At 60.2% G+C, this 55,746-nt stretch carries 64 protein-coding genes (1 of these 64 only partly in view); 52 read left to right on the top strand and 12 right to left on the bottom strand.

Translation table 11 applies throughout. The annotated features are described in order from the left end of the window. Positions 1-2,085: the 5' portion of a DNA mismatch repair protein MutS gene (mutS, locus tag OC71_RS18925; protein WP_041072297.1), read on the bottom strand. The gene continues 498 nt to the left of window position 1, outside the view; 2,085 of the gene's 2,583 nt are visible here — the first part of the coding sequence; its start codon is at positions 2,083-2,085; the stop codon falls past the left edge of the window. Between the two features lie 209 nt (positions 2,086-2,294). Here mutS and OC71_RS18920 point away from each other — a divergent pair, with 209 nt between their 5' ends. From OC71_RS18920 to recX, 46 genes are all read left to right on the top strand, one after another. Further along, positions 2,295-3,029: an XRE family transcriptional regulator gene (locus OC71_RS18920; RefSeq protein ID WP_041072295.1), complete on the top strand. Its 735-nt coding sequence runs from the start codon at positions 2,295-2,297 to the stop codon at positions 3,027-3,029. A gap of 28 nt (positions 3,030-3,057) precedes the next feature. Beyond that, positions 3,058-3,366: a hypothetical protein gene (locus OC71_RS27950; RefSeq protein WP_140395996.1), complete on the top strand. Its 309-nt coding sequence runs from the start codon at positions 3,058-3,060 to the stop codon at positions 3,364-3,366. 189 nt (positions 3,367-3,555) lie between these two features. After that, entirely contained in the window at positions 3,556-4,131 is a 576-nt protein-coding gene (locus OC71_RS18915; RefSeq protein ID WP_041072293.1) for a DUF642 domain-containing protein, read from the top strand. Positions 4,132-4,205: 74 nt separating this feature from the next. Then, positions 4,206-4,547, top strand: coding sequence for a phage holin family protein (locus OC71_RS18910; RefSeq protein WP_003222183.1), 342 nt, complete (start codon positions 4,206-4,208; stop codon positions 4,545-4,547). Between the two features lie 72 nt (positions 4,548-4,619). Further along, a complete protein-coding gene (locus OC71_RS18905) occupies positions 4,620-5,141 on the top strand; it encodes a hypothetical protein (RefSeq protein WP_041072291.1) in 522 nt (173 codons plus the stop codon). Between the two features lie 3 nt (positions 5,142-5,144). Then, positions 5,145-5,753: a phage baseplate assembly protein V gene (locus OC71_RS18900; RefSeq protein ID WP_041072289.1), complete on the top strand. Its 609-nt coding sequence runs from the start codon at positions 5,145-5,147 to the stop codon at positions 5,751-5,753. A gap of 14 nt (positions 5,754-5,767) precedes the next feature. Then, a complete protein-coding gene (locus OC71_RS18895; RefSeq protein ID WP_003222189.1) occupies positions 5,768-6,100 on the top strand; it encodes a phage baseplate protein in 333 nt (110 codons plus the stop codon). Then, positions 6,097-7,092, top strand: a complete 996-nt coding sequence (locus OC71_RS18890; protein WP_041072287.1) for a baseplate J/gp47 family protein — start codon at positions 6,097-6,099, stop codon at positions 7,090-7,092. Before OC71_RS18895 ends, OC71_RS18890 begins: the two co-directional genes overlap by 4 nt. After that, entirely contained in the window at positions 7,089-7,724 is a 636-nt protein-coding gene (locus OC71_RS18885) for a phage tail protein I (RefSeq protein WP_041072285.1), read from the top strand. Before OC71_RS18890 ends, OC71_RS18885 begins: the two co-directional genes overlap by 4 nt. Then, entirely contained in the window at positions 7,725-10,502 is a 2,778-nt protein-coding gene (locus OC71_RS18880) for a phage tail protein (protein ID WP_041072283.1), read from the top strand. A gap of 10 nt (positions 10,503-10,512) precedes the next feature. Then, positions 10,513-11,022 carry a DUF4376 domain-containing protein gene (locus OC71_RS18875; RefSeq protein ID WP_041072281.1) on the top strand — a complete coding sequence of 170 codons (510 nt, stop codon included), beginning with the start codon at positions 10,513-10,515 and terminating at the stop codon, positions 11,020-11,022. Between the two features lie 102 nt (positions 11,023-11,124). Continuing rightward, positions 11,125-11,310: a hypothetical protein gene (locus OC71_RS18870; protein ID WP_041072279.1), complete on the top strand. Its 186-nt coding sequence runs from the start codon at positions 11,125-11,127 to the stop codon at positions 11,308-11,310. A 2-nt stretch (positions 11,311-11,312) separates the two neighbouring features. Beyond that, on the top strand, positions 11,313-12,479 hold the full coding sequence (locus tag OC71_RS18865; protein ID WP_041072277.1) for a tail protein: 1,167 nt from the start codon (positions 11,313-11,315) through the stop codon (positions 12,477-12,479). Continuing rightward, complete coding sequence (locus OC71_RS18860) at positions 12,479-12,985, top strand: phage major tail tube protein (RefSeq protein ID WP_007908799.1); 507 nt, start codon at positions 12,479-12,481, stop codon at positions 12,983-12,985. Before OC71_RS18865 ends, OC71_RS18860 begins: the two co-directional genes overlap by 1 nt. Positions 12,986-13,136: 151 nt before the next feature. After that, the gene (locus tag OC71_RS18855; protein WP_041072275.1) at positions 13,137-13,718 is read left to right on the top strand and encodes a phage tail assembly protein; all 582 of its coding nucleotides are present in this window, start codon (positions 13,137-13,139) and stop codon (positions 13,716-13,718) included. Positions 13,719-13,846: 128 nt separating this feature from the next. Next, positions 13,847-15,973 carry a phage tail tape measure protein gene (locus tag OC71_RS18850; protein WP_041072273.1) on the top strand — a complete coding sequence of 709 codons (2,127 nt, stop codon included), beginning with the start codon at positions 13,847-13,849 and terminating at the stop codon, positions 15,971-15,973. Then, positions 15,973-16,356 carry a phage tail protein gene (locus OC71_RS18845; RefSeq protein WP_041072271.1) on the top strand — a complete coding sequence of 128 codons (384 nt, stop codon included), beginning with the start codon at positions 15,973-15,975 and terminating at the stop codon, positions 16,354-16,356. The genes OC71_RS18850 and OC71_RS18845 overlap by 1 nt, the downstream gene beginning before the upstream one ends. Beyond that, a complete protein-coding gene (locus tag OC71_RS18840; RefSeq protein WP_041072269.1) occupies positions 16,349-16,561 on the top strand; it encodes a tail protein X in 213 nt (70 codons plus the stop codon). Before OC71_RS18845 ends, OC71_RS18840 begins: the two co-directional genes overlap by 8 nt. A 9-nt stretch (positions 16,562-16,570) precedes the next feature. Beyond that, on the top strand, positions 16,571-17,599 hold the full coding sequence (locus tag OC71_RS18835; protein WP_041072267.1) for a phage-like tail protein: 1,029 nt from the start codon (positions 16,571-16,573) through the stop codon (positions 17,597-17,599). Positions 17,600-17,771: 172 nt separating this feature from the next. Then, a complete protein-coding gene (locus OC71_RS18830; RefSeq protein ID WP_041072265.1) occupies positions 17,772-18,356 on the top strand; it encodes a hypothetical protein in 585 nt (194 codons plus the stop codon). Next, positions 18,353-18,535, top strand: a complete 183-nt coding sequence (locus OC71_RS18825; protein ID WP_041072263.1) for a DUF2635 domain-containing protein — start codon at positions 18,353-18,355, stop codon at positions 18,533-18,535. Before OC71_RS18830 ends, OC71_RS18825 begins: the two co-directional genes overlap by 4 nt. After that, entirely contained in the window at positions 18,535-20,031 is a 1,497-nt protein-coding gene (locus tag OC71_RS18820) for a phage tail sheath subtilisin-like domain-containing protein (protein WP_041072261.1), read from the top strand. Before OC71_RS18825 ends, OC71_RS18820 begins: the two co-directional genes overlap by 1 nt. Positions 20,032-20,098: 67 nt before the next feature. Further along, positions 20,099-20,446: a phage tail tube protein gene (locus OC71_RS18815; RefSeq protein ID WP_007964335.1), complete on the top strand. Its 348-nt coding sequence runs from the start codon at positions 20,099-20,101 to the stop codon at positions 20,444-20,446. After that, positions 20,443-20,739 (top strand): phage tail assembly protein, encoded by a 297-nt coding sequence (locus OC71_RS18810; protein WP_003222226.1) that lies wholly within the window; start codon positions 20,443-20,445, stop codon positions 20,737-20,739. Before OC71_RS18815 ends, OC71_RS18810 begins: the two co-directional genes overlap by 4 nt. 130 nt (positions 20,740-20,869) lie before the next feature. Beyond that, positions 20,870-22,768, top strand: coding sequence for a hypothetical protein (locus tag OC71_RS18805; protein ID WP_041072259.1), 1,899 nt, complete (start codon positions 20,870-20,872; stop codon positions 22,766-22,768). After that, positions 22,755-23,993 carry a DNA circularization protein gene (locus OC71_RS18800; RefSeq protein WP_041072257.1) on the top strand — a complete coding sequence of 413 codons (1,239 nt, stop codon included), beginning with the start codon at positions 22,755-22,757 and terminating at the stop codon, positions 23,991-23,993. Before OC71_RS18805 ends, OC71_RS18800 begins: the two co-directional genes overlap by 14 nt. Before the next feature lie 2 nt (positions 23,994-23,995). Next, positions 23,996-25,045, top strand: coding sequence for a phage baseplate assembly protein (locus tag OC71_RS18795; protein WP_041072255.1), 1,050 nt, complete (start codon positions 23,996-23,998; stop codon positions 25,043-25,045). Positions 25,046-25,198: 153 nt separating this feature from the next. Beyond that, entirely contained in the window at positions 25,199-25,708 is a 510-nt protein-coding gene (locus tag OC71_RS18790) for a phage baseplate assembly protein V (RefSeq protein WP_041072253.1), read from the top strand. After that, positions 25,708-26,106, top strand: a complete 399-nt coding sequence (locus OC71_RS18785; RefSeq protein ID WP_007964342.1) for a phage GP46 family protein — start codon at positions 25,708-25,710, stop codon at positions 26,104-26,106. Before OC71_RS18790 ends, OC71_RS18785 begins: the two co-directional genes overlap by 1 nt. Beyond that, on the top strand, positions 26,096-27,142 hold the full coding sequence (locus OC71_RS18780) for a baseplate J/gp47 family protein (RefSeq protein WP_041072251.1): 1,047 nt from the start codon (positions 26,096-26,098) through the stop codon (positions 27,140-27,142). Before OC71_RS18785 ends, OC71_RS18780 begins: the two co-directional genes overlap by 11 nt. Next, positions 27,130-27,729, top strand: a complete 600-nt coding sequence (locus OC71_RS18775) for a YmfQ family protein (protein WP_007964344.1) — start codon at positions 27,130-27,132, stop codon at positions 27,727-27,729. The genes OC71_RS18780 and OC71_RS18775 overlap by 13 nt, the downstream gene beginning before the upstream one ends. A 14-nt stretch (positions 27,730-27,743) precedes the next feature. Beyond that, the gene (locus tag OC71_RS18770) at positions 27,744-28,475 is read left to right on the top strand and encodes a hypothetical protein (protein WP_041072249.1); all 732 of its coding nucleotides are present in this window, start codon (positions 27,744-27,746) and stop codon (positions 28,473-28,475) included. 1 nt (position 28,476) lies between these two features. After that, a complete protein-coding gene (locus OC71_RS18765; RefSeq protein WP_041072247.1) occupies positions 28,477-28,902 on the top strand; it encodes a phage tail assembly chaperone in 426 nt (141 codons plus the stop codon). A gap of 57 nt (positions 28,903-28,959) precedes the next feature. Further along, on the top strand, positions 28,960-30,054 hold the full coding sequence (locus tag OC71_RS18760; protein ID WP_041072245.1) for a hypothetical protein: 1,095 nt from the start codon (positions 28,960-28,962) through the stop codon (positions 30,052-30,054). Between the two features lie 8 nt (positions 30,055-30,062). Next, positions 30,063-30,629, top strand: coding sequence for a tail fiber assembly protein (locus OC71_RS18755; RefSeq protein ID WP_041072243.1), 567 nt, complete (start codon positions 30,063-30,065; stop codon positions 30,627-30,629). A 23-nt stretch (positions 30,630-30,652) separates the two neighbouring features. Beyond that, positions 30,653-31,579 (top strand): hypothetical protein, encoded by a 927-nt coding sequence (locus tag OC71_RS18750; RefSeq protein WP_041072242.1) that lies wholly within the window; start codon positions 30,653-30,655, stop codon positions 31,577-31,579. After that, on the top strand, positions 31,579-32,046 hold the full coding sequence (locus OC71_RS18745; RefSeq protein WP_041072240.1) for a phage tail assembly chaperone: 468 nt from the start codon (positions 31,579-31,581) through the stop codon (positions 32,044-32,046). The genes OC71_RS18750 and OC71_RS18745 overlap by 1 nt, the downstream gene beginning before the upstream one ends. A 37-nt stretch (positions 32,047-32,083) precedes the next feature. Further along, on the top strand, positions 32,084-33,004 hold the full coding sequence (locus tag OC71_RS18740) for a hypothetical protein (protein WP_041072238.1): 921 nt from the start codon (positions 32,084-32,086) through the stop codon (positions 33,002-33,004). 80 nt (positions 33,005-33,084) lie between these two features. Continuing rightward, a complete protein-coding gene (locus tag OC71_RS18735; RefSeq protein WP_256198926.1) occupies positions 33,085-33,447 on the top strand; it encodes a phage tail assembly chaperone in 363 nt (120 codons plus the stop codon). Between the two features lie 32 nt (positions 33,448-33,479). Then, positions 33,480-34,682 (top strand): carbohydrate binding domain-containing protein, encoded by a 1,203-nt coding sequence (locus OC71_RS18730; protein ID WP_041072234.1) that lies wholly within the window; start codon positions 33,480-33,482, stop codon positions 34,680-34,682. A 9-nt stretch (positions 34,683-34,691) separates the two neighbouring features. Beyond that, positions 34,692-34,910: a hypothetical protein gene (locus tag OC71_RS18725; RefSeq protein ID WP_041072232.1), complete on the top strand. Its 219-nt coding sequence runs from the start codon at positions 34,692-34,694 to the stop codon at positions 34,908-34,910. A gap of 33 nt (positions 34,911-34,943) precedes the next feature. Beyond that, complete coding sequence (locus tag OC71_RS18720; protein ID WP_041072230.1) at positions 34,944-35,510, top strand: glycoside hydrolase family 19 protein; 567 nt, start codon at positions 34,944-34,946, stop codon at positions 35,508-35,510. After that, positions 35,489-36,007: a lysis system i-spanin subunit Rz gene (locus tag OC71_RS18715; RefSeq protein WP_041072228.1), complete on the top strand. Its 519-nt coding sequence runs from the start codon at positions 35,489-35,491 to the stop codon at positions 36,005-36,007. The genes OC71_RS18720 and OC71_RS18715 overlap by 22 nt, the downstream gene beginning before the upstream one ends. Before the next feature lie 68 nt (positions 36,008-36,075). Next, the gene (locus OC71_RS18710) at positions 36,076-36,576 is read left to right on the top strand and encodes a CinA family protein (RefSeq protein WP_041072379.1); all 501 of its coding nucleotides are present in this window, start codon (positions 36,076-36,078) and stop codon (positions 36,574-36,576) included. A gap of 83 nt (positions 36,577-36,659) precedes the next feature. Beyond that, on the top strand, positions 36,660-37,718 hold the full coding sequence (gene recA / locus OC71_RS18705) for a recombinase RecA (RefSeq protein ID WP_003222269.1): 1,059 nt from the start codon (positions 36,660-36,662) through the stop codon (positions 37,716-37,718). Between the two features lie 8 nt (positions 37,719-37,726). Then, a complete protein-coding gene (gene recX, locus OC71_RS18700; protein ID WP_041072226.1) occupies positions 37,727-38,197 on the top strand; it encodes a recombination regulator RecX in 471 nt (156 codons plus the stop codon). A 54-nt stretch (positions 38,198-38,251) separates the two neighbouring features. Here the strand turns inward: recX and OC71_RS18695 are convergent, their stop codons facing one another. Next, the gene (locus OC71_RS18695) at positions 38,252-39,370 is read right to left on the bottom strand and encodes a TIGR00730 family Rossman fold protein (RefSeq protein WP_041072224.1); all 1,119 of its coding nucleotides are present in this window, start codon (positions 39,368-39,370) and stop codon (positions 38,252-38,254) included. Positions 39,371-39,728: 358 nt separating this feature from the next. Between OC71_RS18695 and OC71_RS18690 the strand changes: the two genes are divergently transcribed. Beyond that, positions 39,729-39,923, top strand: a complete 195-nt coding sequence (locus OC71_RS18690) for a hypothetical protein (RefSeq protein WP_041072222.1) — start codon at positions 39,729-39,731, stop codon at positions 39,921-39,923. Here OC71_RS18690 and OC71_RS18685 read toward each other — a convergent pair whose 3' ends face one another. Then, a complete protein-coding gene (locus tag OC71_RS18685; protein WP_041072220.1) occupies positions 39,924-40,349 on the bottom strand; it encodes a PA3611 family quorum-sensing-regulated virulence factor in 426 nt (141 codons plus the stop codon). It lies immediately after the preceding gene. A gap of 189 nt (positions 40,350-40,538) precedes the next feature. Between OC71_RS18685 and OC71_RS18680 the strand changes: the two genes are divergently transcribed. Beyond that, on the top strand, positions 40,539-41,285 hold the full coding sequence (locus OC71_RS18680) for a tRNA-uridine aminocarboxypropyltransferase (RefSeq protein ID WP_041072377.1): 747 nt from the start codon (positions 40,539-40,541) through the stop codon (positions 41,283-41,285). 72 nt (positions 41,286-41,357) lie between these two features. Here the strand turns inward: OC71_RS18680 and OC71_RS28285 are convergent, their stop codons facing one another. Next, positions 41,358-41,516: a hypothetical protein gene (locus OC71_RS28285; protein WP_155416796.1), complete on the bottom strand. Its 159-nt coding sequence runs from the start codon at positions 41,514-41,516 to the stop codon at positions 41,358-41,360. Between OC71_RS28285 and erdR the strand changes: the two genes are divergently transcribed. Together erdR and OC71_RS18670 are read left to right on the top strand one after the other, a co-directional pair. Beyond that, entirely contained in the window at positions 41,509-42,159 is a 651-nt protein-coding gene (erdR, locus tag OC71_RS18675) for a response regulator transcription factor ErdR (RefSeq protein ID WP_041072218.1), read from the top strand. The genes OC71_RS28285 and erdR overlap by 8 nt on opposite strands. A 74-nt stretch (positions 42,160-42,233) precedes the next feature. Continuing rightward, positions 42,234-42,596, top strand: a complete 363-nt coding sequence (locus OC71_RS18670) for a diacylglycerol kinase (RefSeq protein WP_003222276.1) — start codon at positions 42,234-42,236, stop codon at positions 42,594-42,596. On the opposite strand, the gene OC71_RS18665 is transcribed toward OC71_RS18670, so the two are convergent. After that, the gene (locus OC71_RS18665; RefSeq protein ID WP_007964377.1) at positions 42,593-43,519 is read right to left on the bottom strand and encodes a LysR family transcriptional regulator; all 927 of its coding nucleotides are present in this window, start codon (positions 43,517-43,519) and stop codon (positions 42,593-42,595) included. The genes OC71_RS18670 and OC71_RS18665 overlap by 4 nt on opposite strands. Before the next feature lie 133 nt (positions 43,520-43,652). Here OC71_RS18665 and fpr point away from each other — a divergent pair, with 133 nt between their 5' ends. Further along, a complete protein-coding gene (fpr, locus tag OC71_RS18660; protein ID WP_003222277.1) occupies positions 43,653-44,432 on the top strand; it encodes a ferredoxin-NADP reductase in 780 nt (259 codons plus the stop codon). Between the two features lie 179 nt (positions 44,433-44,611). On the opposite strand, the gene tsaA is transcribed toward fpr, so the two are convergent. From tsaA to rimO, 5 genes are all read right to left on the bottom strand, one after another. Further along, entirely contained in the window at positions 44,612-45,310 is a 699-nt protein-coding gene (gene tsaA / locus OC71_RS18655; protein WP_041072214.1) for a tRNA (N6-threonylcarbamoyladenosine(37)-N6)-methyltransferase TrmO, read from the bottom strand. Between the two features lie 9 nt (positions 45,311-45,319). After that, positions 45,320-45,787, bottom strand: coding sequence for a DUF1456 family protein (locus tag OC71_RS18650; protein ID WP_041072212.1), 468 nt, complete (start codon positions 45,785-45,787; stop codon positions 45,320-45,322). Between the two features lie 72 nt (positions 45,788-45,859). Further along, entirely contained in the window at positions 45,860-46,570 is a 711-nt protein-coding gene (locus tag OC71_RS18645; RefSeq protein ID WP_041072210.1) for an rRNA pseudouridine synthase, read from the bottom strand. A gap of 189 nt (positions 46,571-46,759) precedes the next feature. After that, positions 46,760-47,233, bottom strand: a complete 474-nt coding sequence (locus OC71_RS18640) for a GNAT family N-acetyltransferase (protein ID WP_041072208.1) — start codon at positions 47,231-47,233, stop codon at positions 46,760-46,762. 327 nt (positions 47,234-47,560) lie between these two features. Next, positions 47,561-48,898, bottom strand: coding sequence for a 30S ribosomal protein S12 methylthiotransferase RimO (gene rimO / locus OC71_RS18635; protein WP_041072206.1), 1,338 nt, complete (start codon positions 48,896-48,898; stop codon positions 47,561-47,563). Between the two features lie 349 nt (positions 48,899-49,247). On the opposite strand from rimO, the gene OC71_RS18630 reads away from it, so the two are divergent. Further along, positions 49,248-51,089: a potassium transporter Kup gene (locus tag OC71_RS18630; RefSeq protein WP_371260436.1), complete on the top strand. Its 1,842-nt coding sequence runs from the start codon at positions 49,248-49,250 to the stop codon at positions 51,087-51,089. Between the two features lie 441 nt (positions 51,090-51,530). On the opposite strand, the gene OC71_RS18625 is transcribed toward OC71_RS18630, so the two are convergent. Next, on the bottom strand, positions 51,531-52,823 hold the full coding sequence (locus OC71_RS18625) for a virulence factor family protein (protein WP_007964390.1): 1,293 nt from the start codon (positions 52,821-52,823) through the stop codon (positions 51,531-51,533). Continuing rightward, positions 52,823-55,462: a bifunctional lysylphosphatidylglycerol flippase/synthetase MprF gene (gene mprF, locus OC71_RS18620; protein ID WP_041072202.1), complete on the bottom strand. Its 2,640-nt coding sequence runs from the start codon at positions 55,460-55,462 to the stop codon at positions 52,823-52,825. Before mprF ends, OC71_RS18625 begins: the two co-directional genes overlap by 1 nt. Positions 55,463-55,746: the final 284 nt, after the last annotated feature.

Genomic DNA, 55,746 nt, shown 5'->3' with positions numbered 1-55,746 from the left:
CATCAGCACCAGACTGCGTTCGGTGGCGTTGTGCAGGATGTTGGCGGTTTCGCTCATCTCGACCATGAAGGTCGAACGGCCGCCGGCCAGGTCGTCGCTGGAGCCGATCCGGGTGAAGATCCGGTCCACCAGCGACAACTCGCAACTGGCCGCCGGGACAAAACTGCCGATATGCGCCAGCAGCACGATCAATGCGGTTTGGCGCATGTAGGTGGATTTACCGCCCATGTTCGGCCCGGTGATCACCAGCATCCGGGTGTTGTCATCCAGGCTCAGGTCGTTGGCCACGAACGGCGTGGTCAGCACCTGCTCAACCACCGGGTGACGCCCTTGGGTGATGCGCATGCACGGCTCGCTGACGAAACGCGGGCAGTTCAGGTCAAGGTTCAGCGCACGTTCAGCAAGGTTGCTCAGTACGTCCAGTTCCGCCAAAGCGCCGGCCGTGTCCTGCAGCGGTGGCAGTTGGCTGATCAGATCTTCCAGCAACGCCTCGTAGAGCATTTTCTCACGGGCGAGGGCACGGCTCTTGGCTGACAGCGCCTTGTCCTCGAATTCTTTCAGCTCGGGCGTGATGAAACGCTCGGCGCCCTTGAGCGTCTGGCGCCGGATGTAATCGGCTGGAGCCGATTCGGCTTGCTTGCTCGGCAGTTCGATGAAGTAGCCGTGAATGCGGTTGTAGCCGACTTTCAGGTTGGCCAGACCGGTGCGGGCCTTTTCCCGGGCTTCGAGGTCGATGAGGAACTGGCCGGCGTTTTCGCTCAACGACTGCAGCTCGTCGAGTTCGCTGTCGTAACCGGTTTTCAACACGCCGCCGTCGCGGATCACCGCAGGCGGGTTGTCGATGATGGCTTTTTCCAGCAGCGCCGCCAGTTCCGGGTAGGTGCTGGTGGTGGCTGCCAGGCGCTGCAGGTGCGGCGCTTCCAGGTCGGTCATCGCCACTTGCAGTTGCGGCAGGGCACCGAGGGCATCGCGCAGGCGAGCGAGGTCACGGGGGCGCGCGTTGCGCAGGCCGATCCGCGCCAGAATCCGCTCGATGTCGCCGATTTCCTTGAGCTGCGGCTGGAGTTTTTCGAAGCGGTAGCCGTCGAGCAGGCAAGTGATCGAGGTCTGCCGCGCCAGCAGCACGGTCAAATCACGCAGCGGACGGTTCAGCCAACGGGTCAGCAGGCGGCTGCCCATCGCGGTCTGGCAACGATCGACCACCGATTGCAACGTATTGTCGCGCCCGCCAGCCAGGTTGGTATCGAGTTCGAGGTTGCGGCGGCTCGCGCCGTCGAGCACCACGGTGTCGTCCAGACGCTCATGACGCAGGCTGCGCAGATGGGGCAGGGCGGTGCGCTGGGTTTCCTTGGCATAGGCCAGCAAGCAACCAGCGGCGCCGATGGCCAGGGTCAGGGTTTCGCAACCGAAGCCTTTCAGGTCTTGTGTGGAAAACTGCTGGCAGAGACTTTTCAACGCCGAATCGCGCTCGAAATCCCACGGCGCGCGACGACGCACACCACGGCGTTTTTCCGCCGGCAGGTCTTTCGGCCAATCGTCCGGGATCAGCAGTTCCACCGGGTTGACCCGCTCCAGTTCCGCCAGCAGGTTCTCCCAGCCCTTGATCTCCAGCACAGTGAAGTTGCCGCTGGTGATGTCCAGCACTGCCAGACCGAACAGGCGCTCATCGCCCAGCACCGCTGCGATCAGGTTGTCGCGGCGCTCATCCAGCAACGCCTCATCGCTGACCGTACCCGGGGTGATGATCCGCACCACCTGACGTTCCACCGGGCCCTTGCTGGTGGCCGGGTCGCCGACCTGCTCGCAGATCACCACCGACTCGCCGAGCTTGACCAGTTTCGCCAAGTAACCTTCCGCCGCGTGGTAAGGAATCCCGCACATCGGGATCGCTTGCCCTGCCGACTGGCCGCGCGCAGTCAGGGTGATGTCGAGCAACTTGGCTGCCTTCTTTGCGTCTTCATAGAAGATCTCGTAGAAGTCGCCCATGCGATAGAACATCAGCTGATCCGGGTGCTGATTCTTCAGGCGCCAGTACTGCTGCATCATCGGGGTGTGGGAGGACAGGTCGGAGACGGCTTTATTCATCGGATTGTCAGGTAACTCGTTAAATGATGTAGGGCAAAAGCGAGGGCAACCGCCGGGCTTTTCCGCGATGGACGCAAGGTTACCATGGGCGGTCGGCTCGACGCAGGCATGACGGCCGGCTGACACTTTCTGCGTTTAATTGTGATTTATGCACGATTTATGCAAATCAGCATTTGTCTTCGGAAAAAACTTCAAGCACTATGCGCGTTATGCAAAAACGCAACGTATCCTCCGTCTTAAGAGCACTGCTCGACCAGCACGGGATCTCCCCCACGGAGCTCCACCGTCGCACCGGCGTGCCTCAATCAACGCTCTCGCGGATTCTCAGCGGGAAGATCGTCGATCCTTCGGATAAACACATCTCGAAGATCGCCGAATACTTCAATGTGAGCACTGATCAATTGCGCGGTCGCGCCGATGTCGCGATCGCGACCGGTGGCGCGCGCGATGACATGCATGCGGAACTCAAGGACATAAGCCTGTGGGACGACGATACCCCTGTCGATGACGACGAGGTGTCGGTGCCCTTTCTTCGTGAGGTTGAATTGGCTGCTGGATCAGGAAGATTCGTCATCGAAGAGAGCGAACGCTCTAGCCTGCGCTTCGGCAAGCGCAGCCTGCGTCATAACGGTGTGCAGTTCGACCAGGCCAAATGCGTGACAGTGCGCGGTAACAGCATGATGCCGGTGTTGCGGGATGGCGCCACGGTCGGAGTGAACGCCGGCAAGTGCGGGATCGGCGACATCATCGATGGCGATCTGTACGCGATCAATCACAACGGTCAGTTGCGCGTGAAGCAGCTCTATCGCCTGCCGACCGGTATCCGTCTGCGCAGTTTCAACCGCGATGAACATCCGGACGAGGACTACAGCTTCCAGGATATGCAGGACGAGCAGATCGTCATCCTCGGTCATGTCTTCTGGTGGGGCATGTACGCCCGATAGATTTCACCGGTCATAGGAAACCCGCCTCATGGCGGGTTTTTTTTCGCCTGAACAAAACCCTCGGCGCCTTGATTTATGCGGCCTGCATGAGCCCGTGCATTTCTTGTGCATAAATAAATGCATTTATGCATTGACTGTATATGCATCCATGCATATTCTTGCCACCAAGCCGCTCGACAAAGCGGCTGGCAACAACAGCTCTTTAGTTCCACAAGAACAGGCAGCGATGAACCGGCCTCAACGGTTCAGAGGGTTGGCAACTGACCCGGGTGTGCAGCGTAAAGCACCAAGAGCAGTTATCCGGCGGGCAGGGACCGCGGTCGGAAAAACAATTTGAATGGACTCGTACCGCGCCAGTAGCGCCGAAAAGTCAGCTTCCTTCTCGGATACAGGATTTGAAGGAAGGCGAAGGAACGCATTACTGAAAAGCCCGGCGTAATTGCCGGGCTTTTTGGAATGCCTACCTTGTTCGCAATAACCCCTGAGGCATTACCCATCAATCCTTTCACGGAAGAGAAACCCGAATATGTTTAAGAAATATCTTGCTCCGTTCCTGGCCAGCGCAATGTTGCTCGGTGCAGGCACGAATGTGCTGGCAGCCAACTTGTTGGTCAACGGCAGTTTTGAACAGTCGACCTGCGGTGGTGGCTGCATTCTGGACACTCCCGCCAAAACCAATGCGATCACCGGCTGGACAACCTTTCTGTCCGGTGCCGAGTACTTCAACATGCCAAATGCAATTGGCGGCTCCGTCGCAGCCGACGGCGTGATGATCGTAGATCTGGCCAATTATGTTTATGGCAATGGTGGCGGGATTCAACAGAACTTCGCCACGACCATCGGGGCGAAGTACCGACTCACCTTCAGCGCAGGTAATTCGCGGTTTGCCAGCCGCTCCGGTGACGGTGTCATCCACGTCAAAGTGGCCGGGCAAACGTCGACGTTCAATACCCCGACGGCTAAAGGTGTTGCAGTGGAGTGGAGCACCATCACTTACGAATTCACCGCCATCACAGCGCAGACAACGCTCGCGTTTTTCAACGAGCAAAACCCGAACGCCAACTTTGCCTTTATCGATAACGTCATTGTTGAGCGCCTGTAGCGCCCACAACCGGGGAGCAGCGTGGGTTGGCTTTTCACCGTTCTTTATTCATCCGCACTTACAGGAGGCGTGACATGACAAACGAGCAACAAGCGTTGGCGGACATGCCTATCTGGCTGGTCATCCTCCTTGCCGTGGTGGGCGGGGTGTCCGGCGAAATGTGGCGCGCCGACAAGGAGGGCGCTCGTGGCTGGTCATTGCTGCGGCGTCTGGCCCTGCGCTCCGGTGCCTGCATGATCTGCGGCGTCTCGGCGATCATGCTGCTGTATGCCGCCGGATTATCCATCTGGGCCGCGGGTGCCTTCGGTTGCCTGACCGCCATGGCCGGTGCCGACGTCGCCATCGGTCTCTACGAACGCTGGGCCGCCAAGCGCATCGGCGTCTGCGAAGTTCCCCCGCCGCGCGATCCCCAGTAACTCAACACTTTCCTGCCTCGCTGCAACTGATGCGGCGGGGCTGCGCGTGGACATTTGAAAAGGAGGTTATGCATGCCCGCACCGATCCAGCAGCCTTCGCAGCTGTTCACGGCGATGGCGACAACCTTGCGCAACAGCGCCGGCCTGAATCTGCAGGTTGGCAATCACGACGACTTCACCGCTCCCGGCGCTCAGGCCTGGGCGTTGATCGACTTCGACCGTAATGCGCCCGGAGTGCGTGGCGCCGACGGACGTATCGCCCACGTCATGACGGTGTCGCTGCAAGTCATTCCGGCACTTTCTGCGAGTGCATTTGCCGCGTGCGATCTGATCGCCGTACTGAAAAACCTGATCACCGACAACCGCTGGAACCTGCCCGGCGCTCAATGTGATCTGCCGATGAACATTGATGGTTTGCCGTCAGTGCTCACACGCGCCGACCAGCCATACAAGGCGTGGACCCTGACTTTCACGCAGACCCTCTACCTTGGCCCGACGCTGCTCGACGACCCGCTCGGTACGCCAAAATTCGCCCGTACCTGGGAAGTCAGCAACATCGACGACCCCGACCAATACACCGCGCTGGAGGCCTGACCGATGTTCGACGCATTACTGCGCATGCAACTGGGGCCGATCATCGAGCGGCTGGCGGAGATGGAAGCGGAGATCGACGACCTGCACCGCCGTGCCGAGAGTTTCTGTCGCATCGGCGTGTGTCAGGCAGTCGATGCGGCGAGCAACACTTGCCAAGTCAGCCACGGAGGATTGCTGACGCCAGCCATCAAATTCTTCAACCCTAGCGCCGGAGCGCAGAGCGAATCGCGGATTCCGAGCGTGGGCGAGCAGTGTCTGCTGCTCAACTACGGCAGCGGTGAAAGTGGCGCTCAAAGCGTGGCGTTGTTCGGCTTGAACAGTGAGCGCTTTCCACCGACGGCGACGGTTCCGACGCTGACGCGCCGGGTGCATGTCGACGGCACTGAAAGCGGCTACGACGACGCCACGCATACCCTGCATTGGCAAAACGGCCCGGCCGCATTCAGTGGCTCTCGCGAGTCGCTTGCACTGAGCATCGGCCCGGCGCAACTGACGATGACGCCGCAGTTGATCAGCCTGCAACTGGGCGCGGTCGGCCTGAGCATCGACGCCTCGGGCGTGCACTTCAGCGGCCCGTTGGTGGATCACCAGGGCCGCGTCATCAGCCCCTGAATCAAGAGCTTCCCATGATCGGAATCGATAGAGACTCCGGGGCCACGGTCGACGACTGGCTGCAGTTTGTGCAGCGCGCGACCCGGGCCCTGACCACGCCGCTGGGCACCCGGCAAAAAAGGCCCCTTTATGGCTCGCTGATCCCGACGCTGCTGGGGCAGAACCTCGGTGACGACGTTCTGCTTCTGGCCCAGAGCCACGCGGCTCAGGCGTTCTACAACGCGCAGAACGGGATCAGCGATTTTCAGCCGAGCGTGATCGTCGCCAGCCGCCAGGGCGCGGGCCTGCTGCTGCGCTTCGCCGGCACCTGGAAAAACCGTCAACAGACATTCGAGGTCGTGACATGAGCATGTTGATCCCCGGCCAGAATCAATTGGCCGAACCGGCGCTGATCACCGTCGACGCCTTCGAAGACCTGCTCGCCGAGTTCAAGACCTTCGTCGTCGAGTACGTCGGCGCCCGAGCGCCGGACAGCGCGGCGAAACTCAAGACCAGCCTGGAAAACGAGAGCGAATTGCTGACCCTGGCGCTTGAGGCTTTCTGCGTACGACTGCAAACCCACGAACGCAAATACAACGCCCGCATCAAGCAGATGCTGGCGTGGTGGGCCACTGGCAGCAACCTCGATGCACGGCTGGCGGACATGGGCCTTGAAAGGCAGTTGCTCGACGCGGGCGACCCGGCAGCCTTCCCGCCGGTACCGCCGATTTATGAAAGTGATGACGACGCCCGGCTGCGCTATTACCTGGCGCCGCATGCCCCGGCTGCGGGTTCGCGAATGCAGTATCGCCGCGAGGTATTCACCCTCGGTGAACGGCCAACGGTGAAGGTCGAATCCAGCGATGGCGGTGTGGTGAACGTCACCTACACCTTCAACCCGGACGGCCTCGCCGCACAGGTCAAGGACGGCAACGGTCGCCGCACGGCGCCGGGTGAGGTGCAGGTCACAGTGTTGTCCCGCGACGGCGATGGCACTCCGTCTGCAGCGTTGCTGGAAGGCGTGCGTCAACACTTCGCCCGCCCTGATGTGCGACCGGAAACCGACCTCGTCACGGTCAAGGCTGCCGACATTCACCGCTACAAGATTCGCGTGGTGGCGAAGATCAATTCCGGCCCCGACTCGGGCCTGACCAAAGTTGCCGCACAACAGCAATTGCAGGCCTACGCCGACAGTTGTCATCGCCTGGAAGGGCGGGTCGATCCGAGCTGGATCGACTACACGTTGCACAGCGCTGGCGCCGTGCAACTGCAGATTCTTGAACCGCTTGAGCCGATCATCACCAGCGCCTTCGAGGCGCCGTACTGCACGGCGGTCGAAGTCGAGGTGCTGACGCTATGAGTGAGCCAACGCATAGCCCGACGTTGCTGCCGGCCAACAGCTCTCCACTCGAACGTGGACTGGATCTGGGCTTCGGCGCACTGCTGGATCGCATCGCGCCGCCGTTCCCCGAACTGATGAATCCGAGCGAAACACCGGTCGCATTCCTGCCGTATCTGGCAGCGGATCGCGGTGTCGCCGAATGGAGCACCAGCGCACCGGAAGCGGAAAAGCGCCTGACCGTCGAACTGGCCTGGCCCACCGCGCGCCAGGCCGGTACTCGCAAGGCGTTGGAAAACGCGGCCAAGGGTTTGCAACTACGCCCCGAAGTACGCGCTTGGTACGAACAGACGCCGCCCGGCGTGCCTTACAGCTTCTCCGTGCGGGCCTTCAGCGAGCAACCCTACAGCGCAGAAATCGACGCCCGTCTCGACCGACGCCTTGCCGATGCCAAGAGCGAACGGGACATTCTCTCGGTAACAGTTGGCTTGAGCGCGTTCGGCAGTCACTCCATCGCCGCCGCGACCTTTTGCGGTGAGCTGACGACGGTTTATCCGGTGTTCATCGAAGGGCTCGAAACCTCTGGCGAGGCGTTCATGGCCGCCGCGATGTACACCGTCGAAACATCCACTATTTATCCTCAGGGGGCCTGAATGGCTGACTATTACACCCTGCTCACCAACGCAGGGATTGCCTACGAAACGGCGTGCAAGGCCGCGGGCGTGCCGATCAAGCTGACGCAGATTTCCGTCGGCGACGGCGGCGGCGCGGTCTACAACCCGGCCGCGACCGCCACCGCGCTGAAACGCGAAGTCTGGCGCGGGCCGCTCAACGCCCTGTTCCAGGACGAGAAGAACCCGAGCTGGCTGCTCGCCGAAGTGACCATTCCGCCGGACGTTGGCGGTTGGTACGTGCGAGAAGCGGGGCTGTGGACCGATACCGGGATTCTCTACGCCATCGTCAAATACCCGGAGTCGTTCAAGCCGGTGCTGGCGACGTCGGGGTCGGGTAAAGAGTTCTACATTCGCTCGATTTTCGAGACCAGCAATGCGTCGTTGGTAACGCTGCTGATCGATGACACCGTCGTCAAGGCCACGCGTGCCTGGGTCATGAGTTACCTCGCTGAAGAACTCGGCAAACTCGATGGCAAGCAATCGGTGCGCGTCGCGGCCTCTACCAACATCGTGCTGAACGGTGCGCAACAGATCGACGGCGTGGCCGTGATTGCCGGTGACCGCGTTTTGCTGGCGAACCAGACCCTGGCCAAGGACAACGGCCTGTGGATCGTCGCCAATGGCGACTGGGTGCGGGCGGCGGATGCCAATACCAGCGCCAAGGTCACGCCGGGCCTGACGGTCATGGTGGAAGAGGGTACGACCAACGGTGATTCGCTGTGGTACCTGACGACCAATGCGCCGATCACCCTTGGCACTACTGCATTGAATTTCAAGATGCTGGCGGGGCGCACCGGGATTGCTGCCGGGACTTACAAAAGTCTGACGGTTGATGAATATGGTCGCGCTACGGCTGGGGCCAATCCTGAAACGTTGGCCGGTTTTGGCATCAAGGATTCCTACACCAAGGCTGAAGTCGAGGCGTTGATTGCCAAGGCATCGGCATTGCCGGTGGGTTCGATTGTCGCGTTCCCGGTGGATGCACCGCCGCCGGGTTTTCTGGAGCTGGATAACAGCGTCAAGAGCAGTGCGACTTACCCGGACTTGAGCGCTTATCTGGGCGGCAAGTTCAATAAGGGTGATGAGGGTGTCGGGAATTTCCGTTTGCCGGAAGCGCGTGGGGAGTTTTTGCGTGGTTGGGATCATGGACGGGGAGTCGACCTGGGACGTCAAGTCGGTAGCGTTCAGGCTGATGATTATAAAAGTCACAGTCACCGGTACTTTGACAGCGTAGCTGCAAACATTGACCCTTTTGGGGGTACGGGCGCTGGAGTTGTTAACGGTGTCGTAACACCTCCCGCTACGGGTGGGTATCTGGCAACTTCAGGGCCTGATTCAAACAACCTGACGTCGCCCACAACTACTGTCAATGCAGGGGGAAATGAAACTCGCCCGCGCAACATCTCTGTCATGTGGTGCATCAAAGCCTGGAACGCCCCGGTCAATCAGGGAACCATCGATGTAGCCGCGCTGGCCAAGGAAGTCGAACGGCTCAAATCCGCTGTTCCGGTGGGGGCGGTTCTGGCATTCCCGACCGGGATCGTCGCGCCAGGTTATCTGGAGCTGGATGGTAGCGTGCAGAGCATTGCGACTTATCCGGATCTGGCGGCTTTTCTCGGTACCACTTACAACAAAGGCAATGAGGGAGTAGGTAATTTCCGCTTGCCGGAATCACGTGGTGAATTTTTGCGCGGCTGGGATCATGGGCGTGGAGTCGACGCCGGGCGAAACGTAGGCAGTTACCAGGCCGGTACGAAGATCCAGGGTGACAACGTCGAGGCGCCAGCCGTTCAAGGCATTGGAAACTCCGACGCGATTGATGCCGATCCGGCACCTGATTTCAAAGGCGATATTTACTACACGTCCACCGGTGTCACTGTCCTCAATACAGGCTCGTACTGGAAAACCGTGCGCCCGCGCAACCTCGCCGTCATGTGGTGCATCAAAGCCTGGAACGCGCCGGTCAATCAGGGAAGCATCGACATTGCCTCTCTAGCTACTGAAGTCAGACTGGCTCGCCTAAATGGTGCGGAAGTAGGCGCCATGCGTAATCTGAGAGTATCGCTGCCTGTCGCGGCTTCCGTTGCAACGGTTACTGCTGATCAACTGATTGTCGAGCAACCGGGGGGCGCGCAGTACAAGTTGTCGAATCTCAATCTATCGCTCGATCTGACAACCGTCGGTGCAGGTGGCATGGACACCGGTATCGCTCCAGCAAGCGGCAGTGTCGGGATTTACGTCATCTACAACCCCGAGTTGAAGGTTGCGAAGCTGCTGGGCGTCAATGCGACATTGAGTACCGCTCCTGAAATTTATGCGGGCACGAATATGCCCGCCGGTTATAGCGCCAGTGCGCTGGTCAGCGTGTGGCAAACCGGTGCCAGTCGATTGATGAACCCCGGCATTCAACATCAGCGTTCAATTTCCATTGCTCGGACGGTAGTGCTGGAAAACGGCATGTCGATGTCGCCGACACCGATCTCGCTGGCCTCTGTTGTTCCGAAGAATGCAAAAACCGTCGGTGGCTACATTCATTACATTGGTAGCGCTGATTTTCCGGGCGGTGGCTCTCTGGGGCTTTCTCCGGATGTTACCGAAGTAGGTATGAAAGCATGCGGCATTGGTGGAATCGTCGGACTGGGTGTTCTAAGTCCGTTCTCGGACCTGGTCATGGCGACTCCACAGACGATCTATTACCGTCTCTATGCGTCGGTCTCTCGTGCAAACGATGTCCACATCTCCCAATACACTTTTTAAGGAGTCATCTATGTTGAGAGCCTACTCAAATGTGGGGACGACCTTTCGATGTGTCGCCTCGGACTGGCCATTGGCTGACGGTGAAGTACTCTTCGACCATGAACCCACCCTTCAGGAACTGGAAAACTCATTTGGTTTTGCGAACGGCGAGCTGGTCTTGAAGCGCCAATTGGACCTGATTGCGCAGGAGCGATTTCGCCGAGAAGGTTCGGGTATCGTGGTCGCCGGTTTGATTATCGATTCATCCCGTGACAGTCAATCGCTGATTGCTGGAATGGCGGTTTCCGCGATGCTCGATCCTGAATATCGTTGCAGCTACAAGTCTGTTGCCGGGTTTGTCGATTTGACAGCTCAACAGATCCTGCAAATTGCACAGGCTGTACGGTCTCATGTTCAGGCCTGTTTTGATCGGGAAAAAGCGCTGTCCGAGTCTGCTCGAGCAGGAACGTTCGGCAACGAAATGCTGACCGAGGGCTGGCCAGATTCCTTGCCTGAAACGCGAGTCCCAAACCTTCAGTAAAACGCCCCTGCACCCCGGGGCGTTTTCTTGTCCGCTTAAAACAAATCAACACCCGCCAGCCCCTCCCCACGAGGGGCTTTCCCGTTTATGGAGAAACGAAAAATGGCAACCCGCCAAACCTACACCGTGCTCGTCCCATTCCCCACCGGCGGTGGGCACTGGTCGAGCGTCGGTCAAGACCTGGATCTGCTCGACGTCGAGGCCAGTGCGTTGCACAGCGCCGGTCGACTGGAACTGAAAACCCAATCCACCCAGGCCAAAAAGGCCGCTGCCAAGAAGGCTGACTAACCATGGCTGAGGTTCTGAACTTCGAGCACAACGGCATTACCGTCAATGCCACCGAATCCCCCGAGGCCATGGGTGGCCTGGGTGACAACGTCATCGGTCTGGTCGGCACCGCGCCGAAAGCCGATCCGCTGATTCCGCGCAACGCACCGTTCCGCATCAACAGCTTCACCACTCACGCGCTGCTCGATCCGACCGGTGCCGAAGAGGGCACCCTGTACCACGCGGTTTACCAGATCCTCAAAGTGGTCAAGGTGCCGGTCTACGTAGTGATCGTCGAGGCGGGCGCGAGCCCGGCCGACACCGTCAACGCAGTGATCGGCGGTGTCGAGCCAGCCACCGGCCGCAAGCTCGGTCTGGCGGCGCTGGGCAGTGTCCCGGAAGACCTGACCATCATCGGCGCGCCGGGCTTCACCGGCACCAAAGCGGTAGCCAGCGAGTTCGCCTCGTTCGGCAAGCGCATCAAGGCCCGTGTGGTGCTGGACGGCAAGGACGCCTCGGTCGCTGATCAAGTGACTTACAGCCAGGAACTGGGCGGCGCCGACCTCGGTTTCGACCGTTGCCTGGTGGTACACAACATGCCGGCGGTGTACTCGAAAGCGGCGAAGAAAAACGTCTTCCTCGCACCGTCCAGCCTGGCGATTGCCGCACTGGCGAAGGTCAAGCAGTGGGAAAGCCCGGGCAACCAGGTGACCTACGCCGAGGACGTGTCCCGAGTCGTTGAATACAACATCCTCGACACCTCCACCGAAGGCGATCTGCTCAACCGCTACGGCGTCAGCTACTACGCCCGCACCGTGCTCGGCGGCTTCTCGCTGCTGGGTAACCGCTCGATCACCGGCAAGTTCATCAGCTACGTCGGCCTTGAAGATGCGATCAGCCGCAAGCTGGTCAAGGCCGGCCAGAAAGCCATGGCGAAGAACCTGACCAAGTCGTTCATGGATCAGGAGGTCAAGCGCATCAACGACTGGCTGCAGACCCTGGTCGCCGACGAAACCATTCCTGGCGGCAGCGTCTATCTGCACCCGGAACTCAACAGCGTCGAGAAGTACAAGAACGGCACCTGGTACGTGGTCATCGACTACGGCCGCTACGCGCCGAACGAACACATGGTTTATCAACTCAACGCCCGCGATGAAATCATCGAGCAGTTCCTGGAGGACGTTCTCTAATGTTTACCAACCGCGTAAGACAGGCCATCGCGGCCACCCTGCAAGGCCTGCCGTTGTCGGCGACCGTTGAGGAGTTCACTCCGCCGAAGATCGACTTCGACATGGAAAACATGACGGGCGGGCGCTTCATCGTTGAGGAAATGGCCAAGAGCGCCAAGCCGCTGAACGCTCAGATCAAGCTGCAAGGCACCGGTGCTGAAGTGTTGCTGGCAATGGGCGTGAAACTGGGCGACGACATCCTGCTGAATGTGCGTGAAGCCGGTCAGGATCAGGACGGCAACACCTGGTTCACCTATCACACCATCGGCGGCAAGCTCAAAACCATGGGTGAAGACGCGATCAAAATGGGCGGCAAAGCCCTGACGACGCTGGACTTCTCCTGCCGCACCTACAACCGCCTGGAAAACGGCATTCCGGTGATCGACATCGACGTGCGCACCCAGAAGTTCGTGCTCAACGGCGTCGACATCCTCGGTGATGCGCGTCGTGCGGTGCTGATGCCGTAACCCCGGCTTACAGGCAATCATAAAACCCTGTGGGAGCGAGCTTGCTCGCGAAGGCGCCAGGTCAGTGGCCATCAATGCTGAATGTCAGGCCGCTTTCGCGAGCAAGCTCGCTCCCACAGTGGATCTAAAAGAATCACCAAGGAATTCATACATGTCGTGGATGCCACCCCAGCATGACCTGCTGTCGCCGATCACCGGCGACGACGGCGCGCAGATCGAGCAGATCCAGCTCAAGCCACTGTTCTACGCCGCGCAAAAAGAAGCGCTGGAGCGCGCTGGCGATGATGAAGACGATCAGTTCTTCGAACTGGCGCGGCTCGCCACCGGCCTGTCGGTCAAGGAACTCGACCAGCTCAAACGCCCGGACTACGTGAGCATCGCCCAGTACGTGCACGAGATGTCGACCCGTCCGGCGTCGTACTTTCTGGAGCAGGTCGAGGATGCAGAAAAGTCCGCCGACCCTGACGAAGTGCAACTGCTGCAACCGCTCGCCGTGACTGGCCGCACCGTGACCTCGCTGTCGCTGGAAATGCCCGCACTGCGCGCGACCAAAGTGATGAAGAAACTGAAAACGGCCAAGGAACGCGCCGAGTTCATCACTGCCCATTGCACCGGGCTGATGATCCCCGATCTGGCCCACATGAGCGTCCCTGACTGGACGCAATTGCAGGTGCGCATCGACGATTTTTTAAACCAGCCGGCGGCCTACTTTCGGAACGCGACATCGAAGTAATCCTCGATATCGTCCCGCTCATTTACCCGGTAAGTGAGGCGGAGATTCTGGAATGGGACGCCGAAAAGGCGTTGCGCCGCTACGACATAGCGATCACTCGCCTTGGCGTGAAACAGGAGTAGAGCGGCATGGCAGAGAGTAAAAATGCGCTCATGAACGCCGGTGAGAGCACGGGTTCCGCGAGCCGCAATATCGGCTTGACCACTGCAGCAACGAGCACGACTACAGCAGGCCTGGATCGGGATAAGGTCGCCGACCTGAGGCATGCGTTGAGTACGGCAAGTGACCGAATCGTTTCGCTGACTGCAGCCATCGATTCGCTGATCCTCACCTTGGCGACCCAACGTTCTTTGTCGAAGAGCGCGGTCAATGGCGACGGCGGATCTTCCGCGCAGAAGGCTGCAGACAAGGTAGCCGGCGCCGTCCCTCCCGAACTGCTCAAAGCCGCTGTCGCGATGGACACAGCCGCTGCGAACCTGAGCGAAGTCGCTCGACTGACTCCGGTTCAGGGCAAGGAAATGGCTCAGGCAAGCCTGATCATGGCCAGCGCCCCGTTGGTGGCTGCCGGAGGAACCACCGGGGTTGAATTGCTCAATGCCGCGGCGTTGGGTGCCAAGGCGGGGATTGGCATCGACTTGTCCAATGCCTCGGACAAGCAGTTCGAACTGCTGAAGTTCGCCGATGACGCTGCGCTCACCGCGTCAGCATTCAAGGTGCCTGCGCTACAAGTCGCCGAGATGATGGCGGCCTGGCGTACCTCGATGAAACTGACCCGTGATCAGGCCATCGATCTGGCAGATGCGGCTCACCACTTGGGCAAAATGCCCGGAGATGTAAACGCGGCAGACATCGGCTCGGTGTTGCAGCGTTCCGGCGACGCGGCGATTGCTGCGGGGTTGCAACCCGAGCAAGCCGCAGCGCTGTCGGCAGCCTTGCTGAACACCGGAACGAAAGAAGGTGAAGCAAGCGTCGCGTTGAAGAGCATTTCCACAGCCTTGAGCAAGGGAGACCAGGTCTCTGTTGCCGAACAGGGGGCGTGGAAACAACTGGGGCTCGATCCCAAGGCCGTGTCTGCGGCGATGCGTGATCCGAACAAGGACAATGCGCAAGGTGCGTTGCTGACAGTGTTGGCCGCATTGAACGCCAGACCGCCAGAACAACGCGCAGTGCTGGCCAGGACGTTGTTCTCCGATGGCGGTGATGCTGCGCAGAAGCTCTCGCAAAACCTCGGTGAGGTTAATGAGACGTTCTGGCAGGTCAAGGACAAGCAGCGATACGCGACGTCGGAGCTGGGCGAGAAGGGGTCGATAAAACAGGCTGCCCTGACGCTTTCCGGTACTCAGCAAGGACAGCTGAATATTCTGAATGCCCGTAGCGAACGATTGGCCGTCGCCAAAGGCAACGCGTTGGCACCCTCCAGCGATTCGCTGGCCTCTGCCGGGGTCGACAAGCTCAGTGAACTGACTGAAGCCTATCCGAAAACTGCTGGCGTGGTGTTGACGGTGAGCGCGTTTCTCAAACCGTTGTTCGATCAAGCGCTCGATGCCATTGGCAGCGATATCAAAGAACGGGTTGGCAAGAAAGTCGTGGATAAGGGCCTGTCCGTTTTCACCGGCGCCGCCACCGGCACAGCGGGGGCCGCCGCTGCTGGCAGTGGTTTGAAGATCCTCGAGCAAACTTCGCGGGTGCGGGCCCCGCTTCTGGAGTCGACCGCTGCTGCCATGCGCCCTCTGTCGCGCACAATGCCCTGGCCTGTAAAAACCGTCGCTGCCCTCACAGGCCTGGCGGCCGGGGTGGCCAGCGGTGACGAAACCCAGATAGCTAAAAGCGTCGGCGCAGCGGGCGGTGGAATGGCCGGCGCTCTTGCAGGCTCTGCTTTCGGCGCGTCACTCGGAGCCGTGGGTGGCCCACCCGGCATGGCCATAGGTGGCCTTCTCGGTGGATTGCTTGGCGGTTGGCTGGGCAGTGAGGGCGGTTCCCTTCTGGGCGAAAAACTCGGCAGTACCCCACCGGACAAACTCGCAGCACCGGCTCAGGTCAGTCAGGCGTTGGGCAGCGCCCAGGCGCCCACGGTGCCAGCCCCTTATGCGCCCACCGTTCAGGTGTATTGCAGCGACCCGGGCAGCGCGGAAAAGATCGGTCAGTTGGTCGACTTTCACCTGAGATCCCAATTCAACAACGAATTCATTCCACTGATGAACACCAACAGCCTCGCCACCCGCCGTGACGCAGCCCTCACCGATGGAGTCGCCTGATGAAACAACAAATGGCGCTGGGCAGTTTCATCTTCGGCCTGTCGCGCAACTTCGCCTACAGCACGCTGTCGCGAAAGTCCGACGGTGGCTGGAGCGAAATTCAGATCCTGACCAGCAAACCCAAGTCCAGTCAGACCGGGCAGAAAGCCGAATCGCTGACCATCAGCGGCACCTCGATGTATGCCGTGGCCATGGATCGACTCGATGAATTGCGCGCACTTCAGGCATTGCGTGTGCCGCTGCCGTTGATTGACGGCATCGGCCGCAACTGGGGCTTGTGGCGGATCAACAGCATCGACGAAAACCAGAGCGAGGTCATCGATGACGGCACCGCGATGGTGATCAAGTGGGTGGTCGGGTTAACGGAGTTCAACAATGCGTAAAGTCCGAAGCGTGGCCGGTGATTCGGTGAATCTGCTGCTCTACCGCGAAACCGGGCGCAGTGATGACGTTGCTGAAGAAGCGCTGTGGACACTCAACCCGACCCTGGCCGAACACGGCCCGATCCTGCCTGCGGGCGTCTGGGTCACGTTGCCGGAACTCGACTCGAAACCGGCCACGATCAAACCGCTCACGGCCTGGGATTAAGGAGGTTGCATGACACTGGGTTTTACGCCGGTCGTTAAGATTTACGGCGCAAACGCGGATCTGCTCAATCAGCGCCTGATCAGTTGGGAGCACATCGACGCTGCCGGTTTCGAGTCCGATCAGTTGACCTTGACGATTGATCTTGAAGGCCTCGAAGGGCTGCCGAATCTGGGTGGAAAAATCGGCCTTGAGGTCGGTTATCTGGAGTCGGGAATGGTCGACAAGGGCCAGTTCAAAGTGACGCGCCTGACGCCGACGCTGTTCCCGTTTCGCCTGACGCTGGTGGCCACGGCGGCACCCTTCAGCAAGGAGGATGAGACGGGCTTCAAGCAACGTCGCACGGCCAGTCATGGCCCGACTACATTGGGTGCGCTGTTTCGCAAACTGGTGTCGAGCCATGGCTTTTCACCGCGCGTCGCGCCCGAGGTGGCGATGATCAGGATCGAGCACGTCGACCAGTCCAACGAAACCGACATGAGCTTTCTGACGCGCCTGGCGAAAAAGTACAACGCGGTGACCAAACCCTACAACGACGTGTACGTGCTGGCCCGTCCCGGTCAGACCAAATCGTTGTCGGGCCAGGTGCTGGCGGACGTGACCTTGTCGGTGACCAGCAACAACCGTCCCGGCGATCACGCATTCATCAGCGCCACGCTGGAGGAGTCCGCCCGCGAGCAAACCAAGGGTTGCAAGACCTGTTTCGTGGAGGCTGCCACAGGTTTGTTGCAGTGGGTCGAAACGGGGCTTGCGCCGTTCAAGATCATCCGCCAGAAGCAACCCAGCGAAGCCGATGCGATTGCCGTTGGCGAAGGCGAAGTGCGCAAGATGCTCCGGCAGAAGTACAAGGTGAAAATCACTTGTCCCGGCAATCCACTGCTGGCGGCCGAAGGGCTGGTGCTGCTCGATGAGACCTGGCCGGACTTCATGCGTGGGCGCTGGTCGATCGAAAAAGTCACCGCCAGTGGCAATCGCGAGAACAGCTATCGCTGTGTGATCGATGCCAGCGGCCTTGATCCCAAGGCTGAAGCCAAGGACTGATTCCCCGCTTTGTCACTGCGATGAAGATCCCTGTGGGAGCGGGCTTGCCCGCGAAGAGGCCAGCCCATTCAAAAGAGACGCCGGCTGATCCACCGCCATCGCTGGCAAGCCAGCTCCCACAGGTTTTGCAGTGTTCTGCAGACCGCTTTTCATTCAACTCTGGAACACCACCATGAAGATCACCCCGATCCTCACGCAGTTGCGTGGGCAATGCCCAAGCCTTGCCAACCACATTGCGGTGGGTGTCGATCTGGCGTTGCTGCAAGGCAATGCCGATCTGCCGACACCCTCGGCCCATGTGCTGCCACTGGCCGATCTCGCCAGTAACAGCACCGCACAAAACCTCACCGCCCAACCGATCCGCGACCGCTTCGACATCGTCCTGGCGCTTGATGCCACGGACGCTACAAAAGCGCTGGATCTGTTGCACGACCTGCGCGCCGAACTGTGGCGCGCGCTGGTGGGATTCAAACCGGGCAATGACTACAGCGCCATCGTCTACGACGGCGGCGAGATGGTCTCGATCAACAGCAGCCGCGCCTTCTATCGGCTGCGCTTTTTTGCCGAGTTCCAGCTCGGCCGCAATCTGCCCAGTCAGCCTGCGGAGAGTTGGCACGAACGTGAACTGGACGGTTTGTCGTCCTTTACCGGGGTCACCGTGCGGGTCGATGCGATCAACCCGGCCGACCCCAATCTGAAACACCCGGGCCCTGACGGGCGCGTGGAACTGACTTTCTCTGGAGACGTAACCCCATGAGCAATCGCATCACCGTACTGCCGGCCGCTGGCCGTGCCGTGCCTGACCCGGAAGCGGGCGATCTGCTGCCCAAGGAAGGCCGTGAAGTGCTGGACAGCGCCTGGTGGCGCCGGCGTCTGGCCGACGGCGATATCACACTCAAAACCGCAAAAGCGGCTAAACCACAGGGAGCCAAATAATGGCGATCGGATTCAGCAACATCCCCGCGGACATTCGTGTACCGCTGTTCTATGCAGAAATGGACAACTCGGCCGCCAATAGCGCGACTTCGGCCATGCGCCGTCTGATCGTCGCTCAGGTCAACGACAACATCGCCCCGACCGAAGTCGGCAAACTGGTGCTGGTCTCCAGCGTCGCGCTGGCAAAAAGCATCGGCGGTCAGGGCTCGATGCTCGCCTCGATGTACGAGACCTTCCGCAAGGCCGACCCGATCGGCGAGATCTGGTGCCTGCCGCTGCACAACACCGAAGGCGCCATCGCCAAAGGCGTGCTGACCCTGACCGGCACCGCCACTCAGGCTGGCGTGCTCAACCTGTACGTCGCTGGTGTGCGGGTGCAGGCCACCGTGGTCAACGGTGCCACCGCTGCTCAAGCGGCTACCGCACTGGCACAGAAAATCAACGCCACCGCCGATCTGCCAGTCAGCGCTGCGGCTGCTGAAGGCGTGGTCACTCTGACCGCCAAATGGACCGGCGACAGCGGTAACGACATCAGCCTGCAGTTCAATCGCCTGGGCAAGAGCAACGGCGAAGAAACCCCGGCCGGCCTGACCACCGCGATCACCGCCATGACCGGTGGCGCCGGTGTGCCGGACCAGGTCGCAGCCGTGGCTGCACTGGGCGACGAGCCGTTCGAATTTATCGCTCTGCCGTGGTCGGATCTGTCGACCCTCAACACCTGGCAAGCGGTGATGGATGACAGCACCGGTCGCTGGTCCTGGGCCAAGCAACTGTTCGGTCACGTCTACAGCGCCAAGCGCGGCACCGTCGGCACCCTGGTTGCTGCTGGCCAGGCACGCAACGACCAGCACATGACCATTCAGGCGCTGGAACCGGGCGTACCGCAACCATTCTGGGTACAAGCGGCAGCACTGGCTGCGCGCACCGCAGTGTTCATTTCCGCCGATGCCAGCCGTCCGACGCAAAGCGGCAGCCTGCCGGGCGTTGATCCGGCGCCGGCCAGCGAGCGTTTCACCCTGACCGAGCGTCAGTCGCTGCTCAACTACGGCATCGCCACTGCGTACTACGAAGGCGGTTACGTGCGCATCCAGCGTTCGATCACCACCTACCAGAAAAACGCTTACGGCCAGGCCGACAACTCCTACCTGGACAGCGAAACCATGCACCAGTCGGCGTTCATCGTGCGTCGTCTGCAAAGCGTGATCACCAGCAAATACGGCCGGCACAAACTGGCTTCCGACGGCACCCGTTTCGGCGCCGGCCAGCCGATCGTCACTCCGGCGACCATTCGCGGCGAGTTGATCGCGCAGTACGCCAAGCTGGAACTGGAAGGCCACGTGGAGAACGCCGAGCTGTTCGCCGAGCACCTGATCGTCGAGCGCGACGTGCAGGACCCGAGCCGCGTGAACGTGCTGTTCCCGCCGGATTACATCAACGGTCTGCGCGTGTTCGCACTGCTCAACCAATTCCGTCTGCAATACGACGACGCGGCCTGATCGCCGCGTTTGGCCGTAAGCATTCAGCCCACCTCGGTGGGCTTTTTTATTTGAAGGGAGTAACACCATGGGTCAAGTGATTGCAGGCACCTGCTACGTCAAAGTCGACGGTGCACAACTGACTATCAACGGCGGCTGCGAAGCCCCGCTGATGGCCGTCAAACGCGAAACCGTCGTACCGGGTTTCTACAAGGAAACCGACGTCGCGCCGTCGTTCAAAGTGACCGCGCTGCACACCGCCGACTTCCCGCTGAAGAAGCTGATCGAAGGCACCGACATCACCGTTACCTGCGAATTCAGCAACGGCAAAGTCTACGTGCTGGCCGGTGCCTATCTGGTCGAAGAGCCGGTTTCCAAAGGCGACGACGCCACCATCGAACTGAAATTCGAAGGCATCAAGGGGACCTGGCAATGAGCGGCGCCGTGAAGCTTCAGGTTGCGATCGAAGCTCACGGCGAGCCCCTGACCGAACTCGTCCTGCGCCGTCCGACGGTGCAGGAAGTGCGAGCGATCAAGGCGCTGCCGTACAAGATCGACAAGAGCGAAGAAGTCAGCCTCGACATGGACGTGGCGGCCAAATACATCGCCGTGTGCGCCGGCATCCCGCCGTCGTCGGTCAACCAGCTCGATCTGGCTGACCTCAATGCGTTGAGCTGGGCCGTTGCGAGTTTTTTCATGAGTGCGGCGTCGGAGCCATCACCGACCTGATCGCAGTCGCCTATGACCTGGCCTGGTTCTGGAAGGTTGACCCCGAACAGATGATGGCCAGGCCACTGGATGTGCTCCGCGAGTCGCTGGAGCACGCGCAACGGATCAATGCGATGCAGCAGGTGCAGTGATGGCAGACGAAGAAAAGCAAGTCAAAACACCGGTGCTGATCACGGGCATCGATGAACTGTCGCCCAAACTCGGCGCCCTGCGAGTAAAGGTCGAGAGCTTCAAGAAAAATCTCGAACAGACCGGCCTCGGCAAACTGGACATCAGCGGTCTGTTCAAGGGCGGCAGTGTGATCACGCCGTTCGTGGACGGGATCAAATCGGCGGCGGCGTTTCAGGGCAAACTGACTGAAGTCAGCGAGACGGCGAAAACCGTTGATCTGCCCGCCGCACCGCAAACCGCCGCGCAGAACATGAACGTGTTCAGTGCGTCGATGGAAAAGGTTTCCTCCGCTGTCGACGCTGCGCTGGTGCCGGCGGTAGGTGCGTTGGTGATCGGGCTTGAGCCGATGATGACTCAGGTCGGCAGCCTGCTTGCCGACAATCCGAAACTGGTTGAGGGGCTGGCGGCGGGGGCCATCGCCTTTTCGGCGATGCAAACCGCCGTCACTGGCGCGACGCAAGTGTTCGATGTCATGAGCATGGTGCTCAAGACCAACCCGATCATGCTGATTGCCATGGGTATCGCGGTGGCGGCCGGTTTGATCTATGCCAACTGGACACCGATCAGCGCGTTCTTCACCGGGATGTGGGAAGGCGTCAAAAACGTCGGGGCGAATGCCATGGCGATCTTGCGTTCGGTGCTCGACTGGCGCCCGCTCGATGCGCTGGCGACGCTCTGGCAACCGGTCACGGGATTTTTCTCGGGGATCTGGGACAAGGTCAAGGCGGTCACCCGCCCGGTGATCGACTTCTTTAAAACAGTTTTCTCCTGGACGCCTTACGGCATGATCCTGGACAACTGGGGGCCGCTGACGGGACTGTTTTCGGCGATCTGGGAACTGCTCAAGGCCTTGAGTGTGCCGGTGATGGCGTTCCTCAGAAATCTGTTCGATTTCTCGCCGATGCAGATGATCAACAGTGCGTGGGGCGGTGTTGTCAGGTTCTTCGAGCCGATGTTCGATGGCCTGCGAAAAGCCGCGCAGCCGGCCAAGGCGTTCCTGGCTTCGTTGTTCGACTTCTCGCCGATGCAGATGATCACCAGCGCCTGGGGCGGTGTTGTTGCGTACTTCCAGCCGCTGTGGACGACGCTGCAATCGGCTGTGCAAAGCACCCGGGAAACATTGCGGACGTTGTTCGATTATTTCCCGATGGAAATGATCACCAGCGCCTGGAGTGGTGTCGTGGGGTACTTCGAACCGATCTGGACGGCCCTGCAAACATCAGTGCAGCGGGTCCAGGGCTTTTTTACCAGCCTGTTCGAGTGGTCGCCGCTGGAGCAGATTGCGCAGTACTGGCAGCCGGTCGGCGAGGTTTTTTCAGCGCTGTGGGATGTTGTGCTGGCAGTGTCTGCGCCGGTCGTGGACTTTCTGCACACGCTGTTCGAATGGAAACCTCTGGATCAGCTCATCGAGAGCTGGGGGCCGATCGTCGGGTGGTTCGGCGAGTTGTGGCAAAAGCTGCAAACCGTCATCGCGCCGATCAAGGAACTGTTCGACGGTGGTTTTGCCGGGTTGATCGCCAAGGTCACCGGCAAGGTCGAAACGCTGACTGAGGCGCAACGCCAGACCAATGCCGAAGGCAAGGGTGAACTGGCGCCGGCATTCTTTGGCGCGAATCCAGCGCCTGCAGGAAACGGGACGTTGCAAAGCGGTTCGCTGCCACAATCCTCCAGCGCCCTGATTCAGCAAAGCGCTGCCAACAACCGCACGCAACTCGAAGGCGGCCTGACCGTGCGCTTCGAAAATGCGCCGGCGGGGCTGCGCACCGATCAACCGCAAACCAATCAACCTGGCCTGGCGCTGTCTTCGCGCATCGGCTATCGCTCGCTGTCGGCAGGAGGTTCCAATGAACTGGCGTGACCGCTTGTTGCCGGCATCGTTTCGCGGTGTCGGGTTCTGGATCGATCAGGCGAAAACCCCGGTCGGTCGCAAAGGTCAGTTGCATGAGTATCCGCAACGCGACCTGCCGTATTTCGAGGATCTCGGCCAGCAGGCCAAGACCCACGACCTGACGGCGTTCATCATCGGCGCCGATTGCCTGGAGCAGCGCGACAAGCTGCTCAAGGCGTTGGAGGCGGGCAGTGGTGAACTGGTGCATCCGTGGCTCGGACGCCTGCAAGTCAAGGTCGGCGAATGCGACATGACCCACACCCGCCAGGATGGCGGGCTGGTGACGTTCAGTCTGAAGTTTTACCCCGACCGGCCGTTGCCGTTTCCGACCGCCACGGTCAGTACGCAAAAAGTTCTGTTGGCCAAGGCAGACACGTTGCTGGGGTCAGCCGTGTCGCGTTTCGAGGAGGTGATTGTCCGGATTCAAGCGGCGCGGATCGGCATCAATAATCTGCGAAACAGCCTGACCGGGGTGTTCGATGTCATCAAGGAACAGCTGAAACCGCTGATCGCGCAATACAAGGAAATCACTGAACTGGTCAGAGCCGTCAAGGAATTGCCCAAGGAAGTGGCGGCGGAGTTCAAGGGCTTGCTCGGCGATATCAAGGAACTCAAGGCATTCGCGAAGGAGGGCTACCGTGGCGTGATTGCCGACGTGTCCCAACAACTCGAAGCCATTCGCAAGGCCGATGCGCCGAAGATCACCACCGGCAAGGACACCAACGCGGCGGCCCAAGCCATGGCCGATCTGGTGCAAGACACCCTGATCGTCAAAGTGGCGCAATGGGTCGCCTCGATGCCGGTGGCGTCGAAGCCAGTGAAGCTGGCGTCGACACCTTCGCTTGATCAGCAATCGAAGCAGCAGGTCACGCGTCAGGACGTGCCGGCCACGGATGATTTGCAGGCGCTGCAGAACAACCTGGTCGAGGCGCTCCAGATGGCCAAAAACAAAGCCGGCCCGGCGCACTATCAAGCGATCAGCGATGTACAGGATGCTTTGGTCGCGCACCTCAAAGCGGTAGCGTCTTCGGGTGTGCGTCTGGTCACCAAGTCGTTTCAGGAGAGTTTTCCGGCGCTGGTGGTGGCGTACAAACAGTTCGGAGATGCGACGCGCGTTACCGAAGTGATCCAGCGTAACGCGGTAACCAACCCGTTGTACCTGCCGCCCAATGACGTGAAAGTCTCCCGGGAGTAGTCATGAGCGAGATAGACAACCGCGTCACGCTGACCGTCAACAACATGGAATACGGCGGCTGGAAAAGCGTGGAAATCACCGCCGATCTTGAGCGCCAGTTCCGCACCTTCAAACTCGACATCACCTGGCAGTGGCCGGGGCAGACGGTGGATCAACGGATCAAACCGGGTGACCCGTGCGAAGTGAAAATCGGCCAGGACCTGGTGCTCACTGGCTACGTGTTCAAGGCCCCGATCAGTTACGACGGACGCCAGATCAGCCTGAGCATCGAGGGCAGTTCCAAGACTCAGGATCTGGTCGATTGCGCAGCCACCAACCGGCCGAACCAATGGCAGGAGCAACCGCTGCTGAGCATCGTCCAGGCTCTGGCGGCGGAATACTCGCTGTACGTGGTCAACGAAATTCCCGAGACCGCGCGGCTCGCCAAACACACCATCGTGCCGGGCGAAACGGTGTTCCAGTCGATCGACCGTCTGCTCTCGCTGTTCCGGGTGTTTTCCACCGATGACGAGCAAGGCCGGCTGGTTCTGGCCAAGCCCGGCAGTAGTGGTCGGGCCAGTGACGCGCTGGAGTTGGGCAAGAACATTCTGTCGGCGAACGCGCCGATGGATCAGAGCCAGGTGTTTTCTGAATACCGAGTGATCGGTCAGCAGAAAGGCTCGGACAAGAAGAGCGGGGCGGCCGTCAGCGAGGTTCAATCCAGCGCGGCTGATCTGAGCTTCAAGCGCCGACGTACCACGATCATCAACGAAGGCACCGCGCTGACGTTCGAGTTGGCCCAGCAACGCGCCCAATGGGAAAGCGCCACCCGCATCGGCCGGGCGCAGTCCACCACCTATCAGGTGCAGGGCTGGCGTCAGTCCAATGGCGATCTGTGGCGCCACAACACGCTGGTGAAGGTCACGGATCCGGTGCTCGGTTTTGACGGTGACATGCTGATTTCCAAAGTCACGTATTCGCTGTCGGCGCAAGGCTCGGTGACCACGCTGCAAGTGGCGCCACCGCATACCTTCGATCCTGATCCCACGCCCCCGAAAAAAACGCCGGCCTGACACCGGAACCGAAGGGCATCACCTGATCCTGTGGGAGCGGGCTTGCCCGCGATAGCGCAGGTTACCGCAAACACTTCTTTGCCTGACACGCCGCCATCGCGGGCAAGCCCGCTCCCACAGGTTTTGTGTTGGCAAAGTATCGAGGATCAATTCATGAGCCTACTGACACGCCTGCTGGCGCGCGGCACTGTCGTGCTCGCCAACTCGGCATCCAAGCTGCAATCGCTGCAAATGCGCCTCACCGCCGGTGAAGTGAACGACGACCTGGAGCACTTCGAACCCTACGGTTTCACCAGCAATCCGCTGGCCGGCGCCGAAGGCATCGTCACGTTTCTCGGCGGCGACCGTTCCCACGCCATCGCCCTGGTGGTCGCCGACCGCCGCTATCGCCTGCAGTCGCTGGCCTCGGGTGAAGTGGCGATCTACACCGACGAGGGCGACAGAATTCACTTCAAGCGCGGGCGCATCATCGACATCGAAACCGCCACCCTGAACATCCGCGCCAGCAGCGCGGTGAACTTCGACACGCCGGTGATCAACCAGACCGGCAAGATCGTTTCCACCGGTGATCAGCTCGCCGGTGGCATCAGCCAGATCAAACATGTGCACGTCGGCGTGCAGGCCGGCAGCGGCCAGACCGGTGCGCCGGCAGGAGGCAAATAATGCTTGTCAGCCAGAACCTCCATGCCGCGCTGACCCGCGCCGTGCTCATCAGCCTGTTCACCTGGCGCCGCGCCGCCGATGACGACGCTCTCGATGACGAGGAGCGCTTCGGCTGGTGGGGCGACAGCTTTCCCACCGTCGCCGACGATCGCATCGGTTCGCGGCTGTGGCTTTTGCGTCGGGTCAAGCTGACCCGACAGACCCAGATGGACGCCGAGTTCTATGCCCGCGAAGCCCTGCAATGGCTGATCGACGACGGCCACTGCAGCGCCATCGACATCATCAGCGAACGCCTCGACGCCCAGCGCCTGAACCTGCGCACGGTCCTGACCCTGGCCGACGGCGAACGTCTGGACATCAACCCCGATAACAGTTGGCAGGTGATCTATGCCGTTTGAAACCCCTTCGCTGCCGGTGCTGATCAAGCGCACCCAAAGCGACCTGGCCGGCGATTCGCTGCGCCAGTCCGATGCGCAAGTGTTGGCCCGCACCCTCGGTGGCGCCGCGTATGGCCTGTACGGTTATCTCGACTGGATTGCCGAGCAGATCCTGCCGGACAAGGCCGACGAATCGACCCTGGAACGCATCGCCGCGCTGCGCCTTAATCAGCCACGCAAACCGGCGCAAGTCGCCACCGGCAGCGTCAGTTTTACCGCGACCGCCGGTGCGGTGCTGGATGTCGACACGCTGCTGCAAGCGAGCGATGGCCGTACTTACAAAGTCACCGCCGCGCGCACCACCGTCAATGGCAGCAACACCACCACCATCGCGGCGCTGGATGCTGGCAGCCTCGGTAATGCCGACGCCGGTCTGGCGCTGAACCCGGTGCAGCCGATCGCCGGCGTGGTCGGTAACAGTTTTGTGGTGCTCGCGCCCGGCCTCAGTGGTGGCGTGGCGCGAGAAAGCCTGGAGTCGTTGCGCTCGCGGGTGATCCGTTCTTATCGAGTGATACCCCACGGCGGTTCGGCGAGCGACTACGAAACCTGGGCGCTGGAAGTGCCGGGTGTGACGCGGGCCTGGTGCCGTGGCGGCCTGCTCGGGCCAGGCACAGTGACGGTGTTCATCATGCGTGACGAAGACCCGCAACCGGTGCCCAACGATGAGCAATTGGCGGAGGTTCAGGAGTACATCGAACCGCTGCGTCCGGTGACGGCGGAAGTACACGTGCAGCGGCCGATTCAGGTGCCGGTGGTGTATCGCTTCAAGAGCGTCAACCCGGACACCACTGCTGTGCGCGCCGCCGTTGAAGCGCAACTGCGCGACCTGCACAACCGCGAGGCCGATCTGGGTGTGCCGCTGCTGATCAGCCATATCCGCGAAGCCATCAGCAGCGCCGGCGGTGAGTACGATCACACGCTGACCGCGCCGGCCGCTGACGTGCCTGCCGGGCAAAGCGAACTGCTGACCTTCGGAGGTTGCGTATGGGGGGCATAAGAACCGCCGCGCAATACCAGGCGCAACTGCGCGCGTTGTTGCCGAGCGGCCCGGCGTGGGACCCGGAGCGCGTTCCGGAACTCGAGGAAGTGCTGCAAGGCGTGGCCGTCGAACTGGCGCGCCTCGACGCCCGCGCCGCCGACCTGCTCAACGAGATGGATCCGGCGGGCGTCAGCGAACTGGTGCCGGACTGGGAACGGGTGATGGAACTGCCCGACCCGTGCCTGGGCGCCACGCCGCTGTTCGACGACCGCCGCCTCGCCGTACGCCGGCGCTTGCTTGCGGTGGGCAGCCAGGCTGTCGGTTACTACCTCGACATCGCCAAAAGCCAGGGCTACCCCAACGCCAGCATCACCGAACACGAAGCCCCACGCATGGGCCGCTCGCGTTTCGGCGCAGCGCACTGGGGCACCTGGGAAGCGCAATTCATGTGGACCCTCAACACCGGCGGCCGGTTGCTGCTCGGTCGGCGCTACGGCGCGAGCTACTGGGGCGAGCGCTTTGGCGTGAACCCGGGCTCGGCGCTGGAGTGCCTGATCCACCGCAGTGCGCCGGCGCATACCAAGGTGCACATCAACTATGACTAGGGAGGAATGACCGGATGGATTATCCGAAAAGTGTGCCCAGCGCCGGTCTGGTGAATGGGAAATTTGTCGATGAAAACCCGCTGACCGGGACGCCGGGGTCGCTGATTCCGGCGCGATGGGGCAACAGCGTTACCGATGAAATCATCAACGCGATCACTGCCGCCGGACTTGTGCCTGACGAGGGTAATAGCACGCAACTGAGATTGGCGATTTCGACGATTGTCGAGAAGAACAAAAATGATTCTTTGGCGAGCAAGGATGAGGCCGAAGCAGGTACCAGCAGCAGCCGTCTGATGACGCCGCAGCGCGTTTTCCAAGCGATCGAAAAGAAAGTGGTTCAAGCCACTGAAACGGTTTTAGGCTGGGCGCGGATCGCGACCCAAAGCCAAGTCAATGCGGGGACTGACGACACCGCCATCGTCACACCGAAAAAGCTCCGGTTTGGTGTTTCCTACAGCATTGGCGCGAACGGCTATATCGCCTTTCCGAGTTGGTTGGGGGGCTTCATGATCCAGTGGGTCCTGATCACCATTGCTGCAGATAAAACCTATGCTGCCCAACCTTGGCCGGTGGCTTTCAAGACCCAGTGTGCCGCTACTTGGGCGAGTTATTCGCACGGCGGAAACGCACCCTATTTTGATATCACCACTCCACCCTTGGTGACCTATTTTGATTCTAGCCAGGTGCAGGTTTTGAGTAATTCCGGTGGCACCGGTTTTGTCACTGTGCTGGGAGTGGGGAACTGAAATGAAACGTTTCTATAGCCGCACCACTGGCAACACTTATTTGTCGGGCTATCACACGAGCCTCCCGGGCGATGCCGTTGAAATTGACGACGAGCGTTACGAGTCGGTTATTGCTAACCCTGCAGCCGGAACCGAGCGGTCCCATGACGAGCAAGGTCTGCCGATACTGATCGAGTCGACGCCCCTTTCAGGCGAGCAAGCGCTGATCGAAGCAAAGGCATGGCGCGACAAGGAATTTGATCGCGTGGTCTGGTTGCGTGATCGCCATCGGGACGAAGTGGAATTGATGAAAGCCACCACGCTATCCGACTCTGAATATCTGACCCTGCTGAATTACCTGCAGGCGCTACGCAAGTGGCCCCAGGCGAAGAAATTCCCCTCCAAACGCTCTCGACCGAAAAAGCCTGCCTGGATGACTGCCGAGTGAATGGATGCTGCATTGTCGGCATCGCCCATCAATGTTCCAGGTAAAGGAAAGTTAACTATGGATTATCCAAAAAGCGTCCCCAGCGTCGGCCTGGTCGATGGCCGCTTCGTCGATGAAAACCCGGTGGCGGGAACCCCGGGTTCGTTGATTCCGGCGGTGTGGGGCAACAGCGTGACTCAGGAGATCCTGAGTGTGATTAACGGTGGCGGGTTGGTGCCGTCCGAGGCGGATACCGGGCAGCTGTTCAAGGCAATTCAGTCGATTATCGGCAAGGCCAGCCCCATGCGTTCGGTCATCACCCGACTGGCCGCGTCGAAAGCCCTGACCGAGGCCGAGCTTGGCCTGGTGCTGATCGACGGCAGCCCGGGGCCTGTGACCGTGCTGCTGCCTCCGGCCAACGCCGCACTCGGTGTGCGCGACGTGATTGTTCGTCGAGTGGACAACAGCGGTAATCGCATGGTCATCCAGGCGTCAGGTACTGACGGGATTCGTTTTCACACCCATCTGTCGGCCAGCGGTTATCCGTTCTTCGTATTGATGGGCGGCGGTGACTGGTGGCACCTGCGCAGTGATGGGGCGGGGAGTTGGTGGCCGGTCGGGCGCTTTGACAATACGCCGTTGGGGCGGCCGTTTTTCGAGACGACCCTGATGCTCAGTCCCGGCGGATACGGTGCATTGAATGGCACCGTGATGAAACGCGCGGAATGGCCGTGGCTGTGGGATCACGCCCAGCAATCGGGAATGCTGGGGACTGAAGCCTTACGCGTGGGCTCCGAGGGGAAGTGGACCACGGGTGACGGTGCGACGACCTTTCGTGGCCCCGAAGGGCGAGGGGAATTCTTGCGGGTTCTGGATGAAGGTCGTGGTGTGGATGCCGGGCGCGCGATGGGTACTTTTCAGACTGGATCGACTCATTCGTATGCACAAGGTGCCAATGGCGCAGGCGCTGTGGGCGCGTACTGGTCAGATAGCTTGACCAGTTTTGGCGCGGATACCCGGGAAGAACCGCAATACGTGACGGGATTGATCAATGGTGGTCCGACTTTTCCGGTGAATACCAGTTATCAGAGGGATACCGCAGCAACATTGCTCTACGCCTTCAAATCCCGCCCGCGCAACATCGCCTATCCCGGCCGCATCAAACTCATCTGAGGCACTTTATGTTCAATTATCTATTTGATGGTTCGGGCGCTCTGTCCGGGCCAGTCGAGTTCATTGTCACGCCGGGCATTGGCATCCAGTTACCCGGTAATGCTGTTGAGCTGGCGTACGAGTTGCCTGAGCCGGAAACCGGTCGTAGCTGGGCACTGATCAACGGTGTACCGCGTGAGGTGATCGATCGTCGGGGCATGGTTTATCGCAAGGACGGCGGCGCGCAACAGATCTGGACCGAGCTGGGTGAGTTGCCGGACACCCTGACCGCGCAGCCATGGCCAGGCGACTTCCACATCTGGCGCGACAACGCCTGGGTGCTGGATGAGCAGGCTCGTTTGGCGAGCATCAGACAGCAATCTCTCGGCCAGCGCGACGCATTGTTACGCGATGCCGTCCTGCGCATCGCTCCGCTGCAATACGCCGAAGACATCGGCGATGCCAGCCACGACGAACAACTGCTGCTGATCGAGTGGAAGCTCTATAGCGTCGAGCTGAACCGCATCGAAAAACAGGCCGGTTTCCCCGATGAGATTACCTGGCCGGTCGCTCCCGGCGCAGCCATAACCAACTGATTTTCAGCACAGGGAGCAGTGCAATGGATTATCCAAAAAGCATTCCCGGCGTTGGCCTGGTCAACGGCGGCTTCGTCGATGAAAACCCGCTCGCCGGTTCACCGGGCTCGTTGATCCCGGCCGCGTGGGGCAACAGTGTCACGCAAGAAATTCTCAACGCGATCAAGGCTGCCGGTCTGACGCCTGATGAAGCGAAAACCGATCAGTTGGCAGCGGCCATCGGCGCGTTGGTCGACTTCAGCAAACTGAAAAATACCCCGACCACGTTGGCCGGTTACGGCATCACCGATGCGGTGGGGCGGTTGTTGGCGGTGCGGCAGATCGAGACGCTCGGGATCACGGTTTACAAGCCCAATCCCAGGGCCAAACGGATTCGCGTGCGTCTGGTTGGCGCTGGTGGTTCGGGAGGCGGCTGTGCGCCGGTGGCAGCGGGTTATCACAGTATTGGAGGTGGCGGTGGTGGTGGCGCCTACGCCGAGAGCTTATATGACGTGACAGCAGAAATGATGACCGGCGTTCCTGTTTCTCTGGGGGCTGGTGGTGCCTCACGTAACTCGATGGGGCAGGCCGGCGGAGGCGCTTCTTTTGGCAGTTACCTGAGCGCGTCCGGTGGCATGGGCGGGCAAATACTGACCTTTCCTGTGACCGCCACGGCAGTTGGCTTCGTTCAGGGGGGCGCTGGAGGACAAACCGTGACGGGCGGCAATCTCGCTAACGCACGTGGAATAGGCGGTGGCTATGCCATGTACAACGCCAATTGGGGCGTATTGGCGGGTGGCGGAGGCGCGAGTCCGTTTGATGGCGGTGGCCCGTTGATGGGCCTCAGTGGCGCTGGCACTTCAGGAAACCGAGGGTCAGGTGGCAGTGGTTCATGTTCGACCAGTGCCTCCGCGTCAGTCCTCAGCGGCGTCGGCGGAAACGCCTTCTGTGAAATCTGGGAGTACGAATAATGGCCCGTTATGCACGAGTGGAAAACGGCGTTGCGGTCGAGGTGATCGATACCGGCGACTACCAGATTACCCAGCTTTTTGCCCCGTCCTTCGTCGAGTCGATGGTGCCCGTGCCGGAGGGCATGCAGATCGAAATCGGCGCACCTGTCGGCGAACTGCGCGAGGAGATTGCGCCGTTGCCGGTGATGGAAAGTCCGGTCGTTATCTCTGACGTCGTCGTAGAGGAGCAAGACGCTCTGGCGGCAGCACGCACCTGGCGCCAGTCCAGCCTGTCGGCCACCGAATGGTGGGTGACGCGGCATCGCGATGAGCAAGAGCTGGGGCGCGGGACGACGCTCAAGGCTGCGCAATATCTGGAATTGCTGGAGTACCGTCAGGCGCTGCGCGACTGGCCTGAAACAAGTCAATTTCCTTCCGCAGTTTCCCGGCCTTCGGTCCCCACGCGGTTAGCCGCACTCATAGGCTGAGACCAGCCCCAAATATTTCGGATTAAGGAGACAACCCTTGGACTATCCCAAGAGTGTGCCCAGTGTCGGACTGGTGAATGGACAATTTGCTGATGAGGACCCGGTTGCCGGCAAACCTGGTTCGCTGATTCCGGCGACATGGGGCAATGGCGTTACGCAGGAAATTCTTAATGTGGTGCAAGCGGCCGGCATGACGCCGAATGAGTCGGCCACTAATCAGTTGCTCGCTGCGCTGCGCAGCCCGACGCTGTTCAACACAGCACCGCAGTTTGATAGCGGACGCTCGGCGGCAACTGCGCAATTTGTACAACGAGCGTTGGGCAGTCATGCGAGTGCTCGCGGGATATCCGCAGCGACTCAGTTGACGCTGGCCGATGTCGGTTCCTCGATTGGTCTGGGCGGCACAGTGACTTATACCGTGACGCTTCCGGACGCAGCCTCGGCGCCGGATGGCGCGACGATCAGTCTGCATTGCCGCAACGCAGGCTCGGTCATGGTAGCCAGCAAAACCGGCTCACAAATCAGCCCTCAAGGGGCTTACGTGGCGTCGATCGTGATGAACGCCGGTGAGAGTGCGAACTTCGTCAGGGAGTCTGGTACTTGGGTGGTTTATGGCACGGCTGCGTTGAAGCACTGCGCCTCCTACGGCGCTCAGTTCACCACGCCGGGTTATCAGAAATTCCCCAGCGGATTGATCCTGCAATGGGTCGTCGGTGGCTCTGACGCCAACGGCAACATGACGCTTTCACTGCCGATCAAGTTTCCGTCGGCCATTTTGGGTGGCGTCGCCAATGAGGCAAATCCGACAGGCTGGAGTGCCGCAAATGCGACCGTCTGGGCGTTCGATCTGGGGTTATCGACCACCACTCAGGTGGTGGCGCGGGTTCGCAACATTGATTCCACAGGGATCAAGCCATCGACGGGAATTTCGGGTCGCATTCTGGTTTGGGGAGTTTGACCATGGCTATTTACTTTTACGCACAAACGCTTGGATTTGACCGGGTTGAAAATCCTGGAGCGGAACCTCCAGCAGGCGCAGTGGAAATCACTCAGGCCCAATACATTGAGCTATTCGCCGGCCAGGCCGCAGGCAAAGTCATCAGCGCCACTGCCACAGGTCAGCCAGTCCTTGGCGAGCCGCAAGTCTCCCCAGTGGCGCTGATTGCCCTGGAGCGCGGCTGGCGCAATAACGTTCTGCAGAGCACTCAATGGCTGGTTCTTCGCGATGCCGAAGAACTGGAAATGGGCGAGGGCATCACCCTGCGCAGCGAAGAGTTCAAACAACTCCTGACGTACCGTCAGGCACTACGCGACTGGCCTGACAATCCGGATTTCCCGAACGTACGTTCGCGGCCGGTTGAACCTGACTGGCTCGAACGCTTGCTGCAGGCCAATGGTTGAGCGGTTTGCTGAGCAACCGAGGATAAATAAACATGGATTACCCAAAAAGTGTCCCGGGCTCCGGCCTGGTCGACGGCAAATTTGTCGACGAAGACGCCATCGCCGGAACACCGGGATCGCTGATCCCGGCCAGTTGGGGCAACAGTGTTACTCAGGAAATACTCAACGCAATTACCGCGGCCGGTTTGAAACCGGATGAAGCACAGACCGATCAGTTGGCGCAGGCCATCCGCCAATTATCGAAGCCTGACCCCCTGCAGCAGTTTCCGGTGCAGGTCTATCGCCGGAATGTGCTGATCAATGGCGGCTTCGATATCTGGCAGCGCGGAACAACCAACCAAGGTCCCAATATCGGTGGGTATGTAGCCGATCGTTTTCGCTGTGACTGGAATGGCAATGCTGCCGTGGCCATTTCCCGCCAGGATTTTGCCCCTGGTCAGACAGACGTGGCAGGTGAGCCGAGCTATTTCTTGCGCTGGCAGCAAACCACGGCGGGCGTTGGCGCTACCGAGCACAAGATTTCCCAAGGCGTTGAATCGGTCAGGACGCTGGCTGGAAAAACCGCCACCGTGACATTTTGGGCGCGCTCCGACGCCGCGCGCCCGTTGAAGGTAACCATCGGTCAGTACTTCGGCAACGGTGGTTCGGAAGCCGTCGTCAAAGTGGTCGATGTCTTTGCATTGAACACTGCATGGACCAAATACAGCGCGACGTTTCAGGTGCCAGTGATCGCGGGAAAAATGCTCGGCACCAATGATTACTTGCGGTTGGCTTTTGATCTGCCACTTAACGTTTTGCAAACCGTGGATCTTGCACGGGTTCAACTCGAGGAGGGACCGGTTTCCACGCCGTTCGAATATCGTCCTGTTGGTGAAGAGCTGATGTTGTGTCAGCGCTACTTCGAGAAGTCGTTTGCCAGTCGTTTACCGATTCGTGCAAACAATGGTGTCGTAACCTGCATCGTTACGTTCACTCAAGCTGCGGCCGGGAATACCGGTCAATACGGCATGGTTATAGACATGCAGGTTCAGAAGAGAGTGCAACCCACCGTCGTCCTGTATTGCCCCGGAAATGAAAGCAGTCAGGTCTGGAACTACTCGCAGGGTGTGGCATGCACGGGGACCACGGTGCAAAGTGTGACACAGCGAAGTTTCGCCATCGGCACCGTGACGCCTGTGAGCAGTCAGCCCGGTAACGGATTGCAGATTGAATGGACAGCGGACGCTGAAATCTAGGGGTAGCTCATGACATATCAACTGACCGCCTGTGGTGTATTGCGCGTTGAAGATGCCGCGTTTATTCCGCAGGACACGACCAATCGCGACTGGCTTGAGTATCAGCAATGGCTGTTAACCGGCGGACAGGTGCTGCCATCGAATGACGCACTCGAAGAATCTGTACCCAACAACACCCTGACAACTCTGGCAAAAAAATGGCTGGGGGCCGTTGCTCGCCAACCATGATTCAATCGGAGCATCCAGGGAGGATTACGCATTATGCAAATAACTGAAGACGACCTTAAAACCATCATGCCCAACGCCCGCTCCCAAGCGGGCGTTTTTGTTTCTGCACTGAACAAAGCAATGACTCGCCGCCATATCGACTCGCCGAAACGCATCGCCGCGTTTCTGGCACAAGTTGGTCATGAGTCGGGGCAGCTGCAATACGTGCGCGAGCTGGGCAACAACCAGTACCTGAGCAAATACGACACGGGCACGCTGGCCTTGCGTCTGGGCAACACGCCCGAGGCCGACGGCGACGGGCAGAAGTACCGCGGTCGCGGGCTGATCCAGATTACCGGGCGCAGCAACTATCGCCAGTGCAGCCTCGGCCTGTTCGGCGATGAGCGTCTGCTGTCCTTGCCTGAGTTGCTTGAGCAACCGCAATGGGCAGCGGAATCGGCGGCATGGTTCTGGGAACAGAACGGCCTGAACGATCTGGCCGATCGCGATCAGTTCAACAGCATCACTCGCCGAATCAACGGCGGGTTGAATGGCCTGCAGGATCGGCTCGACATCTGGGCGCGGGCGAGGGCGGTGCTATGTCCATCTCCTGGCGCCTGATCGGCATTTTGCTGCTGGCTGCGGCGGCCGCTGCGCTGGCCTGGCAGTTTCAGGACTGGCGCTACGGTCGAAAACTCGCGGAGCAGGCGCGGTTAAACGCCGACACTCTCAATCAGCTGAATGCGGCCGCAGCCAGCGCGCAGCAGATCGAGCAGGATAAACGTCTGGCCCTCGAGCGACGCCTGGCGGCCAGTGAACAAACCCACTATCGAGCCATGAGCGATGCCCAACGTGATCAAGATCGCCTGCGCGATCGTCTTGCCACTGCTGATTTGCGCCTGTCAGTCCTCATCGACGCCGGCGATGCTGCCCAAGGCTGCGGGGTGCCAGCCACCGCCGGCGCCGGCGGCGTGGATCATGCAGCCGTACGCGCCCGACTTGACCCGGCGCATGCTCAACGAATTATCGCCATCACCGACGCCGGCGACCGCGGACTGATTGCCCTGCAGGCCTGTCAGGCCTATGTCAGAGCGCTGGCGCCCGAACATTTTGAATGAGTCTGTGTATTGAAAGCGCAACCGGGTCGTGTACGGTGGTAGTGATTCCAACCGATCTGGAGCGCACCGTGAAAGAGATCACTCAACTGGCTGCCGAGCTTGGCCGACGTTTGCAGTTGCTCAACGCCCACGTCACCACGGCCGAATCGTGTACCGGTGGCGGGATTGCTGAGGCGATCACGCGGATTCCCGGGAGTTCGGCGTGGTTCGAGGCCGGTTATGTGACCTACTCCAACCGGCAGAAGACCCGGCAACTGAATGTTCCCGCCGAGTTGTTCGGCACGGTGGGCGCGGTCAGTCGCGAAGTGGTCGAGTCGATGGTGCGTGGTGCGCAGAAGCACAGCCTGGCGCGGTTTGCCGTCGCAGTCAGCGGCGTGGCCGGGCCCGATGGCGGTACACCGAACAAACCGGTGGGCACCGTGTGGCTGGCCTGGGGCGTGGGCGATGCGGTTTCCAGTGAGGTTCAGCACTTCCCCGGTGGCCGCGACGAAGTGCGCCGACAAACGGTGAAGGCCGCGCTAGAGGGGCTGTTGCGACTAGCGGCACGAGAAATCGAAAATCAGGGGTAGGCGATCCGCGAACGCTGTGGAATAATACTGGCTACTTATACAGGTGTTGGCCGTCAGGCCTTATTGATTACGTGAGGACTTTAATGGACGACAACAAGAAGAAAGCCTTGGCTGCGGCCCTGGGTCAGATCGAACGTCAATTCGGCAAGGGTGCCGTGATGCGTATGGGCGATCAGGACCGTCAGGCGATCCCGGCTATCTCCACCGGCTCTCTGGGTCTGGACATCGCACTCGGCATTGGCGGTCTGCCAAAAGGCCGTATCGTTGAAATCTACGGTCCTGAATCTTCCGGTAAAACCACACTGACACTGTCCGTGATCGCCCAGGCTCAAAAAGCCGGCGCGACCTGCGCTTTCGTCGACGCCGAACACGCCCTCGACCCTGAGTACGCCGGCAAGCTGGGCGTCAACGTCGACGACCTGCTGGTTTCGCAGCCGGACACCGGCGAACAGGCACTGGAAATCACCGACATGCTGGTGCGCTCCAACGCGGTTGACGTGATCATCGTCGACTCCGTGGCGGCACTGGTACCGAAGGCTGAAATCGAAGGTGAAATGGGTGACATGCACGTGGGCCTGCAAGCCCGTCTGATGTCCCAGGCGCTGCGTAAAATCACCGGTAACATCAAGAACGCCAACTGCCTGGTGATCTTCATCAACCAGATCCGCATGAAGATCGGCGTGATGTTCGGCAGCCCGGAAACCACCACCGGTGGTAACGCGCTGAAGTTCTACGCTTCGGTCCGTCTCGACATCCGCCGTACCGGCGCGGTGAAGGAAGGCGACGAAGTGGTCGGCAGCGAAACCCGCGTCAAGGTTGTGAAGAACAAGGTGGCGTCGCCGTTCCGTCAGGCCGAGTTCCAGATTCTTTACGGCAAAGGCATCTACCTCAATGGCGAGATGATCGACCTGGGCGTGCTGCACGGTTTCGTCGAGAAATCCGGTGCTTGGTATGCCTATGAAGGCACCAAGATCGGTCAGGGCAAGGCCAACTCGGCCAAGTTCCTGGCAGATAACCCGGAAGTCGCTGCCAAGCTCGAGAAGCAGTTGCGTGACAAACTGCTGTCGCCAGCGGTGATCGCCGACTCCAAGGCTTCTGCGGTCAAAGAGACCGAAGACGACCTGGCTGACGCTGATATCTGATCGCAGCGATGACCACCGCTGTACTGGATACCCTCGTCGCGGTGCGGCGAACCGCCATGGACCTGCTTGCTCGACGCGAGCACGGTCGAGTTGAGCTGACGCGTAAACTGCGTCAGCGCGGCGCTGAGGCGGAAATGATCGAAACAGCCCTCGACCGGTTGACGGAAGAGGGGCTGCTTTCTGAAGCCCGTTACCTTGAAAGCTTTGTTTCCTACCGTGCCCGCTCCGGTTATGGCCCCTTGCGCATTCGCGAAGAGCTGGGTCAGCGTGGTTTGCAACGCGCCGACATCGAACTCGCACTGCGTGAGAGCGGTATCGACTGGCAGGAGCAGCTTCGGGATACATGGCAGCGCAAGTTCTCCGGACACTTGCCGATTGATGCCAAGGAGCGGGCCAAACAAGGTCGATTCCTCGCCTATCGGGGCTTTTCGATGGAGATGATCAACCGCTTGTTCAGCGGCAGAGGGATGGACGACTAAGTCGGTTTAAATAGAAACGGCCCGCTATGAAAATAGCGGGCCGTTTTTTTGCCTTCAAATAACCTTCGAAGGTTCGCGTGTGCGATGTGTGGTCTGCGGTTTGCTATGGGCCCAATTTTCCGGAAGGTTGATGTAATCCACCAGTTCCCTGAGTCGGCCGTGGTCCCGGGCGTTGAAGGCGAACGCCAGCCGCACCAGATGGCTGTACTGCGCTTCGTCGTGTTCTTCACCGCTGTAGGCGTGTTGATGGAACTGGTCGCTCAGACACAGATCGGCGAAAGCCTCCTGCATATGCGCCAATGCCTGGTCGCTGAGCTTGTGGTGCATACGAATAACGAACTGACGCTTGAGCCAGCGGCTGGAGTGGAAGTTGCTGTAGAACTGGTTGATTTGCTGCACCGCCTCATCGACGTTATAGACCAGTCGCATCAGTTTCAGGTCGGTGGGCAGGATGTAGCGGTTTTCTTCAAGTTGCTGGCGAATGAAATCCAGTGCGCTTTGCCAGAAGGTTCCGCCCGGCACATCCAGCAATACCACGGGCACCAACGGACTTTTACCGGTCTGGATCAATGTCAGGACTTCCAGTGCTTCGTCCAGTGTGCCAAACCCGCCAGGGCACAGCACCAGCGCATCGGCTTCCTTGACGAAGAACAGTTTGCGGGTGAAGAAAAAATGGAACGGCAGCAGGTTGCCTGTGCCGTCCACAGTCGGGTTGGCATGCTGTTCGAAGGGCAGGGTGATATTGAACCCGAGGCTGTGGTCACGTCCGGCACCTTCGTGTGCGGCGGCCATGATTCCGCCACCAGCGCCGGTGATGACCATCATGTCTGAACGTGTCAGGGCCGCGCCGAGTTCCCGGGCCATTGCATACAGTGGATGCTCGACCGGCGTGCGTGCCGAGCCAAACACGGTGACTTTGCGTCGCCCCTTGAATTGTTCGAGCACCCGGAACGCCTGCTCCAGTTCGCGCAGGGCTTGCAGGGTGATCTTGGCGTTCCAGCGGTTGTGATCTTCCTGGGCCATGCGTAGCACGGTCAGGATCATGTCGCGATAGATCGGCAGGTTCGGGCTGTTGGGAGAAACCTGGTCGAGTTGTTCTTCGACCTTGTTGATGAGGTCGGGAAGTTGTTCCTGAAAATGCCGGCTGAGCAGGTCATTCGGTTGGTAAGGCATTCAACGTCTCCTTCTGCACAGAGCTTGTGGCCCTGACGTGCGGCGTCAGTGCCGCGCTGCAAAAAAACACACACTCGGCAGCTCCTTGTCCTGCCGTGAACAGATGATCGGGAATACTTTGAATCTAGACCCTCGCGAGCCATTGCGCTGAGTTGATCATTACGCCGCGCAGTCTTTTTCTGGCAGCCGTCGGGTGTCATTGGCAAAGAATGTTCACCGCTCGTCCGAACGTACGCCGTAGAGCAATCGCTCTGATTTACTAACTTACAGGCACTGTACGACAGCTTGGAGTCAGCCGCCGTACGCAGGGTGCGCGCTTTTCAGGGATTCGCGGGTAGCAGGCAAGGAGGCGGGATAGATGGCCAGAGTGGTTCTGGAAATCGATACGCAGCTGTATCGGATGTTGAAAGCGTCAGCCGAGGCCAATCAAGTCAGTCTCGAAGAGGAGTGCTGCCGACGTCTGGCAGGTGGTGAACGGCGTTCACGCTATTTACAGGCCCTGGTGGCCGAATTGCGCGCCGAGGATGAACAGCGGCGCGCCAATACCCGGTGATTACTTCTTCTTCGCCGGGGCTGCTTTCGGGCAATCGGAATCCTGATAGCTGGCCGAGCCGATGGCTTTGTTGGTTTTATATTCAGTGAAGTCGTAACGCATGACCGCGCCTTTGGCCATCAGCTTGCGGTACGACGGGTTATTGCACACCGAAGCACCCAGCTGGAAATACACCGCTTTTGGATCAGCGCGCATCTTTTCGGCGTGGCTGGCCTGCACGCTCAGGTGGTTGATCAGGGTGATGCCTTCAACGGTGTAGCCCTGATCGAGAATGTCTTCGTTGATCGCCCGTGGCGTACCAACGCTGCTTTGTTCGGCGATGTTGCGCAGTTCTTTGTTCAGATTCTGCTCTTTCAACGACGCCGCTTGTGCGCTGAAGGACAACGCCAGCGCGATGGCGGCGGTGGGAACGATTAGGCGCAGCATGAAACTCTCCTGATTCAGTGACTGGTGGTTCGACCAGCCCTGTGGCTGTGCGTTCAGTGGCGCCGGATTATAGGGGAGCCGGTCGGGACGGTACAGGTTTGCGCTCGCCGCTCTGGTAAACTGCCGGCCTTTATTACCTTGCCGAGTGCTGTGCGTGTCGAGTTTTCCTGCTGTGGTGCGTTGCCTGTGATCAAACATGCCCCCAACGCTGTAGCCCGTTTGCGCGACCAGCGCGAGGACGAGGGCATCAAGCCGATTCAGGCCCGAGGTTTTCGCTCCGAACGTTGCCGCGACTGCCGGGTGATCATCAGCCATTGCCTGTGCGCCTGGCGACCAACGGTCGAGTCCCGTTCCGGCGTGTGCCTGATCATGACCGGCAAGGAAGTGTTCAAACCGAGCAACACCGGCTGGCTGATTGCCGATGTGGTACGCGACAACCACGCGTTCATCTGGTCGCGCACCGAGCCTGACTCGCAGATGCTCGCGCTGCTCAACGACCCGCAATGGCAGCCGTACCTGGTATTTCCCGGCGAATACGTAGAACCGTCACGGGTGACCAACACCGTCGCCGTCGATAGCAGCAAGCGTCCGTTGTTCATTCTGCTGGATGCGACCTGGACCGAGGCGCGCAAGATCTTCCGCAAGAGTCCGTATTTCGATCGCTTGCCGATTCTCAGCCTGTTGCCCGACAGACTCTCGCGTTATCGCCTGCGTCGCTCCACCCGTAGCGAACACCTGTGCACCGCCGAAGTCGCGGCGTTGTGTCTGGAGTTGGCAGGGGACCGCGATGCGGCTTCGGCACTGGACGCATATTTCGATGTGTTCAGCCAGCATTACCTGGGCGCCAAACAACAGCTGGACATGAACGAGTCGACCCCGGCGCACGCCGAGTTGTTGCCTTATATACGAAAGCCGCAGGCAGTGTTGGCGCCATAGTGGCCCATACTTCACGCAGCGGCGGCCGTGCTGCTTGACCACCCCGGCTTCGCTGGGCATGCTTGGCGCCGATTAGGGTGCGGCCAAGGTTTGAAACGCCGTGTTTGCTTGTGATTGGCGTTGAACGTGCCCCTGTGGATAGCGCTGTGCAGCGCTCTCTTGAGTTGCTTTGGCGAGGCCCGAATGCGTCGGGTCTGCCATCAAAAACAGGATCATTTGAATAATGGCCACATACGACATCCTGATTGCCGATGATCACCCTCTGTTTCGTAGCGCACTGCATCAAGCGGTGACGCTGGGCCTCGGCCCGGATGTACGACTGGTGGAGGTGGCGAGCATCGCCGAGCTGGAAGCACGCCTGACGGAAAAATCCGACTGGGATCTGGTCCTGCTGGACCTGAACATGCCCGGCGCGTTCGGCTTTTCCGGTCTGGTCATGCTGCGCGGTCAATATCCACAGATTCCAGTGGTGATGGTCTCGGCGCAGGAAGAAGCCTCGGTCATGGTCAAGTCCCGCGAGTTCGGTGCCAGTGGCTTTATTCCCAAGTCCAGCGACCTGAGTATGATCCAGCAAGCCGTGCGCAAGGTGCTCGATGGCGATGTGTTCTGGCCACCGCAGGCGTTCGAAGCGGTCAGCGTCTCCGCCGAAGCCAAAGCTGCCAGCGACGGCCTTGCCAGCCTTACCCCGCAACAGTTCCGCGTATTGACCATGGTCTGTGAGGGCCTGCTGAACAAGCAGATTGCCTATGAGCTGAACGTGTCCGAAGCGACCATCAAGGCTCACGTTACAGCGATCTTTCGCAAGTTGAACGTACGCACCCGGACACAGGCTGCATTACTTCTGCAACAACTTGAGTCAATTCCGAGCCAATAAAGGCTGGCGTCTTCACGCTTTTTTGACTTTTGTTGCTCTAGCTTTCCCACTCCTTTCTGGTTGGTTTTTACCTTATGTCACCTTTCAAGGGCCAGACCGGCCTGAAACGCATCCTCAACGCTTCCGGTTACTCGCTGGACGGCCTGCGCGCAGCCTTCACCGGCGAAGCGGCATTCCGCCAACTGGTGCTGCTCAATGTGGTGCTGATTCCGCTGACGTTCTTCCTGAATGTCAGCCGCGTCGAACAGGCACTGCTGATCGCCGTCTGCCTGCTGGCGCTGATCGTCGAGTTGTTGAACTCGGCAGTAGAAGCGGCGATTGACCGCATTTCCCTGGAACTTCACCCACTGTCCAAGAATGCCAAGGACATGGGCAGCGCTGCGCAATTCGTAGCCCTGAGCATGATTGCCCTGGTGTGGGCGGTGATTCTGCTTTAAGCGATACTTGGCAAGACGATCTCGTCGCTGCGCTGCACCCCAGCGGTGAAAGCGCGGCACAGATCGAGAAATTCGCGCATGGCCGACGTCTGATATTTCTGCTTGTGCCAGATGAAGTAAAACTGTCGCGCCAGATCCAGATCAGGCGTTTCCACCGCCACCAGGCTGCCGCGCCGAAACGCATCGCGCAGCGCCAGCCGCGAAATACAGCCAATCCCCAATCCTGATTCCACCGCGCGTTTGATCGCTTCAGTGTGTTCCAGCTCCAGGCGGATATTCAGCGCACTGCGATGGTGACGCATGGCCTGATCGAACGTCAGTCGTGTGCCAGAGCCTTGTTCGCGCAGAATCCACGCTTCGTGCGTCAACTCTTCCATGGTCGCGCTGCCGCGTTTGGCCAACGGATGTTGCGGCGCGCAGAACACCACCAGCTCATCTTCGACCCAGCTCTGCACTTCGATGTCCGGATGGCTGCAGTCACCTTCGATTAGACCCAGATCAATTTCGTAGTGAGCGACTTGATGCACGATATTGGCCGTGTTCTGCACATGCAGCTTTACTTGGCTTTCGGGATGACGCTGCATGAAGCCGCCGATCAACAGGGTCGCCAGGTAATTGCCGATGGTCAGGGTGGCACCCACCGACAGTGAGCCGAAACCGGATTTGCCATTGAGCAGGTCTTCGATTTCCTTGGACTGATCAAGCAGGGCCACGGCTTGCGGCAGCAGCTGTTTGCCCAGCGCGTTGAGGCTCAGGCGTTTGCCGGCGCGGTCGAACAGCTGGCAGCTGGACTGGCGCTCCAGTTCGGTAATAGAGGTGCTTGCCGCCGATTGCGAGAGGTTGAGCAGACCCGCAGCACGGGATACGCTTTCCTGCTGGGCGACGGCGACGAAGACTTGCAGTTGACGAAGAGTAAATCGCATATCGATATAACCGATAACCCTTATCTTAATAATCCAGTTAACAGATATTGTCGTCGCTATTAGAATGCGTTGCAATTGCGCACTGTCGGCCGCAAAGGCGAGCGCAGACCCAATATCCAGGAGTCCCACGTACATGAGCAACATGAACCACGAGCGTGTCCTCAGTGTTCATCACTGGAACGACACTCTGTTCAGCTTCAAGTGCACCCGCGATCCGGGCCTGCGCTTCGAGAACGGTCAGTTCGTGATGATCGGCCTGCAACAGCCAAATGGCCGCCCGCTTATGCGCGCTTACTCGATCGCCAGCCCGAACTGGGAAGAGCATCTCGAGTTCTTCAGCATCAAAGTGCCTGATGGTCCGCTGACTTCGCAGCTGCAGCACCTGAAGGAAGGCGACGAGATCATCATCTCGAAGAAGCCTACCGGCACCCTGGTCCTGGACGACCTGAACCCGGGCAAACACCTGTATCTGCTGAGCACCGGCACGGGTCTGGCGCCGTTCATGAGCGTGATTCAGGACCCGGAAACCTACGAGCGCTTTGAAAAAGTGATCCTGGTGCACGGCGTGCGCTACGTCAACGAAGTCGCCTATCGCGAGTTCATCACCGAGCACCTGCCGCAGAACGAGTTCTTCGGTGAAGCGCTGCGGGACAAGCTGATCTACTACCCGACCGTGACCCGCGAGCCGTTCGAGAACCAGGGCCGTCTGACCGATCTGATGCGCAGCGGCAAGCTGTTCAGCGACATCGGCCTGCCACCGATCAACCCGCAGGACGACCGCGCGATGATCTGCGGCAGCCCGAGCATGCTCGACGAGACCAGCGAAGTGCTCGACAGCTTCGGCCTGAAGATCTCGGCGCGGATGCGCGAGCCGGGTGATTACTTGATCGAGCGTGCGTTCGTCGAGAAGTAAGCCCCACGAAAAAAGCCCCCATTGCCGGCGAAGGCAATGGGGGCTTTTTCATGCCCGAGATATTTCATTCCTGCCTGCCAAAATCCATGTAGGAGCTGCCGAAGGCTGCGATCTTTTGATCTTGAAAAGGCAAAATCAAAAGATTGCAGCCTGCGGCAGCTCCTACATTGAGCGAGGTCTCAGGTGTTGGCCGGGATGACTTCCAGTACGCAAATCTGCTCCGGCGTCGGGTAATGCCAGCGCACGTCCAGATCCCAGAACTGCGCACCGTACTCGCGCTCCGGCGCCGGCGTCTGATACGCCGGGCGCGGATCCTGGGCCAGACACTGCTCGATCAACTCGACCAGTGGCTCGTCAAGGCGCTGAGCATGGCCGTGCGCCTGTTGCAGCGCGGCGTCCGTCCACTGCACGTCAATCAGCTGTGGCGCGGCGCTGGCGATGCTGTTGGAGGCTCCGGGGATGATATCGGCGTAAGGCACATAGGGTTTGATGTCGAGGATCGGCGTGCCGTCGAGCAGGTCGATGCCCGAGATGAACAGCCGATGTGCCTCGACCTTGTCCAGCTTTACCACCGACTGGCCGATGCCATTGGGACGGTGAGTGGCGCGGGTGGCGAACACGCCCATGGACTTGTTGCCACCCAGACGTGGTGGGCGCACTTTCAGGCGGGGCTTTTCTTCCAGCGCCTGATGAAACAGGAACAGCAGCCAGACATGGCTGACCTGCTCCAGCCCTTGCACCGCGTCACCCTGATCGAACGGCGCCACCAGCTCCAGCACGCCACGGGCGGCGGGGGCCAGTTGCGGCTGGCGCGGGATGGCGAACTTCTCCTTGAAGCAGGAGCGCACAAAACCAATGGGGGAGACGCTGTAAGTCATGTTGCGTGATCAGCCACGAACGCGCAGGGTCAGGCCCTTGAGGAAATTGCGCAGCAACTGATCGCCGCACGGGCGGTAGTTGGTGTGGCCGACCTTGCGGAACAGCGCGCTCAGCTCAGGCTTGGACACCGGGAACTCGGCAGCCTTGAGGATCGCGTGCATGTCGTCTTCCTTGAGTTCGAAAGCCACGCGCAGCTTCTTCAGAATGATGTTGTTGGTCACCGGCACTTCGATCGGCTGCGGTGGACGACTTTCGTCCTTGCCACGCTTGAAGATCACCAGGCCATCGAGGAAGTGCGCCATGACCTCGTCCGGGCAGCGCACGAAGCCTTCTTCGTCTTCTTCTTTCTTGTCGAGGTACGCGACGACGTCTTTCAGCTCCACGTCCAGGCCGCCGAGCTTGATGATCTCGATGACTTTCTTGTCGCTGATGTCGAGCATGTAGCGCACGCTGCGCAATACGTCGTTATGAATCATGTGGGTCATCCTGATAATCGTTGTGGGCAGCACGCAGGCGCGCTGCCGGAATGTGTGGCGGCAGTGGAAGCTTTAGAACTTCTCTTTGCCGGACAGGTAGCGCCATTGGCCCACCGGAACCTTGCCAATCGACACGCCGCCGATGCGGATGCGGCGGATGCCGAGAACCTTCAGGCCAACCGCTTCGCAGAACTGCGCGATGATCCCCGGTTGCGGGTTCTTCATGGCGAAGCGCAGGCGGTTTTCGTTCTGCCAGCTGGCCTTGACCGGCGGCAGCTCCTTGCCCTTGTGGGTGAGGCCGTGCTGCAGGCGATTGAGGCCGTGGGCAACCATGTTGCCTTCGACCTCGACCACGTATTCCTGCTCGATCTTGGCCGCATCGGCAGTCAGTTTGCGCAGCACTTTCCAGTCCTGAGTGAATACCAGCAGGCCGCTGGCCTTGGGCTGCAGGTCGGCGCTGGCGGTCAGGCGCAGGAAGTGTCCGCGCAACGGACGTTTGCCGTAGCGGTGCTCTTCGCTGAGGGTGTCGGCGCTGAGCGATTGCATGGCGGTGTCGACGTCCATACCGGCCGGCACGTTGAGCAGAATCGTGACCGGCTCCGGCGCGGTGGCCTTGGCGTCCTTGTCGAGTTCGACCTTCTGGTCGCCGACCTTGAACTGCGGTTCGTCGATCACTTCGCCATCCACGGTGACCCAGCCGCCCTCGATGAACAGCTCGGCCTCCCGGCGGGAGCAACCGACCAGTTCGATGAGGCGTTTGGAGAGGCGAATCGGGTCAGTCATGACAGGGCCGTAACAAAAAAGGGGTGGGCATTGTACCTGCCTGGCGCCGGTTAAGCCCGGTTCCATTTGCAGGGTGTTCGCAATTGCTGTGGGAGCTGGCTTGCCAGCGATGGCATCACCTCGGTGCATCTGTCAGACCGAGTCGCCGGCATCGCTGGCAAGCCAGCTCCCACAGGGTTCTACGATGTGTCAGCCGTTACTGGAGCGCTGCTGGTTCTGGCGCAAACGCATATGCAGCAGCGGATACGGCTGGCCCATGCCGTCGACTTCCGAGCGGCCGATCACTTCAAAACCCTGTTTGAAGTAAAACCCCAGCGCCTGCGGGTTCTGTTCGTTGACGTCCAGTTCATCGGCATTCAGATGTTGCATGGCGTAGTTGAGCAGTTTCTTGCCCAAACCCTGGCCGCGATGCTCGGGATCGATGAACAGCATTTCGATCTTGCCCGCCGCCACGCCGGCAAACCCGGTGATGCGCTGGTTGGCGTCCTTGGTACAGATCAACATCACCGCGTCCAGGTAACGGGTGAGCACCAGATTGCGCAGCAATTCGATGTAGCTGTCCGGCAGAAAGTCATGGGTCGCGCGGACCGAGGCCTCCCAGACTCGGGTCAGTTCCTGATAGTCGCTGAGTTTCGGCGTGTGAATGACCGAATGCTGACGCATGCCCGGCTGCCTCTTTTCAAATGGATGAGCGGGATTCCTTCCCACTGCAAACGATAGACGCAAAAAAGCCCCGCATCTCGTAAAAAGAGCGGGGCTTTTTGTATTTATTTCGGTGTCTGGCTGGCTGTTAATGTTGCCTGCAAGAGCTTCCCCCTCACCCCAACCCTCTCCCCCAAGGGGGGCGAGGGGGGAAGGGAGCTGATCTTCATGCTGTTCAAAATCTGAGGTCGACTCGATATTTCAAGTCGCCGTCATTCGAAAGAGCAACTCAATCAGTCCCCTCTCCCTCAGGGAGAGGGTTAGGGTGAGGGGCTTTTGATCTTCAGATCAGAGCTGCTCAGCCCACAGGTCGTATTCGTCAGCGTCAGTCACCTTGCACCAGACCTTGTCGCCCGGCTTGAGGTTGCTGCCGTTGTCGATGAACACGTTGCCGTCGATTTCCGGGGCATCGAAGAAGCAGCGGCCGACGGCGCCTTGCTCGTCGACTTCGTCCACCAGCACTTCGATCTCGCGGCCGATGCGCATTTGCAGGCGTGCCGAGCTGATCGCCTGCTGGTGCGCCATGAAACGCTCCCAACGGTCTTGCTTGACGTCGTCCGGGACCACTTCCAGGTCCAGGTCATTGGCCGGCGCGCCATCGACTGGCGAGTACTGGAAGCAACCGACGCGGTCGAGCTGGGCTTCGGTCAGCCAGTTCAGCAGGTACTGGAAATCTTCTTCGGTTTCGCCCGGGAAGCCGACGATGAAGGTCGAACGGATGATCAGGTCCGGGCAGATTTCGCGCCAGTTCTTGATCCGCGCCAGGGTCTTGTCTTCGAACGCCGGGCGTTTCATCGATTTCAACACTTTCGGGCTGGCGTGCTGGAACGGGATGTCCAGGTACGGCAGGATCTTGCCGGCGGCCATCAGCGGGATCAGCTCGTCGACGTGCGGGTACGGGTAAACGTAGTGCAGACGCACCCACACGCCCAAGGTGCTCAGCGCTTCGCAGAGTTCGGTCATGCGGGTTTTCACCGGCGCGCCGTTCCAGAAACCGGTGCGGTATTTCACGTCGACGCCGTAGGCGCTGGTGTCTTGCGAAATCACCAGCAGCTCTTTGACGCCGGATTTGACCAGACGCTGGGCTTCGTCGAGTACATCACCCACCGGACGGCTGACCAGTTTGCCGCGCATCGACGGGATGATGCAGAAGCTGCAGCTGTGGTTGCAGCCTTCGGAAATCTTCAGGTACGCGTAGTGGCGCGGAGTCAGCTTGATGCCTTGCGGCGGCACCAGGTCGATCAGCGGGTTGTGGTCCTGTTTCGGCGGCACCACTTCGTGCACCGCGTTGACCACTTGTTCGTACTGCTGCGGACCGGTCACGGCCAGCACGCTCGGGTGTACGTCGCGGATGTTGCCTTCTTCTACGCCCATGCAACCGGTGACGATGACCTTGCCGTTTTCCTTGATCGCTTCACCGATCACTTCCAGCGATTCGGCCTTGGCCGAGTCGATGAAACCGCAGGTGTTGACCACCACCACGTCGGCGTCCTGATAGGTGGACACCACGTCATAGCCTTCCATGCGCAGCTGGGTCAGGATGCGCTCGGAGTCGACCAGTGCTTTCGGGCAACCCAGAGATACAAAGCCAACCTTTGGATTGGCCGGCGCAGGAGTGGTGGACATGTCTAACCTCGGTATTTTGTGACGTCGCTTGCCGTGTGGGAAAGTCGACGGACGGGCGCTCAGGGTGCGCCTCTGATCAAAAAGTGCGCAATTCTAGCGATGAGCAACGCACTTGACCAGCTTTATGCAGGGAAATACGACGAGTGCTGCGCTATGCTTCGCGCCGTTGAGCTTTACCGTTTTTTTACAGTCAACAAAACGACTGTAACAACAGGTAAAACAGCGCATGCTGCACCACAAAGCATAGTGCTTCATTCAAAGAAGCCGGTTTGAGAATCAGGAGTGTTGGATGGGTCAGGCAAGTAGTCAGGCGGCGGGCGCCGAGCATTCGGCTGCAAAACCGCTGAGCATGCTGGTCGCGGCAGTCGGGGTAGTTTACGGCGACATCGGCACGAGCCCGTTGTACACCCTCAAAGAAGTATTCGCCGGTCATTATGGGGTGCCGGTCAATCACGACGGCGTCTTCGGGATTCTGGCATTGATATTCTGGTCGCTGATCTGGGTCGTTACGATCAAGTACGTGTTGTTCGTCTTGCGGGCCGACAACCAGGGCGAAGGGGGGATCATGGCGCTGACCGCCCTGGCGCGACGCGCATCCAGCCGCTATCCCAAATTGCAGGCGGTGCTGGTGATCCTGGGATTGATCGGTGCCGCACTGTTTTACGGCGACAGCATGATCACCCCGGCGATTTCCGTATTGTCGGCGGTGGAAGGTCTGGAGCTGGCATTCGATGGCCTGGAGCGCTGGGTGGTGCCGATGGCGCTGGTGGTCCTGGTCGGACTGTTCCTGATCCAGAAGCATGGCACCGATCGCATTGGCAAGCTGTTTGGTCCGGTGATGGTGGCGTGGTTCCTGGTGCTGGGCGGTCTGGGTGTCAGCGGGATCGTTCGACACCCTGAAGTATTGAGCGCGCTGAACCCGATCTGGGGCGTGCGATTCTTCATCGTGCATCCGGGCATGGGCGTGGCGATTCTCGGCGCGGTAGTGCTGGCATTGACCGGCGCCGAAGCACTGTACGCCGACATGGGCCACTTCGGGCGCAAGCCGATTGCCCGCGCCTGGCTGGCGCTGGTACTTCCGGCACTGGTGCTGAATTACTTCGGTCAGGGCGCATTGCTCCTGGAGAATCCGGAAGCGGCGCGTAACCCGTTCTACCTGCTGGCGCCGAACTGGGCACTGGTACCTTTGGTGGTGCTGGCAACCCTGGCCACGGTGATTGCTTCGCAAGCGGTGATTTCCGGTGCGTTTTCGTTGACCCGTCAAGCAATTCAGCTTGGCTACATCCCGCGCATGCACATTCAGCACACCTCCAGTGCCGAACAGGGGCAGATCTATATTGGTGCGGTGAACTGGGCGCTGATGGTGGGCGTCATCCTGCTGGTGATCGGTTTCGAGTCCTCCGGCGCATTGGCGTCTGCCTATGGCGTGGCGGTGACGGGCACCATGCTGATCACCAGTATTCTGGTGGCGGCGGTGATCTTGCTGCTATGGAAATGGCCACCACTGCTGGCCGTGCCGATTCTGGTCGGCTTCCTGCTGGTCGATGGCATGTTCTTCGCGGCCAACGTGCCGAAAATCATTCAGGGCGGTGCCTTCCCGGTACTGGCGGGGATCGTGCTGTTCATCCTGATGACCACCTGGAAGCGCGGCAAAGAGCTGTTGGTCGATCGACTGGACGAAGGCGCGTTGCCGCTGCCGATCTTCATCAGCAGCATCCGCGTGCAACCACCGCACCGCGTGCAGGGCACTGCGGTGTTCCTCACCGCGCGCTCCGACGCCGTGCCCCACGCGCTGTTGCACAACCTGCTGCACAACCAGGTATTGCACGAGCAAGTGGTGCTGCTGACCGTGGTCTACGAAGACATCCCGCGCGTGCCGCCATCGCGGCGCTTTGAAGTCGAAGCTCACGGCGAAGGCTTCTTCCGGGTGATCCTGCACTTCGGCTTCACCGACGAGCCGGACGTGCCGCAGGCACTGAAGCTATGCCATCTGGATGATCTGGACTTCAGCCCGATGCGCACCACCTACTTCCTCAGCCGCGAAACGGTGATTGCCTCGAAACTCGAAGGCATGGCCCGTTGGCGTGAGGCGCTGTTTGCGTTCATGTTGAAGAATGCCAACGGCAACCTGCGGTTCTTCAATCTGCCGCTGAACCGGGTGATTGAGTTGGGGACGCAGGTGGAGATGTAGCTGCACCCTAACTGAAAAGCCCCCGTCAGCTTCAACGCTGGCGGGGGCTTTTTTGTGCCCGCACATAAACCTCAAGTCCACCACCAATCCTCTGTGGGAGCTGGCTTGCCAGCGATGAGTCCGGCACATCAAGAATCAATGTCGACTGACTCACCGTCATCGCTGGCAAGCCAGCTCCTGCAAGGTTATGAGGTGCATTCAGGCAGATCGGCTTCGGATTCGGTTATCGTCCGCGCAGGTCGTGGGCACTAAACATCTGGCACATGATTCCCTGTGGGAGCGAGCCTGCTCGCGAAGGCGTAGTGTCAGTCGACGAATCTGTTAACGGACTTACCGCTTCGCGAGCAGGCTCGCTCCCACAGAGGATTCTGACGGCAGCTGAAATGTAAAAAGCCCCCGCAACCATGAGGCTGCGGGGGCTTTTCGTTTTGCCGACTCAGATCACTCCGCCGGCTGATCCTTGCTCTGACGCTTCTCGATCAAGTCCACCAGACGCTTGGCCAGCGCCGGGTAATTCTCGTCGAAGTGGTGGCCACCAGGCAGTTTCACCGCTTCGCCCACCGCAGTCTTGTCGGTGCAGCCGCTCTCGTCGGTCTCTTCGGCGCCGTAGATGCACACCACTTTGGCGGCGGGCAGCTTGGCCATTTCCGGGCCGGTGGCGGCTTCTTTGCCGGCGTTGCCGAGCCAGCCTTCGACTTCGATTTCGAAGCTGCCGGTACGGGCGAAGGCCAGCAGGATGATGGCGTCGACGCGTTGCTGCTCGGTGTCCGGCAGGCGGTTGTAGATCGCCGGCAGGACGTCGGCACCGAACGAGTAACCGGTGAGGATGAAGCGCTTGGTGCCCCATTTCTGCCGGTAGTGCTGCATCAGTTCGGTCAGATCCAGTGCGCTTTGCTCCGGGCTCTTGTGCTGCCAGTAGTAGCGTAGGGTGTCGATGCCGACCACCGGGTAACCGATCTTGGCCATCTCGCCGGCCACGTCGCGGTCGAGGTCGCGCCAGCCGCCGTCACCGGAAAGGAACAGGGTCACGGTGTCCTTGGCTTGACCGGCTGGCACTTCAACCACCGGGATCGCCAGACCACCATTGGCCTTGTCGCCGCCGACGAGGATCTTGCGCAGTTCGTTGTTCAGCACCTGCGGCAGGTTGATGTCGTAGTCGCTGATGCTGGTTTCGGCGTTCGGTTGATCGCGCACGAAACCGGCGCTGGTGTCGTCCGGGTTGTCGTTCCACGCCACCAGCCAGTGGCCGTGGGCGGCAGATTTCGGCAGCAGGTGGGTGCAGCCAGGTTTTTCCAGGGCCAGGTCGACCGAGATCGCCTGGGCCTTGTCGTCCTTCTGCTCGGACAACCAGCGCCAGGCCAGCACCGCGCCAGGGCCGATACCGCTGACCAGCGTGGCCGGGCCATTCAGTTCGCGCAGGCCGGTTTGCAGGGCGCGGCTCTGTTGCAGGCAGTCCTTGGGCAGAATCACCTGAACGATCTGCGCCGAGGCGCTGCGGCTCAGTGTGCTCAATTGGTTGTCGGTCAGCTTCTGGTCGTCATTGACCGCGACCAGCACCTGAGCCTTGGGCTGGGTGCCGGGAATGACGCGGGTCATGACCGTGCCGTCGGCAGCCGTCAGTGGTTGCAGTGTCGGTTGCGGTGCCGGGCGTTTGAGGTACCAGTAACCGCCGCCGGCAATCACGGCCAGCACGATCAGTGCGGCCAGGATGTACTTCAGGGAGCGTTGAATCATCAGCGTTTCACCAATCCAGTCAAGCCGCCCGCGATCAGGGCAGCAGTATCGGCCAGCGCCACCAGCGGATCGAGTCCGGCGGGCACTGCCATATAACGGGGTTCCCAGTCAGGCTGGAACTTGTCTTTGAAGCGGCGCAAGCCTTGGAAGTTGTACAGCTGCTCACCACGGCGGAAAACCATCGAGCCCAGACGCTGGGTCAGCGGTGCACCTCGCCGGGGTTGCAACCCCGACAACGGCACCATGCCCAGGCTGAAGCGCGCGTATCCGTGACTCTTATAGTGTTGAATCAGGCCGACCATGAGGAACTCCATGGTCAGCTTGGGGGCGTCCGGGTGCGAGCGCATCAGGTCGAGACTGGCCAGGTCATGGCTGTAAGTCTCGAGCAGGTTGGCGAACGCCACCGGGCGGCCCTCGAAGCGAATCACCGCAATGCGGAAATGCTTCAGATAATCGTCGCTGAAACGGCCGAGGGAGAAGCCTTTCTCGCGCACGTTCTTGCCGGTCAGCCACGCATCGGAAATCACTTTCAACTCATCCATCGGCGCCTGGCCCGGCTCATGGATTTCCAGCGACAGACCGTCGCGGGTGCCACGGTTCCAGGTGTAGCGCAGGTCCTTCATCTCCTTGCCCTTAGCTTCCAGGTCAAAGCGATGCAGATCGACCCGGGCTTCTTCGCCGAGCTTGATCGCGGTCAGGCCGATGTCCATGTAGTACGGCAGGTTCTCGGCGCGCACCTGATAGAACACCGGACGGGTGTGATGGATGTCGCACAGGTCGCGGAACTGCCAGATCATCTCGGCACGCTGCTGGCCGGGGCCGATCGGGTCGTACAGCGCCACCAGGCTGCGGCCGCGACGGGCGTACATCAGAAACGCCTCGTCGTTGGGGTGAAACAGCAGCGCCTTGTCACCGGTCAGGGCGAGGCCGCCATCGGGTTGCGACGAGGCCATCAGGATTTTCGCGGCGCGATCCAGTTCGTCCGGGGTGGGCAGATGAATCACCGGGCGTGCGGTGCGCAGCAGCCAGGTCAGGGCGATCACCAGCAACAGCACCGCCGCGCCGAGCAGCGAGCGCAGGCCGCGCGGGGCGTCAGCGTCGAGGGTGAACTGCCACCACAGTTGATGGCTGTACGGCACGTCCTGATAGGCGAACAGCAGCAGCCAGGTCGAAGCGCCCAATACACACAGGCTGGCCACCAGATACAGCGGCGAGAACGGCAGTTCGGTCAGTCGACTCGGACGATAGAACGAACGGCGGAACACCCCGAGCAGCGCCGCGGTGAGCGTCATCAGCGTGGCTTCTTCCCAGTCGAAGCCTTTGAGCAGCGACAGCAGGGCGCCGACCAGCAACAGAATGGTGGTCAGCATCCACGCGGCCGACAGGCGACGGCGCAGGCCCTGAGCGAGCAACAGACACAACACGCCAATCAGGCTGGCGCCGAAGTGCGAGGCGTCGACCAGGCGATGCGGGATCAGAAACCCGATGTGTTCAAGGCGCGTATCGACCTCCGGGGTGGCACCGGAAAACAGCAGTACCACGCCGGACAGGAACACCAGCACCGCCAGAATCGGCGCGGCCAGACCGGACGCGGCGCGCATGGTCTGGGTCTGGAACAGGCGCTGGCCTTCGTTGATCAGCAAAAACAGGCAGGCCACCAGCAGCGGCAGCACCACATAGATCAGGCGATACAGCAGCAGGGCAGCGGCCAGTGGCGCGGCTCCGAGGGTGTCAGCGAAAGCTGCCAGCAGGATCGCTTCGAAGACCCCGACCCCGCCCGGCACATGGCTGAGGACGCCGGCGGCCAGGGCCAGCAGGTACACCAGCAGGAAGGCGCCGAACGGCGGGGCTTCCGGCAGCAGCAGATAAAGCACGGTGGCCGCTGCGGCGACGTCGAGAGCGGTGATGATCAGTTGCAGGAAGGTCAGGCGTCGGCCCGGCAGGCGCAATGTGCGGCGACCGACCCTGACCAGCAGGTTGTCGCGGTATGGCTGCTCCGGCAGGCGGCGGCGATAGATGCCGACGGCCAGAATCGCGCCAAGCCCCAGCACCACCGCGGCGATCGTGCCGAGCAGGCCTTCTGACAAACCCAATGCAGTGGAGGCGGCGGGCAGATCGCTCAGGGTCGCGAGGGCGGCCAGCGGAGGCAAGGCGCAACCCAGCGACAGGCTGGCGAACAGCGTCATGTGCGCGACTTCCGATGCCCCCAGGCCATGTCGTGCATATAAACGGTAGCGCACCGAGCCGCCGGACAGCAGCGACAGGCCGATGGCGTTGCCAATCGCAAATGCGGTGAAGCCGCCCAGTGCCAGGGTGCGCGGCGGCAAGGCCACGCCGGCATAGCGGCTGGCCGACCATTCATAGCCGAGCAATATGATGAAGCCGACCACCGTCGCACTCACGGCTCCCAGCAGGGCCGGTTTCGGCACGGCCAGGATCGAGTCATGCAGGGCGTAGAGATCGAGTTCGCTCAGCAGATGGCGGCAGGCAATCAGCGCAATGGCAAACAGCAGCAACGTGACCGCCAGACCGATCGGCTGGCGATATTTGCTCAACCGATCCAGCAAGCGCAGGCGCTCGGGTTTGATCGGATGTTCTGCTGTGACGGTGTCTTGTGAATCAGACGAGTTGGCGCGCATCAATCACCTCTTGGATTGTGCGCGACAGGATGGAGGTATCCAGCCAAGTTACCAATCCCTGTAGAAAAAAATAATCACAAAATACTACGCCTCTCATCCGGGATCGGCGAGGGCGGGTCATGGATTGCAGACGTCTTGCCTGCGACTCAAGCATAGTCGCAACTGGGCGGGTCTGATGATCCTGAGCGTTTCACTGCAGCGTGACAGATCATTGTTGCGAAAGGACTTTTTCCACAGATACAAAAAAGGCCACTCTTTCGAGCAGCCTTTTTTGATGTTTGGTT

The organism is Pseudomonas sp. W15Feb9B, from assembly GCF_000828175.1.
GTDB lineage: Bacteria > Pseudomonadota > Gammaproteobacteria > Pseudomonadales > Pseudomonadaceae > Aquipseudomonas > Aquipseudomonas parakoreensis.
This window is presented reverse-complemented; position numbering and strand designations above follow the sequence as displayed.

Bases quoted from the DNA above. Each gene is read 5' to 3' on its own strand.
- OC71_RS18645 (WP_041072210.1), bottom strand. From the start codon at position 46,570: ATGACTGACCCGATTCGCCTCTCCAAACGCCTCATCGAACTGGTCGGT.
- OC71_RS18770 (WP_041072249.1), top strand. From the start codon at position 27,744: ATGGATTATCCGAAAAGTGTGCCCAGCGCCGGTCTGGTGAATGGGAAA.
- OC71_RS18845 (WP_041072271.1), top strand. From the start codon at position 15,973: ATGAAACAACAAATGGCGCTGGGCAGTTTCATCTTCGGCCTGTCGCGC.
- OC71_RS18880 (WP_041072283.1), top strand. From the start codon at position 7,725: ATGGCTGACTATTACACCCTGCTCACCAACGCAGGGATTGCCTACGAA.
- OC71_RS18665 (WP_007964377.1), bottom strand. From the start codon at position 43,519: ATGCGATTTACTCTTCGTCAACTGCAAGTCTTCGTCGCCGTCGCCCAG.
- OC71_RS18785 (WP_007964342.1), top strand. From the start codon at position 25,708: ATGCTTGTCAGCCAGAACCTCCATGCCGCGCTGACCCGCGCCGTGCTC.
- OC71_RS18855 (WP_041072275.1), top strand. From the start codon at position 13,137: ATGTCGTGGATGCCACCCCAGCATGACCTGCTGTCGCCGATCACCGGC.
- OC71_RS18725 (WP_041072232.1), top strand. From the start codon at position 34,692: ATGACATATCAACTGACCGCCTGTGGTGTATTGCGCGTTGAAGATGCC.
- OC71_RS18900 (WP_041072289.1), top strand. From the start codon at position 5,145: ATGTTCGACGCATTACTGCGCATGCAACTGGGGCCGATCATCGAGCGG.
- OC71_RS18895 (WP_003222189.1), top strand. From the start codon at position 5,768: ATGATCGGAATCGATAGAGACTCCGGGGCCACGGTCGACGACTGGCTG.
- OC71_RS18685 (WP_041072220.1), bottom strand. From the start codon at position 40,349: ATGCTGCGCCTAATCGTTCCCACCGCCGCCATCGCGCTGGCGTTGTCC.
- OC71_RS27950 (WP_140395996.1), top strand. From the start codon at position 3,058: ATGGCGGGTTTTTTTTCGCCTGAACAAAACCCTCGGCGCCTTGATTTA.
- OC71_RS18695 (WP_041072224.1), bottom strand. From the start codon at position 39,370: ATGCCTTACCAACCGAATGACCTGCTCAGCCGGCATTTTCAGGAACAA.
- OC71_RS18745 (WP_041072240.1), top strand. From the start codon at position 31,579: ATGGCCCGTTATGCACGAGTGGAAAACGGCGTTGCGGTCGAGGTGATC.
- OC71_RS18890 (WP_041072287.1), top strand. From the start codon at position 6,097: ATGAGCATGTTGATCCCCGGCCAGAATCAATTGGCCGAACCGGCGCTG.
- OC71_RS18780 (WP_041072251.1), top strand. From the start codon at position 26,096: ATGCCGTTTGAAACCCCTTCGCTGCCGGTGCTGATCAAGCGCACCCAA.
- OC71_RS18910 (WP_003222183.1), top strand. From the start codon at position 4,206: ATGACAAACGAGCAACAAGCGTTGGCGGACATGCCTATCTGGCTGGTC.
- OC71_RS18720 (WP_041072230.1), top strand. From the start codon at position 34,944: ATGCAAATAACTGAAGACGACCTTAAAACCATCATGCCCAACGCCCGC.
- OC71_RS18810 (WP_003222226.1), top strand. From the start codon at position 20,443: ATGAGCGGCGCCGTGAAGCTTCAGGTTGCGATCGAAGCTCACGGCGAG.
- OC71_RS18850 (WP_041072273.1), top strand. From the start codon at position 13,847: ATGGCAGAGAGTAAAAATGCGCTCATGAACGCCGGTGAGAGCACGGGT.
- rimO (WP_041072206.1), bottom strand. From the start codon at position 48,898: ATGTCCACCACTCCTGCGCCGGCCAATCCAAAGGTTGGCTTTGTATCT.
- OC71_RS18905 (WP_041072291.1), top strand. From the start codon at position 4,620: ATGCCCGCACCGATCCAGCAGCCTTCGCAGCTGTTCACGGCGATGGCG.
- tsaA (WP_041072214.1), bottom strand. From the start codon at position 45,310: ATGACTTACAGCGTCTCCCCCATTGGTTTTGTGCGCTCCTGCTTCAAG.
- OC71_RS18650 (WP_041072212.1), bottom strand. From the start codon at position 45,787: ATGATTCATAACGACGTATTGCGCAGCGTGCGCTACATGCTCGACATC.
- OC71_RS18870 (WP_041072279.1), top strand. From the start codon at position 11,125: ATGGCAACCCGCCAAACCTACACCGTGCTCGTCCCATTCCCCACCGGC.
- OC71_RS18775 (WP_007964344.1), top strand. From the start codon at position 27,130: ATGGGGGGCATAAGAACCGCCGCGCAATACCAGGCGCAACTGCGCGCG.
- OC71_RS18760 (WP_041072245.1), top strand. From the start codon at position 28,960: ATGGATTATCCAAAAAGCGTCCCCAGCGTCGGCCTGGTCGATGGCCGC.
- recX (WP_041072226.1), top strand. From the start codon at position 37,727: ATGACCACCGCTGTACTGGATACCCTCGTCGCGGTGCGGCGAACCGCC.
- OC71_RS18920 (WP_041072295.1), top strand. From the start codon at position 2,295: ATGCAAAAACGCAACGTATCCTCCGTCTTAAGAGCACTGCTCGACCAG.
- OC71_RS18835 (WP_041072267.1), top strand. From the start codon at position 16,571: ATGACACTGGGTTTTACGCCGGTCGTTAAGATTTACGGCGCAAACGCG.
- mprF (WP_041072202.1), bottom strand. From the start codon at position 55,462: ATGCGCGCCAACTCGTCTGATTCACAAGACACCGTCACAGCAGAACAT.
- OC71_RS18805 (WP_041072259.1), top strand. From the start codon at position 20,870: ATGGCAGACGAAGAAAAGCAAGTCAAAACACCGGTGCTGATCACGGGC.
- OC71_RS18755 (WP_041072243.1), top strand. From the start codon at position 30,063: ATGTTCAATTATCTATTTGATGGTTCGGGCGCTCTGTCCGGGCCAGTC.
- OC71_RS18750 (WP_041072242.1), top strand. From the start codon at position 30,653: ATGGATTATCCAAAAAGCATTCCCGGCGTTGGCCTGGTCAACGGCGGC.
- OC71_RS18730 (WP_041072234.1), top strand. From the start codon at position 33,480: ATGGATTACCCAAAAAGTGTCCCGGGCTCCGGCCTGGTCGACGGCAAA.
- OC71_RS18915 (WP_041072293.1), top strand. From the start codon at position 3,556: ATGTTTAAGAAATATCTTGCTCCGTTCCTGGCCAGCGCAATGTTGCTC.
- OC71_RS18885 (WP_041072285.1), top strand. From the start codon at position 7,089: ATGAGTGAGCCAACGCATAGCCCGACGTTGCTGCCGGCCAACAGCTCT.
- fpr (WP_003222277.1), top strand. From the start codon at position 43,653: ATGAGCAACATGAACCACGAGCGTGTCCTCAGTGTTCATCACTGGAAC.
- OC71_RS18640 (WP_041072208.1), bottom strand. From the start codon at position 47,233: ATGCGTCAGCATTCGGTCATTCACACGCCGAAACTCAGCGACTATCAG.
- OC71_RS18800 (WP_041072257.1), top strand. From the start codon at position 22,755: ATGAACTGGCGTGACCGCTTGTTGCCGGCATCGTTTCGCGGTGTCGGG.
- OC71_RS18820 (WP_041072261.1), top strand. From the start codon at position 18,535: ATGGCGATCGGATTCAGCAACATCCCCGCGGACATTCGTGTACCGCTG.
- OC71_RS18795 (WP_041072255.1), top strand. From the start codon at position 23,996: ATGAGCGAGATAGACAACCGCGTCACGCTGACCGTCAACAACATGGAA.
- OC71_RS18830 (WP_041072265.1), top strand. From the start codon at position 17,772: ATGAAGATCACCCCGATCCTCACGCAGTTGCGTGGGCAATGCCCAAGC.
- OC71_RS18860 (WP_007908799.1), top strand. From the start codon at position 12,479: ATGTTTACCAACCGCGTAAGACAGGCCATCGCGGCCACCCTGCAAGGC.
- OC71_RS18790 (WP_041072253.1), top strand. From the start codon at position 25,199: ATGAGCCTACTGACACGCCTGCTGGCGCGCGGCACTGTCGTGCTCGCC.
- OC71_RS18715 (WP_041072228.1), top strand. From the start codon at position 35,489: ATGTCCATCTCCTGGCGCCTGATCGGCATTTTGCTGCTGGCTGCGGCG.
- OC71_RS18825 (WP_041072263.1), top strand. From the start codon at position 18,353: ATGAGCAATCGCATCACCGTACTGCCGGCCGCTGGCCGTGCCGTGCCT.
- OC71_RS18765 (WP_041072247.1), top strand. From the start codon at position 28,477: ATGAAACGTTTCTATAGCCGCACCACTGGCAACACTTATTTGTCGGGC.
- OC71_RS18815 (WP_007964335.1), top strand. From the start codon at position 20,099: ATGGGTCAAGTGATTGCAGGCACCTGCTACGTCAAAGTCGACGGTGCA.
- OC71_RS18690 (WP_041072222.1), top strand. From the start codon at position 39,729: ATGGCCAGAGTGGTTCTGGAAATCGATACGCAGCTGTATCGGATGTTG.
- OC71_RS18630 (WP_371260436.1), top strand. From the start codon at position 49,248: ATGCTGGTCGCGGCAGTCGGGGTAGTTTACGGCGACATCGGCACGAGC.
- erdR (WP_041072218.1), top strand. From the start codon at position 41,509: ATGGCCACATACGACATCCTGATTGCCGATGATCACCCTCTGTTTCGT.
- OC71_RS18875 (WP_041072281.1), top strand. From the start codon at position 10,513: ATGTTGAGAGCCTACTCAAATGTGGGGACGACCTTTCGATGTGTCGCC.
- OC71_RS18670 (WP_003222276.1), top strand. From the start codon at position 42,234: ATGTCACCTTTCAAGGGCCAGACCGGCCTGAAACGCATCCTCAACGCT.
- recA (WP_003222269.1), top strand. From the start codon at position 36,660: ATGGACGACAACAAGAAGAAAGCCTTGGCTGCGGCCCTGGGTCAGATC.
- OC71_RS18865 (WP_041072277.1), top strand. From the start codon at position 11,313: ATGGCTGAGGTTCTGAACTTCGAGCACAACGGCATTACCGTCAATGCC.
- OC71_RS18840 (WP_041072269.1), top strand. From the start codon at position 16,349: ATGCGTAAAGTCCGAAGCGTGGCCGGTGATTCGGTGAATCTGCTGCTC.
- OC71_RS18625 (WP_007964390.1), bottom strand. From the start codon at position 52,823: ATGATTCAACGCTCCCTGAAGTACATCCTGGCCGCACTGATCGTGCTG.